Source organism: Pseudomonas sp. Root71 (genome assembly GCF_001429045.1).
Lineage (GTDB): Bacteria > Pseudomonadota > Gammaproteobacteria > Pseudomonadales > Pseudomonadaceae > Aquipseudomonas > Aquipseudomonas monachiensis.
This window is the reverse complement of the sequence record NZ_LMHY01000027.1, coordinates 288358-346028: the sequence shown is the minus strand read 5'-3', so window position 1 is coordinate 346028 and position 57671 is coordinate 288358. Positions and strand designations below refer to the sequence as shown.

Sequence of the window (57671 nt, the reverse complement as noted above, 5' to 3'; positions counted from 1 at the left end):
AGCCAGTATTCTTCGGGTGCCAGTTCGGCATCGGCCGGTGGATCGAGCAAGGGCGTCAGTTCTCCCTGGAAGCGCTCGAACAGCCCGAGAATCAGCGGTTCCTTACCGTGGAAGTGGTAGTAGAGGTTGCCCGGGCTGATGCCCATTTCATTGGCAACTTCCATGGTGGAGACATTCGGTTCGCCCTTTTGATTGAACAACTGCAGGGCACATTCGAGGATCCGGTCGCGGGTTTTCATCCAGTCTTCTTAATGATCGGGTCTTGCCACGGCCGACAGCGGCCGTGGCTCGTTGAACGTCAGCGCACGCGCACGTAAGTACCGGGTGCCGCCTCCATCGGTGGATAGTTCTGGTTGCCGAGGGCCATGTGGGTTTCCTTCTGCGCGCCGGAGCGTTCCTGAATCCAGCTCAGCCACAGGGTCCACCAACTGCCGTCGACACGCTTGGCGTCGTAGTACCAGGCACGGGGGTCGCTGCTCAGTTTGCCGTTCTCGACGTAGTTGGCTTTGGGGTTGCTCGGCGGGTTGAGGATGCTCTGCACATGACCACTGTTGGACAGCACGAAGCGGCGCTCGCCACCGAGCAACAGCGTCGAGCGATACACCGCGTCCCACGGCGTGATGTGATCGTTGATGCCGGCGACGCTGAAGCTGTCGACGGTGACCTTCTGCAAGTCGATCGGTGTGCCACACACTTCCAGGCCACCCGGGTGAGTCAGCGGGTTGTGTTTGAAGAAGTCCAGCAGGTCGCCATGCAGGGCGGCCGGTAGACGCGTGTTGTCGTTGTTCCAGTAGAGGATGTCGAACGCCGGTGGCTCCTTGCCCAACAGGTAGTTGTTGACGAAGTAGCTCCAGATCAAATCGTTGGGGCGCATCCAGGCGAAGACCTTGGCCATGTCGCGGCCGTCCAGCACACCTTTCTGATAGGAACGGCGCTTGGCCGCTTCCAGGGTCTGTTCGTCGGCGAACAGCGTCGCGGGGCTATCCATCTGACTGTCGAGCAGGCTCACCAGGTAAGTCGCGCTGGACACCCTGCGCAGTTGCCGTTTGGCCTGCAAGTGACCCTGCAATGCGGCAATGGTCAGCCCGCCGGCGCAGGCGCCCATCAGGTTGACCTCCCGTGCTCCGGTGATCGCCCGGCAGACGTTCATGGCTTCTTCCACGGCTTCCACGTAGGTCGAGAGCCCCCATTCGCGATGGCGCACATCCGGGTTGCGCCAGCTGATCATGAAGGTTTGCAGGCCGTTTTTCAGGGCGAACTGGACGAAGCTGTTGTGAGGGCTCAGGTCGAAAATGTAGTACTTGTTGATTTGCGGCGGCACCACCAGCAGGGGCTTGGAGTACTGCTTTTCGCTCATCGGCTTGTACTGGATCAACTCCAGCAGCTCGTTGCGAAACACCACGGCACCGCTGGTGGTGGCGACCGTCTTGCCAACCTCGAACGCTTGCTTGGTGACTTGCCGGGGCAGGCCATCGTTGTGCAGCAGATCGTCCACCAAATGGCTGACGCCGCGCACCAGGCTGTTGCCGCCGGAATTGAACAGCTCCTTGACCGCCAGTGGATTGAGCAGAGTGTTGGAGGGCGATACGGCGTCGTTGAGCAAGGCGAAAGCGAAGTGGGCGCGGGCACGGTCGTCCGGGCTCATGTCGCTCTCGTCGATCCAGCTCTTGACCTGTTTCTGCCAGCTCAGATAGGCCTGCAGGCTACGCCGATAAAACGGGTTGAGGCTCCACGCCGGATCAGTGAAGCGGGCGTCCTGCGGATTGGTCGGATGCAGGGTTTCGCCCAGCAGCACACGGCCAAGCTGACCGCCGAGTTTGAGGGCATGTCGGGCGCTGTGCACCGGATTGCGCAAGCCATGGGCGGCCACACTGCGCAGGGTCGACAGCAGATCCCGACCGCGCAGACCGGTAATCGCACTCTGTGCATTGATGAACGCGGCGGGAGTCGGTAAAGAATCCCTCGCTGGTTTCTCGCGCATGAGTCAACACTCCTTCGTCTTCAGGCCAAAAACAAACACACCGAACCAGAACACCATAGACGCTGTAACGGGTTGTTGCGCGGCGTGGCGTCCTGCCGACCGCTGATGCAGCGGTTTTAGCCGCCTAATGGCGCCGGACGCGGATGCATCACCGCGCGCTGGCGCTCCTCTTCCAGGAATTTCATGATGATCGGGGCCACCGCTTCAGCCCGGGTAATCAGGAACAGATGCCCGTCATCGATGATGTGCAACTGGGCGTTGGGAATCCGCCAGGCCAGCACGCGCATGTTGATCAACGGGATCAGAGGGTCATCGTCGCCGGCCAGTACCAGGGTCGGCTGGCGGATCTTGTGCAGCCAGTGGATGCTGGTCCAGCCGAGGCCGGCAAACAGCTGCCAGTAGTAACCGAGCTTGCCCGCCGAACGCACCTTGGCCGCATGGCTCGCGGCCAGCGTCGGGTCGCGACGGAACGCACCACCGTAGATCATCGGTGCAATGCGGATCACGTGGGACGGCTGGATGTAGCGTCGCGGGCTGGCCATCATCCACAGCACTTTCGGTTTGCCCGGCACCATCACCGCACCCGCCGCCGTCGCGGCCAGCACGAGTTTCTTGCAGCGTTCCGGATAGTCGAAGGCGAACTGCTGGGCCAGTGCGCCCCCCCAGGACACGCCGATGACGTTGACTTGCCCATAGTCGAGATAGTCGAGCATGCGCGCCGTGAGTTTCGCCAGGCTCGGAAAACGATAAGGCCGGTTCGGTGTTGACGAACCGCCAACGCCGGGTACGTCGAAGGCGATGACTTCCAGGTCCGGGTCCAGTGCCGCGATGAACGGGAACACCAGCTCCAGGTTGGCGCCGATGCCGTTGAAAATCAGCAGGGGCGTCAAGTGAGGCTTGCCGGGGCGTACCGCCGTGCGGAGCGTCTGGCCATCCAGATCGACGGTACGGAATATGAAGGGTTGCGGCATGCTTCTGGCCCTGTGGGTCGCTTTTTCCAATTCATCCTCGCCCCCTGTGGGAGCGAGCTTGCTCGCGATAGCGGAGTGTCAGTCAGCGCATATGCCAAACCTGCCACCGTCATCGCGAGCAAGCTCGCTCCCACAGGGAAGTTGAGGTGTGTCAGTTACCGCTCGTGTACATAGGTGCCCGGTGCGGCTTCACCCGCTGGATAGGCCTTGTTGCCCAGTTTCAGCGGAGCTTTTTTCAGATTGCCCGAACGCTGTGCTTGCCACGCCTGCCAGTGCAGCCACCAGGAGTCGGCGTGCTTGGTCGACTCTTCCTGCCAGTCATCAGCATTGGCGGGCATTTCGGTGCTGGTCATGTAGCGCGATTTCGGATTGCCCGGCGGGTTCAGAATGCTCTGGATGTGCCCGCTGCTGGACAGCACGAATTCAACGTTGCCGCCGAACAGTTGCGCCGACTTGTAGCAGGAACGCCACGGGGTAATGTGGTCGCTGGTGCCGGCCAGGGAGAAGATGTCGGCGGTGACCTTCTTCAGATCGATCGGCGTTCCGCACACTTCCAGTGCATCGGCACGGGTCAACGGGTTACTTTTGAACATCTCGATCAGGTCGCCATGGAACGCGGCGGGCAACCGGGTGGTGTCGTTGTTCCAGAACAGGATGTCGAATACCGGCGGCTCGTTGCCCAGCAGGTAGTTGTTGACCCAGTAGTTCCAGATCAGGTCGTTGGGGCGCATCCAGGCGAAGACTTTCGCCATGTCGCGGCCTTCCAGCACACCGGCCTGGTACGACTGGCGCTTGGCGGCCTCGAGGGTTTGCTCGTCGACGAACAGGGCCACGTCGCTGTCCAGGGTGGTGTCGAGCACACTGACCAGCAGGGTCAGGGCGTTGACCTTGTTCTCGCCGATTGCCGCATAGTGGCCCAGTAGCGCGGTGCAGGTGATGCCACCGGAGCAGGCACCGAGCATGTTCACGTCTTTGCTGCCGGTGATGGCGGTGACCACATCAACCGCTTCCTTGAGCGCTTCGATGTAGGTCGACAGGCCCCACTCGCGCTGCTCCTTGGTCGGGTTGCGCCAGCTGACGATGAAGGTCTGCATGTTGTTGCGCAGGCAGAATCGCGCCAGGCTCTTTTCCGGGCTCAGGTCGAAAACGTAGAACTTGTTGATCTGCGGCGGTACCACCAGCAGTGGGCGTTCATGCACCTGCTCGGTGATCGGCTTGTACTGGATCAGCTCCAGCACGTCGTTGCGAAAGACCACCGCACCCTCGGTCACGCCAAGGGTCTTGCCGACCTCGAATGCGCCCATGTTGACCTGGCTCGGCATGCCGCCGTTATGCACCAGGTCCTTGGCCAGGTGCGAGAGGCCATCGAGCAGGCTCTTGCCACCGGTTTCGAAGAAGCGCTTGACCGCCGCCGGGTTGGCCGCCGTGTTGGTCGGGGCGAAGGCCTCGGTCATGAGGTTGATCACGAAGTGCCCGCGGCTGACGTCCTTGGCCGGCAGGTTACTGTCGTCGATCCAGTCGTGGAGTTCCTTGCGCCACGCCAGGTAGGTTTGCAGATAGCGTTTGTAGAGCGGGTTCTGGCTCCAGGCCGGATCCGCGAAACGACGGTCATCGCTGGTCGGTAGCAGCTCGGATTTACCGAGCAGCACGTTCTTGAGTTCAAGGCCGAAATGAGCGACATGCTTGGCGCTGTGAATCGGTTGCTTGATGGCCTGCCTGAGCACCATTCGAGCAGAAGCCAGTAGATCCTTTCCACGCAGTCCAACGACAGGATTCAGCCCCAAGGTGTTTTCCGAGGCTTGACTCTTCAAGTCATCGTTATTCTTGTTACTCATCTACGACGCTCCATTGTCCTGAGACGAGTACCGGGTCCTGCTGTGTAGTCACACAGCCAATGCCAGGTACTACTGCTCGGGGTGACCGTTAATACTGCATCGCTGCTTTTTAATGCAGAGAGCACTGCAGGGAACTTGCCAGTTCCATTGGTTACCCGAGTTTAATTTTTTTCGCAAGCAGGCCAATCGGCGGCCCTGGAGCGGAGCATTCAAACAGATGAAATTAGAAAATGCCCTCTAAAGAGCAAGAGGCTCGGATTAGAGCATCAGCCTGACGACGGATTCGTTCGGATCGCGGGTTTTTCCGGCGGCTTTGAGCTCGGCCAGATAATCTTCCCAGAGTGCGTCATAACGTCGCCCCAACTCGTACAGATATTCCCAGGTGAACAAGCCGCTGTCGTGGCCGTCGTCGAAGGTCAGTTTCAGTGCGTACTGACCGGCCGGTTCCAGCTTGGTCAGTCCTACGTTGATCTTGCCAAATTGCAGGATGGGTTTGCCATGGCCCTGGACCTCGGCGGAAGGAGAGTGCACGCGCAGGAACTCGGCGGGCAGGGTGTATTCCTCGCCGGACGCGTATTTGAGCGTCAGGGTTTTCGAGGCTTTGTGCAGCTTGATGTCGGTGGGGATCATGGCCGGATGTCCGCTTTGTGGAGATCCTTGTGGGAGCGAGCTTGCTCGCGATTGCGGTATCACATTCAACATGAATATCGAATGAGATGGCCTCATCGCGAGCAAGCTCGCTCCCACAGGTTCTCTATCGCTGTAAGAGTTGCTTACAGGATATAACGGGACAGGTCTTCGTTCTGCGCCAATTCGCCCAAGTGGCTGTTGACGTAGTCGGCGTCGATCTGGATCACCTTGCCGTCATGGACGCTGGCCAGGTCACCGGCGCTGAACGACACCTCTTCGAGCAGGCGCTCGAGCAGGGTGTGCAGGCGACGGGCACCGATGTTTTCGGTTTTCTCGTTGACCTGCCAGGCGATTTCCGCGATGCGCTTGATACCGCTGGGCTGGAACTCGATGCCCAGGCCTTCGGTTTTCAGCAGTGCGCAGTATTGCTCGGTGAGCGAGGCGTGAGGCTCGCTGAGGATGCGTTCGAAGTCCTCGGGGCTCAGGGCCTTGAGTTCGACACGGATCGGCAGGCGGCCTTGCAACTCGGGCACCAGGTCGCTCGGCTTGCTCAGGTGGAACGCACCGGAAGCAATGAACAGGATGTGGTCGGTCTTGACCATCCCCAGCTTGGTGTTGACGGTGCAGCCTTCGATCAGCGGCAGCAGGTCGCGCTGCACGCCTTCGCGGGATACATCGACGCCACCGGAATTGCCACGCTTGGCCACTTTGTCGATTTCGTCGATGAACACGATGCCGTGCTGTTCGACCGCTTCCAGGGCCTTGGCCTTCAATTCTTCATCGTTGACCAGGCGGCTGGCTTCTTCGTCGCGCACCAGCTTCAGCGCCTCCTTGACCTTGAGTTTGCGGGCTTTCTTCTTGCCCTTGCCCATGTTGGCAAACAGGCTTTGCAACTGGTTGGTCATTTCTTCCATGCCCGGTGGCGCGGAGATATCGACGCCGGCCATTTCGGCGACCTCGATTTCGATCTCCTTGTCATCCAGCTGACCTTCGCGCAGGCGTTTGCGGAACAGCTGGCGGGTATTGGAGTCGGCCGTCGGGGCGTCGTCGCTGCTGAAGCCCATGCGTGCCGGTGGCAGCAGGGCGTCGAGGATGCGCTCTTCGGCGGCGTCTTCGGCGCGGTGGCGAACCTTGACGATTTCCTGTTCGCGCAGCAGCTTGATCGCGGCATCGGCCAGGTCACGGATGATCGATTCGACGTCGCGGCCGACATAGCCGACTTCGGTGAACTTGGTTGCTTCGACCTTGATGAACGGCGCGTTGGCCAGTTTTGCCAGGCGACGGGCGATCTCGGTTTTACCGACACCGGTCGGGCCGATCATCAGGATGTTCTTTGGCGTTACTTCAACACGCAGCTCTTCAGGCAGCTGCATGCGGCGCCAGCGGTTGCGCAGGGCAATGGCGACGGCGCGCTTGGCATCGTCCTGGCCGATGATGTGGCGGTTGAGTTCGTGGACGATTTCACGGGGAGTCATGGACATAGTATTTAAAGGACCTCAAGCAAGAATGAGCCGTGGCGCGGGGCCGAAACAGGCTTACTCGGCGCAGTCCTGCTCCTCAATGGTCTGGGTGTGGTTGGTGAATACACAGATGTCGCCGGCGATACCGAGGGCGGTTTCGACGATCTCACGGGCCGACAGATCAGTCTTTTTCAGCAGCGCGCTGGCCGCGGCCTGGGCGTAGGCGCCACCGGAACCCATGGCAATCAGGCCGTCTTCGGGTTCAACCACATCGCCGTTGCCGGTAATGATCAGGGAGGCGTCCTTGTTGGCGACCGCGAGCATGGCTTCAAGGCGGCTCAGGGAGCGGTCGGTGCGCCATTCTTTGGCGAGTTCGACGGCGGCGCGCACCAGGTGGCCCTGGTGTTTTTCAAGCTGGCCTTCGAAACGTTCGAAGAGGGTAAAGGCGTCGGCGGTGGCACCGGCAAAACCGGCAATGACCTGACCGTGGTACAGGCGGCGAACTTTTTTCGCGTTGCCTTTCATCACGGTATTACCAAGGGAAACCTGGCCGTCGCCGCCCATGACGACTTTGCCGTGGCGGCGAACTGAAACGATGGTGGTCAAGGGAAGAGTCTCCACGCAGCGGGGCGAAAATGCCTTATGCCCATTCATATGGGGGTGGTGGAGAGGATTTCAACCGCGTAGCGGAAGAGGGGACGGGCGGCGTGTTACAAATGGAGATATGTGGTGTTGGAAATGACGCCATCGCGAGCAAGCTCGCTCCCACAGGGTTAGCGTAAAACCCTGTGGGAGCGAGCTTGCTCGCGATGAACGATGACGCGGTGGTTCTGAAGGGATCAGCGGCTCTGGCGTTGTTGTAACAACAAATTGCTGAAACCTGCACCGGCCAATTGTTTCTGCGCGGTGGTCAGTTGTTCGCGGTTGCTGAACGGACCGACCAGCACCCGATACCAGGTTTCGTCCTTCACCGTGCCGGACTCAACCGCCACGGCCTGGCCCAGCAGGATGATCTGTGCCCGAACCTTGTCCGCATCGGTCTCTTTGCGGAACGAGCCAGCCTGCAGGAAGAACTTGGTCACCGGCGCAGCCTTCACCGGCGGCGCAGGAGGCGGCGTAATCCCGGCCAAGGCAGCCTGGGCGCGAGCCGTGTCGATCTTCGCCGCTTCGGCCGGGGTGACCGGCGTGGTCGGGATAGCCGGCACTTGCGGTGTCGGCAGGGTTTTCTCCGGCACGGCATCCGGCGGCACGATGACTTCCGATTCCGGCAGCAAGGTGTAGAAGTCGTACTTCGGCTTCACCGGTTGCGTCGGGCTCGGCGGGGTCTTGTTGGCCTCGGCGATCTTGCTGGCTTTCTGCTGTTGCTGTTGCTCGACTTTCTCACGCTTGACCGTGTCGCTGCCCTTGCCCGGTTCCAGCTTCATCAGGAATACGATGAAGGCGCCGACCGTCAGGCCGATCGCCATCCACAACCAACCCGGGATCGGTTGCTTTGCAGGAGCTTGGTAACGGCTGGCGCCACGCTTGGGTGCAGGTTTTTTCTTGGCAGCCAACTTACATGCGCTCCAGAGTTTCCAGGCCCAAGAGTTCCAGGCCTTGCTTGAGGGTGCGTCCGGTCAGCGCGGCGAGGCGCAAGCGGCTCTGCATTTGTGCCGGGGTATCGGCGGCGAGGATCGGGCAGTTCTCGTAGAAGCTGGAGAACAGGCCGGCGACGTCGTACAGGTAGGTGCAGAGGATGTGCGGGGTGCCTTTTTCGGACACGTTGTTCAGGATCTCGCCGAACTGCGCGAGCTTCGCCGCCAGTTCGTGTTCGTGGGCCGCTTCGAGGACGATCTGGCCGTCGACTTCGCTGAAGTCCTTGCCGAGTTTGCGGAACACACCGGCCACGCGGGTGTAGGCGTACAGCAGGTACGGTGCGGTGTTGCCTTCGAAGTTGAGCATCAGGTCGAAGTTGAAGCTGTAGTCGCTGGTGCGGTGCTTGGACAGGTCGGCGTATTTCACTGCGCCGATGCCCACCACCTTGGCGATGTTGCGCAACTCGGCTTCGGCAAGTTCCGGGTTCTTGTCCTTGACCAGGGTGTAGGCGCGCTCCTGGGCTTCGGTCAGCAGGTCGATCAGCTTCACGGTGCCGCCATCACGGGTCTTGAACGGACGACCGTCCGCGCCGTTCATGGTGCCGAAGCCCATGTGTTCCATTTCCATTGGATGGGTCACGAAACCGGCCTTGCGCGCCACGGCGAACACTTGCTGGAAGTGCAGGGCCTGACGCTGGTCGACGAAGTACAGCGCGCGATCGGCCTTGAGCTTGCCGCTGCGGTAGCGCACGGCTGCCAGGTCGGTGGTGGCGTAGAGATAGCCGCCGTCAGCCTTGACGATGATCACCGGCAGCGGGTCGCCGTCGGCATTCTTGAACTCGTCGAGGAACACGCACTGGGCGCCGTTGCTCTCGACCAGCATGCCTGCGGCCTTCAAGTCGTTGACCACGTTGATCAGGTCATCGTTGTAGGCGCTTTCGCCCATCACGTCAGCCATGGTCAGTTTGACGTTGAGCAGTTCGTAGATCTTCTGGCAGTGGGACAGCGAGATGTCCTTGAACTTGGTCCAAAGTGCCAGGCAGTCGGCGTCGCCGGCCTGCAACTTGACCACCAGGCCACGGGCGCGGTCGGCGAACTCTGCGGATTCGTCGAAGCGTTGCTTGGCGGCGCGGTAGAAGTTCTCCAGGTCCGACAGCTCGTCGCTGGTGATCGGGTTTTCCTGCAGGTAAGCCATCAGCATGCCGAACTGGGTGCCCCAGTCGCCGACGTGGTTTTGACGGATCACGGTGTCGCCGAGGAATTCCAGCACACGGGCCACGCCGTCGCCGATGATGGTCGAGCGCAAGTGGCCGACGTGCATCTCTTTGGCCAGGTTCGGCGCCGACAGGTCGACCACGGTGCGCTGCACCGGGCCAGCCTTGCGCACGCCGATGTGGGCGTCGGCCAGGGCAGCGTCCAGGCGCGAGGCCAGGGCGTCGGTGTTCTGGAAGAAATTCAGGAAGCCGGGGCCGGCGATTTCGGTCTTGGCGACATTTTCGTCAGTCGGCAGCGCGGCGATGATTTTTTCCGCCAGGTCGCGGGGCTTCATGCCGGCCGGCTTGGCCAGCATCATGGCGATGTTGCTGGCGAAATCGCCGTTCTTCTTGTCGCGGGAGTTTTCCACCTGGATCGCCGGCGACAGGCCTTCAGGCAACACACCTTCGTTGACGAGTTGGGTGATGGCTTGTTGGATCAGCTGGCGGATGGTGTCTTTCATGGTCTTCTCTTTCGACCGCAGGCGCGGCGGCGCATCATGCGCTGGTGGAAAAACTGGGCATTATCCGTTGCGAAGACGGGCTTGCCAACCATAGCAGGCAGGATATGGATGTGTGGTGACAAAAGAGGCAAAGATCGCAGCCTTCGGCAGCTCCTACACGGATTGCGCGTTTCTGTAGGAGCTGCCGAAGGCTGCGATCTTTTGACCTTTCAATACAAATCGACCGGATCAACATCCAAAGACCAGCGCACCGCCCGTCCACTCGGCATCTGCTCCAGCAGCAGCAACCAACTGGCCAGCAATCGATGCAAGGGTGCCCGCGCCGTAGCCTGTACCAACAGCTGCGCACGATAACGCCCGGCCCGGCGCTCCATCGGTGCCGGGACCGGTCCCAGTAGCTCGATTCCCGTCAGATTCTGCTCGGCCAGCAAACGCTCCGCCTCGCTGCAAGCCTCATCGAGGAAGCCTTCGGCCTGGCCCGGTTTATGCGCCTCGGCCCGCAGTAGCGCCAAGTGCGCAAATGGCGGCAGGCCGGCAGCGCGTCGCTCGCTCAAGGCTTGCTCGGCAAAGGCGAAGTAGCCCTGCTCGGTCAGCTGGATCAGCAGCGGATGGTCGGCCAGGTGTGTCTGGATAATCACCTTGCCCGGCTCTTCGGCGCGACCGGCACGGCCGGCGACCTGGACGATCAGTTGAGCCATGCGCTCGCTGGCGCGGAAGTCACCGGAGAACAGGCCGCCGTCAGCGTCAAGGATCGACACCAGCGTCACCCGTGGGAAGTGGTGACCCTTGGCAAGCATCTGCGTGCCGATCAGGATGCACGGCTGGCCTTTTTGAATGGTCGCGAACAACTGGTTCATCGCATCCTTGCGCGATGTGCTATCGCGGTCGACCCGCAGCACCGGATAGTCCGGGAACAGAATCGCCAGGCGCTCCTCGGCCCGCTCGGTGCCGGCGCCAACGGGGCGCAGATCGACCTTGCTGCACTTCGGGCACTGGCGCGGCACGCGTTCGACGTAGCCGCAATGGTGGCAGCGCAGCTCGCCGTAACGCTGATGCACGGTCATCCGCGCATCACAGCGCTGGCACTCGGACATCCAGCCGCAGTCATGGCACAGCAGGGTCGGGGCGAAGCCGCGGCGGTTGAGGAACACCAGGACCTGCTGCCCGGCGGCCAGGGTCTGGCCGATGGCTTGTTGCATCGGCCCGGAAATGCCGCTGTCCAGCGGGCGGCTTTTGACATCCAGACGCAGGAAGCGCGGCTGTTTGGCGCCGCCGGCACGCTCGTTCAAGCGCAGCAACCCATAGCGACCGGTGTAGGCGTTGTGCAGGCTTTCCAGCGAAGGGGTGGCGGAGCCGAGGACAATCGGGATGTTTTCCTGTCGCGCCCGCACCAATGCCAGATCACGGGCGTGATAGCGCAAACCTTCCTGCTGTTTATAGGAGCCGTCGTGCTCTTCGTCGATGATGATCAGGCCTGGGTTCTTCATCGGTGTGAACAGGGCCGAGCGGGTGCCTATGATGATGTCGGCCTCACCGTCCCGGGCGGCCAGCCAGGCCTCGAGGCGTTCGCGGTCATTGACCGCCGAATGGATCAGCGCGATCCGGGCATTGAAACGCTGTTCGAAGCGCGCCAGGGTCTGCGGGCCGAGGTTGATTTCCGGGATCAGCACCAGCGCCTGCTTGCCGGCCTCAAGGGTTTCGCGGATCAATTGCAGATAAACTTCGGTCTTGCCGCTGCCGGTGACGCCGGCCAGCAGGAACGCGTGATAACTGTCGAAGCCGGCGCGAATCGCCTCATAGGCAGCGCGCTGCTCCGGGTTCAGCGGGAGTTCCGGTTGCGCCAGCCAGTGTTCGTGGCGTGCACCCGGGGCGTGCCGGCGGATCTCGACCTGCACCAGGTCCTTGGCCAGCAGCAAATCCAGGCTGTCCTTGCTCAGCATCAGTTTGCTCAGCAATTGATGGGCGACGCCGTGGGGGTGCTGGGCCAGCGTGGCCAGGGCTTCACGCTGGCGCGGGGCGCGGGCGATGCGCGGATCATCGAGGCTTGCCCCTGGCACGGCAGACCAGAAACGCTCCTGGCGCGCTTCAGCCAGCTCACCCTGGCGCAGCAAAACCGGCAGCGCCCAGCTCAAGGTGTCGCCAAGGCTGTGCTGGTAATACTGGGACGTCCACAGACACAACTTGAACAGCGCGGGTGGCAGCGGTGGCGTAGCGTCAAGCAGGGCCAGGGCCGGCTTGAGCTTCTCGACTGGCACTTCGCTGGTGTCGGTGACTTCCACCAGAATGCCGATCATCTCGCGCCGGCCAAACGGTACCCGCAGGCGCATGCCGGGGTGCAACTGGGCGCGCAGTACGCCAGCCGGAGCGCGGTAGTCGAACAGGCGGCGCAGCGGCGAAGGCAGGGCGAGGCGCAAAATGGCGTCGGGCACGCGGGGGGATCTCGGTTAGCAGGCAACATAAAGAAGGGGTGGACGCAGATCAATTGTGGGAGCGGGCTTGCTCGCGAAGAAGGAGTGTCAGTCAACGCATTTATCGCCTGACACACCGCTTTCGCGAGCAAGCCCGCTCCCACATGGGAATGCGCTTGAGGCCGGGAGCCTAGCAGACGGTCGGTCTCAGGGACAGCTTGCGTGATCAGGATTGTCTGGTAGAATCCGCGGCCTAATTACGTGCGGTATTCAACAATAGTGTTGGGTGGCGGCACGCTAGCCTGAGGAAGACACCATGAAAGCTGATATCCATCCAGAATACCCGGCAGTTGCTGTTACCTGCAGCTGCGGCAACAAGTTCGAAACCCGTTCGACCTTCGGCAAAGCCCTGGCGATCGACGTTTGCAACGAATGCCACCCGTTCTACACCGGTAAGCAGAAGACTCTGGACACTGGCGGCCGCGTACAGCGCTTCGCCGACCGTTTCGGTGCTTTCGGCGCGAAAAAGGCCTAAGGCCAATCAACTTGGGAAGCCGTTCCGGTTTTTCCATGCTGATGAAAAAGGCGTCCCTCGCGGGCGCCTTTTTTATGTCCGCGATTTGGCTATCCGGCGCCCAGGCGTTTTGCCCGGCACCCGGCGGCCTGACGCCCGTCGCGGTGCAGCGGGTGGTGGACGGCGACACCCTGCGCCTGAGCGATGGCCGCAGCGTGCGCATGATCGGCTTGAACACGCCGGAGCTGGGCAAGAATGGCCGTTCCGACGAACCGTTCGCCGTGGTCGCGCGCAAGCGACTTGAAGCCCTGGTGGCGGCGAGTGACGGGCAGGTTGGTTTGCTGCCCGGCAAAGAAAGCAAAGACCATTACGGTCGCACCCTGGCTCATGTCTACGGTGCCGATGGCGCCAGCCTCGAAGCGCAAATGCTCGCCGAAGGCCTGGGGTTTCAGGTGGCGGTGGCACCGAATGTCGATCTGGTCGCCTGTCAGCAAGCCGCAGAAAACAGCGCTCGGCAGGCCGGGCTCGGTGTGTGGCGCCAGTCGCCTGTACTGAAGGCGGAGCAGATCAGCACTTCCGGCTTTGCCGTGCTCAGCGGTCGTGTGAGCAAGGTTCAACGCAATCGCGGCGGGGTTTGGATCGAATTGCAGGATTCGGTTGTATTGAAGGTTGCGCCCAATCTGCTGGGACGGTTCGATGCAGCCTCGCTGGAACGGCTCGAAGGCAAGCAGATCGAGGCGCGCGGTTGGGTGCTGGATCGTTCGCGACGTGGCGGACTGAAAGAAGGTCAGGCGCGCTGGATGTTGCCCTTGACCGACCCGGCGATGTTTCAAGTGATGCAGTGATAAAAAATTGTAGACATTTTTTCTGTCGATTGTGAACAGTCTAGCCCTTGTGTGCTGTGGCTCTTGGCCCAAAGTCGTAGGGCCGGGCGCTTGACAGGGGTGACCGGTCAGTCTTGTGGGGATTTTGCGAGGCGCGTATCCTCGCTGACCAGTCTGTCCAACAGTAAAAGCGGAATGCCAAAATGTCTGATCTGAAAACTGCCGCTCTCGAATATCACGCCAATCCTCGTCCAGGGAAGCTGAGTGTCGAGCTCACCAAGGCCACCGCTACCGCCCGCGACCTGTCGCTGGCCTACAGCCCGGGCGTAGCCGAACCAGTACGCGAGATCGCCCGCGATCCTGAACTGGCCTACAAGTACACCGGCAAAGGCAACCTGGTTGCAGTCATTTCCGATGGCACCGCGATTCTCGGCCTGGGTAACCTCGGCCCATTGGCTTCCAAGCCAGTGATGGAAGGTAAAGGCGTGCTGTTCAAGCGCTTCGCCGGCATCGACGTTTTCGACATCGAAGTCGACTCCGAAAGCCCGCAAGCCTTCATCGACACCGTCAAGCGCATCTCCATCACCTTCGGTGGCATCAACCTGGAAGACATCAAGGCACCGGAGTGCTTTGAAATCGAACGCGCTCTGATCGAGCAGTGCGATATTCCGGTATTCCACGATGACCAGCACGGCACCGCTATCGTGACCGCCGCCGGCATGATCAACGCGCTGGAAATCGCTGGCAAAACCCTGCCGGAAGCCAAGATCGTCTGCCTGGGTGCCGGCGCTGCCGCTATCTCCTGCATGAAGTTGCTGGTGAGCATGGGCGCCAACATCGAAAACATCTACATGGTCGACCGTACCGGCGTGATCCACTCCGGCCGTGACGACCTGAACCAGTACAAGGCTGTGTTCGCTCACGCGACCGACAAGCGCACCCTGGCTGACGCCCTGCAAGGCGCTGACGTGTTCGTTGGCCTGTCCGGCCCGAACCTGCTGAGCGCTGAAGGCCTGCTGTCGATGGCGCCGAACCCGATCGTGTTCGCGTGCTCGAACCCTGATCCGGAAATCTCCCCGGAGCTGGCGCACGCGACCCGTAACGACGTGATCATGGCCACCGGTCGTTCCGACTACCCGAACCAGGTCAACAACGTACTGGGCTTCCCTTTCATCTTCCGTGGTGCCCTGGACGTTCGCGCCAAGCGCATCAACGAAGAAATGAAAGTGGCTGCGGCCAACGCCCTGCGTGAACTGGCCAAGCTGCCAGTACCTCAGGAAGTGTGCGACGCCTACGGCGGCATCAAGCTGGAATTCGGTCGTGAGTACATCATTCCGAAGCCAATGGATGCCCGTCTGATCACCCTGATCTCCGATGCCGTGGCCAAAGCTGCGATCGAGACCGGCGTGGCGACCCTGCCGTATCCGAAGAACTACCCGCTCAAGAGCGTGGATGACGTGTTCAACGGCTAAGCCGTTGTAGCGATTCAATGAAAGCCCCGGCTTGTGAGAGTCGGGGCTTTTTTGTGCCTGACAGTTTTGCGCCGCCTATGAGGGCCTCTTCGCGAGCAAGCTCGCCCACAGTGGGCGATGGTGTTCATCGAATTTATATACGCCGCTGATTCCTGTGGGCTTGCCCGCGAAGAGGCCGGATCAGTCAATATCAAAACAGGCAGGCAAAAAAAGCCCCGCACTTCTTTCGAAGGCGGGGCTTTTCAACTTGCAGCTATCAGAACAAATCGATCGGCGCCGCTTCATCCGCTGGCAGCGGGCTGCCAGGTGCCAGGCCGTTGCCCAGTTCGTTCCCCGACGGTGGCGTATCTTCGACCTTGAACAGCTCGAAGTAGGCCCCTGGCGTGCCCGGGCTGGCCGCGCGGCCGCTGATCGGATCGACTCGCAGGCTGAGGATGCCTTCTGGCTCCGGTTGCGTATGCGGCGGTTTGCCTTTGAGCGCGGCGCCCATGTAGTTCATCCAGATCGGCAGCGCGACGGTGCCGCCGAATTCCTTGCGACCCAGGCTTTCCGGTTGATCGAAACCGGTCCACACGGTCGTCACGTAATCGGCGTTGTAACCGGAGAACCAGGCGTCCTTGGATTCGTTGGTCGTACCGGTCTTGCCGGCAATGTCAGGGCGGCCCAGGGCTAGCGCGCGACGACCGGTGCCGAGCTTGATCACGTCCTCAAGCATGCTGTTGAGGATGTATGTGGTGCGCCCGTCAACGATGCGTTCGGCCACGGCGGGTGCTTGTGGCATCGGCGTAGTGCCCGGGGCTTCGCCTGGCGTCGCGTTGACGGTGAAGGCTTGAGGGACGGCTGGCGCGGCAATGCCATCGCTGGCGGCGCCGCCCTGAGGCACGCTCGGCGGGTTGGCGACGAACAGCGTGTCGCCGTTGCGGCTTTCGATCCTGTCGATGATGAACGGGGTGATCTTGTAGCCGCCGTTGGCGAAGGTGCTCCAGCCGGTGGCGATTTCCATTGGCGTCAGGGTCGCGGTGCCCAGCGCCAGGGACAGGTTGGGTGGCAGGTCCTGTTTGTTGAAGCCGAAGCGCGTGATGTAGTCGATGGTCTTGCCCACGCCCATCGCTTGCAGCAAGCGGATCGACACCAGGTTGCGCGACTTGTACAGCGCCTCACGCAGGCGAATCGGGCCGAGGAAGGTGTTGGTGTCGTTCTTCGGACGCCAGACCTTGTCCAGGTACTCGTCGACGAACACGATCGGTGCGTCGTTCACCAGACTGGAGGCGGTGTAGCCGCTATCCAGTGCGGCGGCGTAGACGAATGGCTTGAAGCTCGAGCCTGGCTGGCGCTTGGCCTGCAGTGCGCGGTTGTAGTTGCTCTGCTCGAAGGCGAAACCGCCGACCAGCGAGCGAATGGCACCGTTCTGTGGGTCCAGGGATACCAGTGCGCCCTGGGCCTGCGGGATCTGGCTGAACTTCAGCGAATTGTCAGGCTGACGCTGCACGCGAATCAGATCGCCGACCTGGGCCACGTCCGAAGGTTGTTTCGGGTTGGCCCCCATGCTGTTGGTGTTCAGGAACGGTCGGGCCCACTTCATGGTGTCCCAGTTCACGTGTTCCTGGCCGGTGCGGGTCAGCACTTGCAGGCCGCTCTTGTCGACCAGGGTCACGATGGCCGGTTCCAGGCCGCTGATGGTGCGTTGTTTGGTCAGCTCGGTTGCCCAGGCTTCGCGAGTCTTGCCCGGCAGCCGCGACTCGGGCCCGCGATAGCCGTGGCGCTGATCGTAGGTCATCAGGCCTTCGTGGACCGCGGTGTTGGCCAGTTCCTGGAGATCGCTCGGCACCGTGGTGGTGACGCGGAAGCCTTCGGTATACGCGTCGCTGCCATAACGCCCGACCATTTCGGCACGGGCCATTTCGGCGATGTACGGGGCGTTCACTTCCGGAGTCGGCACGTGATAGCTGGCGTTCAGCGGCTCGTTGACCGCAGCGGTGTAGTCGGCCTCGCTGATTTTCCCGAGCTTGTACATGCGCCCCAGGATCCAGTCGCGACGCTCCTTGCTGCGCGCCGGGTTGGCCAATGGGTTGAAGCGCGACGGCGCCTTGGGCAGGCCGGCAATCATCGCCATCTGCGCCAGGCTGACATCGCGGATCGATTTGCCGTAATAGACCTGCGCCGCCGCCTCGATGCCGTAGGCGCGGTTACCCAGATAGATCTTGTTGACGTACAGCTCGAGGATCTCGTCCTTGGTCAGCTGGCGTTCGATCTGCAGGGCCAGGAGGATCTCGGTGGTCTTGCGTGAAAAGCTGCGTTCGCTGGTCAGGAAGAAGTTCTTCGCCACCTGCATGGTGATCGTGCTGCCGCCGGACTGAATGTGTCCGCTTTTGACCAGCTGGGTCGCGGCACGCATCAGGCTGCTCGGATCGACGCCGTAGTGGTTGGCGAAATTGTCGTCTTCAGCACTTAGTAACGCATTGATGAAGTTGGGGGGAATGTCGGCGAAACGGATCGGTGTACGGCGCATTTCGCCAAATTCTGCGATCAACTTGTTATCGCTGCTGTAGACCCGCAAAGGGATCTGCAACTGGATGCTTCTCAGCGCCTCCACGGACGGAAGTCCGGGACTAAGGTAGAGGTACGCCCCGCTCAGACCCAGAAGGAGTCCGCAGAAAACCGCGACGATGGACCAACCGAAAAACTTCAGCAGACGAATCAAGGCTTTTGGATATCCAGGGTAAAAATGAATTGGGCAACAGGGTTCAGGCTAAATCAGAACGACCCGCGCTTGAGCAAATGCGGAAAAAAACGCTGGGCATTATAAGCATTTTTCTGATCGGGAGCGCGGCTGGCGCTGCTGTCAAGACGGGCGGATTGAACGCAATGGACATTGCAGAGTCCGTAACTCACGGAAAGTCATAGGGAATTGGTAGTGCCAGGACTCTTCAACAAAAAATCCAATACGCTCTTGGGAATCGATATCAGCTCCACCTCGGTGAAACTTCTTGAGTTGAGCCGTCAGGGCGAGCGCTACCGGGTCGAGGCGTATGCGGTCGAGCCGTTGCCGGTCGGCGCGGTGATCGAAAAGAATATCGCCGAACTCGAAGGCGTGGGGCAGGCCCTTGCGCGCGCGCTGGCCAAGGCCAGAACCGGCCAGAAGAACGTGGCCGTGGCCGTGGCGGGCTCGGCGGTGATCACCAAGACCATCGAGATGGAGGCCGGACTTTCCGAGGACGAGATGGAAAGCCAGCTGAAGATCGAGGCCGATCAGTACATTCCTTATCCCCTGGACGAAGTCGCGATCGACTTTGAAGTACAGGGCACCTCCGGGCGCAATCCCGAGCGCGTCAACGTGCTGCTCGCCGCTTGTCGCAAGGAAAACGTCGAGGTCCGCGAGGCCGCCCTGGCCCTGGCGGGGCTGACCGCTCGTGTGGTCGATGTCGAGGCCTACGCGCTGGAGCGCTCATTCGAATTGCTGGCCAGTCGGCTCACGGTTTCCGGGGGACCTTCGACGGTCGCCGTGATCGACATCGGCGCCACCATGACCACCCTGAGCGTGCTGCACAACGGGCGGATCATCTACACCCGCGAACAACTGTTTGGCGGTCGGCAACTGACCGAGGAAATCCAGCGTCGCTACGGCCTGACGCTGGAGCAGGCGGGGCTGGCGCAAAAGAAGGGCGGTTTGCCGGATGACTATGCAGGTGAGGTCTTGCAGCCATTTCGAGAGGCGCTGGTGCAGCAGGTGTCGCGCTCGTTGCATTTCTTCTTTGCCTCCGGCCAGTACAGCACCGTCGACCATGTCCTGCTGGCTGGCGGTACCGCATCGATCCCGGGGCTGGACCGTTTGATCGAGCAGCAATTGGGCACGCCGACCCAGGTCGCAAACCCTTTTTGCGATATGACTCTGGGCAGCAAGGTCAATGGTGCTGCCCTGGCGAGTGATGCCCCGGCGTTGATGATCGCCTGCGGTCTGGCCCTCAGGAGCTTCGACTGATGGCGCGGATCAACCTTTTACCCTGGCGCGAGGAGCGGCGTGAAGTTCGCCGCAAGCGCTTCCTGCTGGTCCAGGTGGCGGTGATGGTGGGCACGATGGGTGCGGTGCTGGTCGCGAACCAGGTCATCAGCGGTGCCATCGACCGGCAAGTCGCCCGTAACGATTACATCGGCAAGCAAGTCGCCGAGATCGATGAGCGGATCACCCGGATCAATGATCTCAAGGCGCGCCGCCAGCAACTGGTCGAGCGCATGGGCGTCATCCAGGACCTGCAAGGTAATCGCCAGATCAGCGGGCGAATATTTGACCAATTGGCGCGAGCCCTGCCCGACGGCGTGTATTTCACCGAGGTGAAAATGACCGCAAAGACCCTGTCCATCACCGGCGCCGCGCAATCCAACAACAGTGTTTCGGATTTGATGCGCAACCTGGAGGCATCAGACTGGTTCGATGCGCCGAGCCTGACCGAAGTCAAGGCCACGGCTGCCGGTCAGGTGGGGCAGGCCAACGTCTTCCAGCTGACCGTTCGCCAGACTCAGCCCGCAAAACCGGAGGAAGGCAAATGAGTCTGTCTGAATGGTTTGAAGGGCTGCGCAAGATCGACATCAATGATCTGGATACCAGCAACATGGGTTCCTGGCCGCCGGCGATCAAGTGTCTGGTGGCTGGTTTGCTCGTGCTTCTGGTGCTGGCCTTTGGCTATAGCTTTTCCACCCGCGACCTTGTGAGCCAGCTCGATCTCAAGCGCGAAGAGGAGTCGGCACTCAAGGAACAGTTCGCCGACAAGGCCCGCATGGCGGCGAATCTGGATCTCTACACCCGGCAGTTGAAGGAGATAGAGAGCGCCTTCGTCGTGCTGTTGCGTCAACTGCCCAGCGACACCGAAGTGCCCGGCTTGCTGGAAGACATCACGCGTACGGGCCTGGGCAGCGGCCTGGAGTTCGAAGAGATCAAGTTGCTGCCTGAAGTCGCCCAGCCGTTCTACATCGAACTGCCGATCCAGATCACGGTCACCGGGGACTACCACGACCTGGCCACTTTCGTCAGTGGTGTGGCCGGGTTGCCGCGAATCGTCACCTTGCACGATTTCGACCTTGCCCCCGTCAGCCCCGAGGGTGGTCCGAAGCTGCGCTTGACCATCCTCGCCAAGACCTACCGCTACAACGACAAGGGACAGCATCAATGATCCCGGGGCGTTGTTTTGTGGTGGTGTTGCTGTCTGCCCTGTCCGGTTGTGGCGCAGGCGATGACTACACCGATCTGGACGCGTACATGAACGAAACGCGCCTGCATGGGCCGGGGAAGATTGAACCAACGCCGGTATTCCGGTCTTACCCGGCATTCACTTACAACGCGGCGAATCTGCGCAGCCCGTTTTCGCCGCAGATCAGCACTGATCTGGCGGCCCGGCGCAGGGGCTCGCACAACGTCAAACCCGACCCGGGTCGGGTCAAGCAATACCTCGAAGGCTTCAACATCGAGCAGTTTCAAATGGTCGGCACCCTTTCCAATGCGACGGGCTCCTATGCCCTGCTGCGTGGGGCGGGTGGGGTGCACCGGCTGAAAGTCGGCGATTACCTGGGGCGCAACGACGGACGGATCGTTGCGATCAGCGGCTCTCAAGTCGATGTGGTTGAAATTGTCCCGGATGGTCAGGGTGCTTGGCTGGAGCGTCCCCGGACCATTTCCTTGAAAGAGCACTCATAGTGGAACTCCAATAATGAACAGGATTCTTTCCACCGTCGGCCTTTCGCTATGGATAGCGTTGTTGTCGCCGATGGTACAAGCAGCCAATCTCAAGGCGCTGGATGTCGCTGCGCTGCCCGGTGACCGTGTCGAGTTGAAGTTGTCGTTCGATGCACCACCCCCGGTGCCCCACGGCTACACGACGGATTCGCCGGCCCGGATTGCCCTGGACTTGCCGGGTGTCGCCAGTCAGTTGGCCAGCAAGACTCGCGATCTCGGCAGTGGAAATGCCCGCAGTGCAACGGTGGTGGAAGCCCGGGACCGTACGCGATTGATCATCAACCTGGCCCAGTCGGCCCCGTACGACTCGCGAATTGAAGGCAACAATCTGCTGGTCGTCGTCGGGCAGGGAGTCAAACCGTCGACATCCAGGCCGGCGGCCACAGCAATGCCGGTTCCGGCTCGGGCCGCCGCGACGGCGGGCAAGGTCATTCGGGGTGTGGATTTCCAGCGGGGAACCCAGGGCGAAGGCAACGTGGTGATCGACTTGTCGGATCCATCGATTGCACCCGACATACAAGAGCGCGAAGGCAGGATCATCGTCGGATTTGCCAAAACCTTATTGCCCGAGCGATTGCGCGTGCGACTGGACGTGAAGGATTTCGCCACGCCCGTGCAGTTCGTCAATGCCAGCGCGAGCGGCGATCGAGCCACCATCAGTATTGAACCCGGCGGCACGTTCGATTACTCGACCTATCAGACTGACAACAAGCTCACTATCAGCGTTCGCCCGGCGACGGTCGACGAACTGCAAAAGCGCAATGCCGGGCAACAGGCCTATAGCGGCGAGAAGCTATCGCTGAATTTCCAGGACATCGATGTGCGCTCGGTGCTGCAACTGATCGCCGATTTCACCAACCTCAATCTGGTGGCCAGCGATACGGTCCAGGGGGGAATTACTCTGCGTCTGCAGAACGTGCCGTGGGATCAGGCGCTGGATCTGGTGCTGAAAACCAAGGGGCTGGACAAGCGCAAGGTCGGCAATGTCCTGCTTGTTGCGCCGGCCGATGAAATTGCTGCCCGTGAGCGTCAGGAGCTCGAATCGCAGAAGCAGATTGCCGATCTGGCGCCGTTGCGTCGGGAGTTGTTGCAGGTCAATTACGCCAAGGCGGCGGACATCGCCAAGCTCTTCCAGTCAGTGACCAGTGCTGAAGCGAAGCCCGACGAACGGGGGTCGATCACTGTCGATGAGCGCACCAACAACATCATTGCCTACCAGACCCAGGACCGGCTGGATGAGTTGCGCAGGATCGTTACGCAGCTGGATATCCCCGTGCGTCAGGTGATGATCGAGGCGCGCATAGTCGAAGCCAACGTCGACTATGACAAAAGCCTCGGGGTGCGCTGGGGCGGTTCGATACAGAACAAGGGCAACTGGAACACCTCCGGCGTCAGCAATGGGCTCAATGGGTCATCGACCATCGGCACGCCCGGCAGTACCAGCACCAACTCACCGTTCGTCGACATGGGTGTAGCCAACAACACCTCGGGAATCGGCATCGCGTTCATCACCGATAACGTCTTGCTGGACCTGGAACTTACGGCCATGGAGAAAACCGGCAACGGGGAAATCGTCTCACAGCCCAAAGTGGTCACGTCCGACAAGGAAACCGCGAAAATTCTCAAGGGCACCGAGATTCCCTATCAGGAAGCCAGCTCCAGCGGCGCGACTTCGGTCTCGTTCAAGGAGGCTTCGCTGTCGCTGGAGGTGACGCCGCAGATCACGCCCGACAACCGGATCATCATGGAGGTCAAGGTCACCAAGGACGAACCGGACTTCCTGAACAAGGTTCAGGATGTACCGCCCATCAAGAAAAACGAAGTCAACGCCAAGGTCCTGGTCAACGATGGCGAGACCATCGTCATTGGCGGTGTTTTCTCAAATACTCAGAGCAAGGTTGTAGATAAGGTGCCATTTCTTGGCGATGTGCCGTATCTTGGCCGCCTTTTCCGGCGTGACGTGGTTTCGGAGAAAAAATCCGAGCTGTTGGTATTCCTCACTCCGCGTATCATGAATAATCGGGCGATTGCTGTGAGTCATTGATTCTGTGCGAAATTTGATTCTTGTTGGACCGATGGGTGCTGGAAAAAGCACCATCGGCCGGTTGCTGGCCAAAGAGCTGCGCCTGCCATTCAAAGATTCCGATAAGGAAATTGAATTGCGCACGGGCGCCAATATCCCTTGGATCTTCGATAAGGAAGGCGAACCGGGCTTTCGTGATCGCGAGCAGGCAATGATTGCCGAGCTGTGCGATTACGACGGTGTGGTGCTGGCGACAGGCGGGGGCGCGGTCATGCGCGAAGCCAATCGTCGGGCACTGCATGCCGGTGGGCGTGTGGTTTATCTGCATGCGTCGGTCGAGCAACAGGTCGGCCGTACGTCTCGCGACCGCAATCGGCCATTGTTGCGTACCGCTGATCCGGCCAAGACCCTTCGGGATCTGTTGGCGATCCGCGATCCGCTTTATCGGGAAATTGCCGACCTGGTGGTCGAAACCGATGAGCGGCCGCCACGAATGGTCGTACTCGACATTCTGGAGCGCCTGCAGCAGTTGCCACCCCGTTAAAGCGCCGCGGGAAATGCGCTATCCTCGGCGTCCGCCAGGACCACTCCAGGTTGTGGCGGATGGCTACCGGACGGCGTCACACCAGATGAGGCCGTGGATATTCGTTAACTCAGGGCAGAACGCCTGATTCCATCTTCACTGTGGGGACACATGCAGACACTCAAGGTCGATCTGGGCGAGCGCAGCTACCCGATTCATATTGGCGAAGGTTTGTTGGATCAGCCTGAGCTGCTGGCCCCGCACATTCGCGGACGGCAAGTAGCAATCATCTCCAACGAGACGGTTGCGCCGCTCTATCTCGAGCGTCTGACCCGCAGCCTGGCGCAGTTCTCGGTGATTTCCGTGGTGCTGCCCGACGGCGAAGCCTTCAAGACCTGGGAAACCCTGCAACTGATTTTCGACGGCCTGCTGACCGCCCGGCATGATCGGCGCACCACGGTGATCGCCCTCGGTGGCGGTGTGATCGGTGATATGGCCGGCTTTGCCGCCGCCTGCTACCAGCGCGGCGTCGATTTCATCCAGGTTCCGACCACGCTGCTGTCGCAGGTCGACTCCTCGGTGGGCGGCAAGACCGGGATCAACCATCCGCTGGGCAAGAACATGGTCGGCGCCTTTTATCAGCCGAACGTGGTGCTGATCGATACCGCCAGCCTCAACACCTTGCCGGCGCGCGAGCTGTCCGCCGGGCTGGCCGAAGTCATCAAGTACGGGCTGATCTGTGATGAGCCGTTCCTGACCTGGCTCGAAGACAACGTCGACCGCCTGCGCAGTCTGGACCAGCAAGCCCTGACCTATGCCATCGAGCGCTCCTGCGCGGCCAAGGCGGCGGTGGTCGGTGCCGATGAGAAAGAGACGGGCGTTCGTGCCACTTTGAACCTGGGCCATACGTTTGGCCACGCCATCGAAACCCACATGGGCTATGGTGTATGGCTTCATGGTGAGGCAGTGGCTGCTGGCACCGTAATGGCGCTGGAAATGTCCGCGCGACTCGGCTGGATCAGCGAGCAGGAGCGTGATCGCGGTATTCGTCTGTTCCAGCGTGCGGGGCTGCCGGTCATTCCGCCGCAAGAGATGACAGAAGCCGATTTCCTCGAACACATGTCCATTGATAAAAAAGTGATCGACGGTCGTTTGCGCCTGGTGCTGCTGCGCCACATGGGCGAAGCGGTGGTGACCGACGATTATCCGAAAGAGGTTCTACAGGCCACGCTGGGGGCAGACTACCGCGCCCTGGCTCAGCTTAAAGGTTAATAAGAACACGATGACTAGTTTGCATGCCGACGAGGCTTTCCTCGGCCATTACCAGTTGAGTCATGACCCTTTTGCTCCGCGGGTACCTGGCTTCAAATTTTTCCCGGCCCAGCGCAAACCCGTGCTGGGACAACTGCATCACCTGGCTCGCTACAGCCAGTTGCTGCTGGTAGTCACTGGCCCCGAAGGCAGTGGCAAGACCCTGTTGCGTCAGGCCCTGGTCGCCAGCACCAACAAGCAATCGGTACAAAGTGTGGTGGTTTCTGCCCGCGGCGCCGGCGATGCGGCCGGTGTGCTGCGTCAGGTGGCCCAGGCGCTGAACGTCGGCCAGGCTGATGCCGACGCGATTCTGGCCCAAGTGGTGCAACTCGCACTGACCGGGCAAGAAGTCTATCTGCTGGTCGATGACGCCGAACAACTCGACGAATCCGCCCTTGAGACTCTGATGGTCCTGGCTGCCGGCGCGCCTGAGGGTCGCCCGCATGTGTTCCTGTTCGGTGAGACCTCGCTGATCGGTCAACTTGAGGCTCTGCATCTCGAGGAAGAGCGCTTCCACGTCATCGAGTTGCAGCCCTACACCGAAGAAGAAACCCGCGAATATCTGGAGCAGCGGCTCGAAGGCGCGGGTCGCGGTATCGAACTTTTCACCGCGGATCAGATCTCTGATATTCACGAAAGCTCCGAAGGCTGGCCTGGCAGCATCAATCAGGTCGCCCGCGATGCAATGATCGAAGCCATGATCGCCAGCCGCTCAGCGGTCAAGCGTCCAAAAATGGGGTTCAATATGCCGAAGAAACACGTATTGGCGATTTCCGCCGTGGTCGTGGTCGCGGTAGCTGCCGCCTGGTTGATTCCGGGTCGCAACAAGGCGCCGACCACCGGTGCACCGACCAATGAACAGGCGCAACTGCCGCTTGGCCAGGGTCAGCCAGCCGCGAATGGCGGTGCTCCGGCCGTCGAATTCGCCGGCAGCACGCAGCCGATGCCATTGCCGTTGGTCGGTAACTCGCAACCGGTCATGCGCGCCCCACTGGCTGAAGCCGCGGGCGGCATCACCGAAGGCGATGATGGCGTTCCGGTAGAAGGCTCCAGCGCTACGCCGCCGACCGTTACGACTACTGCACCACCAGCGGGTGTACCTGCCGGCCCTGCGCCGACACCAGCGGCCAAGCCTGCGCCTGCGCCGACTCAGGTCGCCACTGCCAAGCCTGCGCCTGCTCCAGTGGCCAAGCCAGCTCCAGCTCCAGCTCCAGCCAAGCCAGCCGTTGCCGCGGCGACCAAGCCTGCCGAGAAAGCCGCTCCGGCGGCCAAAGCTGCTGGCGGCACCTGGTACGCCGGTCAGGCACCGGGTAACTACGTGGTGCAAATCCTCGGCACCAGCTCCGAGACCGCCGCACAAAGCTTCGTCAAGGAGCAGGGTGGCGAGTACCGTTATTTCAAGAAAGTCCTCAATGGCAAGCCGCTCTACGTGATCACCTACGGCAGCTTCGCCAATCGTGATGCAGCCGTTTCCGCCATCAAGGCCTTGCCAGCGAAGGTTCAGGCTGGTAAACCTTGGCCTCGCACTGTCGCCAGCGTCCAACAGGAACTGGCAACAACTCGCTGAAGATTCGGCGGCCTTACCCAGGCCGCCTCTCCAAGCACCTCAAAATTTCTACAAGTGCGCGCAACCTTCCGGGCTGCGTGCCTTGTGGTGTCTGCGTCACAGTAGTCTTTGAGTCGTTGCGGTCAGAATTAAAAAAAGTTTTGACTAGCACAGCAGATCGCTTTAAACCTTTCACAAATGCGACATAGATTTGCGACATTTCGTCGTCAAATTTGTGAGCCTCCGTGTCGGTGTGTACAATGACCTCCCTTTTGCCCCCGCAAAGCTGGCGTACGTTCGGCGCGGTTGGTAAGTGGTTGAATTGAAAAGAAATTTGCTTCGCGAGAAGCAGCCTGGTGAGAAAGTGTCTATGAAAGCAGGTCTGTACCAACCAGATGAATTCAAGGATAACTGCGGTTTCGGCCTGATTGCTCATATGCAGGGCGAGCCCAGTCATACCCTTTTGCAAACGGCCATCGAGGCCCTGACCTGCATGACCCACCGCGGTGGGATTAATGCCGACGGCAAGACCGGTGACGGTTGCGGTCTGCTGATTCAAAAGCCGGACGTGTTCCTGCGAGCCATCGCCCAGGAAACCTTCGGCGTCGAAATGCCCAAGCAATACGCTGTGGGCATGGTTTTCTTCAACCAGGACCCGGTCAAGGCCGAAGCCGCTCGCGAGAACATGAACCGCGAGATCCTGGCCGCCGGTCTGCAACTGGTCGGCTGGCGCAAAGTGCCGATCGACACCAGCGTCCTCGGCCGCCTGGCCCTTGAGCGCCTGCCGCAGATCGAGCAGGTGTACATCGGCGGTGAAGGCCTGAGCGATCAGGACATGGCCGTCAAGCTGTTCACCTCCCGTCGTCGCTCGTCCGTGGCCAACGCTGCCGACACTGACCACTACGTGTGCAGCTTTTCCCACAAGACCATCATTTATAAAGGCCTGATGATGCCGGCGGACTTGACCGCCTTCTATCCGGACCTGAGCGATGAGCGCCTGCAAACCTCGATTTGCGTGTTCCACCAGCGCTTCTCCACCAACACCCTGCCGAAATGGCCGCTGGCTCAACCGTTCCGCTTCCTGGCGCACAACGGCGAGATCAACACCATCACCGGCAACCGCAACTGGGCCGTGGCCCGTCGCACCAAGTTCACCAACGACCTGATGGACCTGGAAGAACTCGGCCCGCTGGTCAACCGTGTGGGTTCCGACTCCTCGAGCATGGACAACATGCTGGAGCTGATGGTCACCGGCGGCATCGACCTGTTCCGTGGCGTGCGGATGATCATTCCGCCTGCGTGGCAGAACGTCGAAACCATGGACCCGGATCTGCGTGCGTTCTACGAATACAACTCGATGCACATGGAACCGTGGGACGGCCCGGCCGGCGTGGTAATGACCGACGGTCGTTACGCGGTGTGCCTGCTCGACCGTAACGGTCTGCGTCCGGCGCGTTGGGTCACCACCAAGAACGGCTTTATCACCCTGGCCTCGGAAATCGGTGTCTGGAACTACCAGCCTGAAGACGTGATCGCCAAAGGCCGCGTTGGCCCGGGCCAGATCTTTGCCGTGGACACCGAAACCGGCCAGATCCTCGACACCGACGCGATCGACAACCGTCTGAAGTCCCGTCATCCGTACAAGCAATGGCTGCGCAAGAATGCCCTGCGCATCCAGGCGACCATGGAAGACAACGACCACGGTTCGGCGTTCTACGATGTCGATCAGCTCAAGCAATACATGAAGATGTATCAGGTCACGTTCGAAGAGCGCGACCAGGTGCTGCGTCCGCTGGGCGAACAGGGCTACGAAGCTGTGGGCTCGATGGGCGACGATACGCCGATGGCCGTGCTGTCCCAGCGCGTGCGCACGCCGTACGACTATTTCCGCCAGCAGTTCGCGCAGGTCACCAACCCGCCGATCGATCCGCTGCGTGAAGCCATCGTCATGTCGCTGGAGATCTGCCTCGGTGCCGAGCGCAACATCTTCCAGGAGTCGCCGGAACACGCCTCGCGCGTGATCCTCAGCTCGCCGGTCATTTCCCCGGCCAAGTGGCGCTCGCTGATGAACCTCGATCGTCCGGGTTTCGAACGCGCGATCATCGATCTGAACTACGACGAAAGCGTCGGCCTCGAAGCGGCGATCCGCAACGTCGCCGATCAGGCTGAAGAAGCCGTGCGCGCCGGTCGTACCCAGGTTGTGCTGAGTGACCGTCACATTGCCCCTGGCAAGTTGCCGATCCACGCGTCCCTGGCCACAGGTGCTGTGCACCACCGCCTGACCGAAAAAGGCCTGCGTTGCGACTCCAACATCCTGGTGGAAACTGCGACTGCGCGTGACCCGCATCACTTCGCCGTGTTGATCGGTTTCGGCGCCTCTGCCGTCTATCCATTCCTGGCTTATGAAGTGCTGGGCGACCTGATCCGTACCGGTGAAGTACTGGGCGACCTCTACGAAGTATTCAAGAACTACCGTAAAGGCATTACCAAGGGCTTGCTCAAGATCCTGTCGAAGATGGGCATCTCGACCATCACCTCGTACCGTGGTGCGCAGTTGTTCGAAGCCATCGGTCTGTCCGAGGAAGTCTGCAACCTGAGCTTCCGTGGCGTGCCAAGCCGCATCAAGGGTGCGCGTTTCGTCGACATCGAAGCCGAGCAGAAAGCCCTGGCCACCGAAGCCTGGAGCCCGCGCAAGCCGATCCAGCAAGGTGGCCTGCTGAAGTTCGTCCACGGTGGCGAGTACCACGCCTACAACCCGGACGTGGTCAGCACCCTGCAAGCCGCTGTGCAGCAGGGCGACTACAGCAAGTTCAAGGAATACACGTCGCTGGTGGACAACCGCCCGGTGTCGATGATCCGCGATCTGCTGAAAGTCAAAACCCTGGACACGCCGCTGGACATCAGCGAGATCGAACCACTGGAATCGGTGCTCAAGCGCTTCGACTCCGCCGGTATCTCCCTGGGAGCCCTGTCGCCGGAAGCTCACGAAGCCCTGGCCGAAGCCATGAACCGCCTCGGTGCGCGCTCCAACTCCGGTGAAGGCGGCGAAGACCCGGCGCGCTACGGCACCATCAAGAGCTCGAAAATCAAGCAGGTTGCCACCGGCCGTTTCGGTGTGACCCCGGAATACCTGGTCAATGCTGAAGTGCTGCAGATCAAGGTCGCCCAGGGCGCCAAGCCCGGCGAGGGTGGTCAACTGCCAGGCGGCAAGGTCAACGGTCTGATCGCCAAGCTGCGTTACGCAGTGCCGGGCGTGACCCTGATTTCGCCACCGCCGCACCACGACATCTATTCGATCGAAGACTTGTCGCAGCTGATTTTCGACCTGAAACAAGTCAACCCGAAGGCGCTGGTCTCGGTGAAGCTGGTAGCAGAAGCGGGCGTCGGTACCATCGCCGCCGGTGTGGCCAAGGCCTATGCGGACCTGATCACTATCTCCGGCTACGACGGCGGCACCGGCGCATCGCCGCTGACCTCGATCAAATACGCGGGCGCTCCGTGGGAACTCGGCCTGGCCGAAACCCACCAGACCCTGCGCGGCAATGACCTGCGCGGCAAAGTCCGGGTACAGACCGACGGCGGCCTGAAAACCGGCCTCGACGTGATCAAGGCTGCGATCCTCGGCGCTGAAAGCTTCGGCTTCGGTACCGCGCCAATGATCGCCCTGGGCTGCAAATACCTGCGTATCTGCCACCTGAACAACTGCGCCACCGGCGTCGCGACCCAGAACGAGAAGCTGCGCAAGGATCACTACATCGGTACCGTCGACATGGTGGTGAATTTCTTCACCTACGTCGCCGAAGAAACCCGTGAGTGGCTGGCCAAGCTGGGCGTGCGCTCCCTCGAAGAACTGATCGGCCGTACCGATCTGCTGGAAGTCCTCGAAGGCCAGACCGCCAAGCAGCATCACCTGGACCTCACTCCGTTGCTGGGCAGCGACCACGTACCGGCGGACAAGCCGCAGTTCTGTGGCGTTGAACGCAACCCGCCGTTCGACAAGGGCCTGCTGGCCGAGAAAATGGTCGACATGGCCTCCTCGGCAATCAACGACTTGAGCGGCGCCGAGTTCGACCTGGATATCTGCAACTGCGACCGTTCCATCGGCGCACGGATCTCCGGCGAAATCGCGCGTAAACACGGTAACCAGGGCATGGCCAACGCGCCGGTCACGTTCCGCTTCAAGGGCACGGCAGGGCAGAGCTTCGGCGTATGGAACGCCGGTGGCCTGCACATGTACCTGGAAGGCGACGCCAACGACTACGTCGGCAAGGGCATGACCGGCGGCAAGCTGGTCATCGTTCCGCCGAAGGGCAGCGTCTACCGCACCCAGGACAGTGCCATCATCGGCAACACCTGCCTGTACGGCGCCACTGGCGGCAAGCTGTTCGCCGCCGGCACCGCGGGCGAGCGTTTCGCCGTGCGTAACTCCGGTGCCCACACCGTTGTGGAAGGCACTGGCGATCACTGCTGCGAGTACATGACCGGTGGTTTCGTCTGCGTATTGGGCAAGACCGGGTACAACTTCGGCTCTGGCATGACCGGCGGTTTCGCCTACGTGCTCGACCAGGACAACAGCTTCGTTGACCGGGTCAACCACGAACTGGTGGAAATCCAGCGGATCAGCGGCGAGGCGATGGAAGCCTATCGCAGCCACCTGCAACGCGTGCTGAACGAGTACGTCGAGGAGACCGACAGCGAGTGGGGTCGTGAACTCGCCGAGAACCTCGATGATTACGTGCGTCGTTTCTGGCTGGTCAAGCCCAAGGCTGCCAACCTGAAATCGTTGCTTTCCAGCACCCGTGCCAACCCGCAGTGATATGCGCCTGAAGAGTTTGATGAGGTTTTAAAATGGCTGAACGTCTGAATAATGACTTCCAGTTCATCGAGGTCGGGCGCAAGGATCCGAAGAAGAAACTGTTGCGTCAACGCAAGAAAGAGTTCGTGGAAATCTACGAACCCTTCAAACCCCAGCAGTCGGCCGACCAGGCCCACCGCTGCCTGGGTTGCGGTAACCCGTATTGCGAATGGAAGTGCCCGGTGCACAACTTCATTCCCAACTGGCTGAAGCTGGTGGCCGAGGGCAACATCCTCCAGGCCGCCGAACTGTCGCACCAGACCAACACCCTGCCGGAAGTCTGCGGCCGGGTGTGCCCGCAGGATCGTCTGTGCGAGGGTGCCTGCACCCTCAACGACGGCTTCGGCGCGGTGACCATCGGTTCGGTGGAGAAGTACATCACCGACACCGCGTTCGCCATGGGCTGGCGCCCGGACATGTCCAAGGTCAAGCCGACCGGCAAGCGTGTCGCGATCATCGGTGCCGGGCCTGCGGGCCTGGGCTGTGCCGACGTGCTGGTGCGCGGCGGCGTGACCCCGGTGGTGTTCGACAAGAACCCGGAAATCGGCGGTCTGCTGACCTTCGGCATCCCCGAGTTCAAGCTGGAAAAGACCGTGCTGAGCAATCGTCGCGAAGTCTTCACTGGCATGGGCATCGAGTTCCGCCTCAACACCGAGGTGGGCAAGGACGTGACCATGGAGCAACTGCTCGAAGAATACGATGCGGTATTCATGGGCATGGGCACCTACACCTACATGAAGGGCGGCTTTGCCGGGGAAGACCTGCCGGGCGTGTACGACGCGCTGGATTTCCTGATCGCCAACGTCAACCGCAACCTGGGCTTTGAAAAGTCGCCGGAAGATTTCGTCGACATGAAAGGCAAGAAGGTCGTGGTACTCGGCGGCGGCGACACGGCGATGGACTGCAACCGTACGTCGATCCGCCAGGGCGCCAAGTCGGTGACCTGCGCCTATCGTCGTGACGAAGCGAACATGCCGGGCTCGCGCAAAGAGGTGAAGAACGCCAAGGAAGAAGGCGTGAAATTCCTCTACAACCGCCAGCCGATCGCCATTGTCGGTGAAGACAAGGTCGAAGGCGTGAAGGTGGTCGAGACCCGTCTCGGCGAGCCGGACGCCCGTGGCCGCCGTAGCCCCGAGCCGATCCCGGGCTCCGAAGAGATCATCCCGGCCGACGCCGTGGTCATCGCTTTCGGTTTCCGTCCAAGCCCGGCGCCGTGGTTCGAGCAGTTCGAAATCCAGACCGACAGCCAGGGCCGCGTGGTGGCGCCGGAACAAGGTCAGTACAAGCACCAGACCAGCAACCCGAAGATCTTCGCCGGTGGCGACATGGTGCGCGGTTCCGACCTGGTGGTGACGGCGATCTTCGAAGGCCGTAATGCCGCCGAAGGGATCCTGGATTACCTGGGCGTGTAACCCCGCCCCGGAACTAAATGTAATACCCCCTGTGGGAGCGAGCTTGCTCGCGATAGCGGTGGATCAGTCAGCAGAGATGTTGAATGTGAAGCCCTCATCGCGAGCAAGCTCGCTCCCACAGTCGTTTTGTGGTGAGTCAAATACTGCATTCCACCGCGACAAATTGACCCGATAGACAAAAGGCTGACCTGCAACCGTGCCTTTTGCTCCCGGCTCTGAGAAAATGCCCTCACTTTTTTTCCGGATGCCGACATGACTGCCCTGAAGAACGACCGTTTCCTGCGCGCCCTGCTCAAGCAACCCGTAGACGTCACCCCCGTGTGGATGATGCGTCAGGCCGGTCGCTACCTGCCTGAATACCGCGCCAGCCGTGCCAAGGCCGGCGATTTCATGAGCCTGTGCATGAACCCGGCGTTCGCTTGCGAAGTCACGATGCAGCCGCTCGACCGCTATCCACAACTGGATGCTGCGATCCTCTTCTCCGACATCCTGACCATCCCCGATGCCATGGGTCAGGGCCTGTATTTCGAAACCGGTGAAGGTCCGCGCTTCAAGAAAGTCGTCAGCACCCTGGCCGACATCGAAGCCCTGCCGATTCCTGATCCGCACAAAGACCTGGGTTACGTGATGGACGCGGTCAGCACCATCCGCCGCGAACTGAACGGCCGCGTACCGCTGATCGGTTTCTCCGGCAGCCCGTGGACCCTGGCGACCTACATGGTCGAAGGCGGCTCGTCGAAAGACTACCGCAAGACCAAAACCATGCTCTACGACAACCCGCAAGCCTTGCACCTGCTGCTGGACAAGCTCGCGCAGACAGTCACCAGCTACCTTAACGGCCAGATCATGGCCGGTGCGCAAGCGGTACAGATCTTCGACAGCTGGGGCGGCAGCCTGTCGGCGGCGGCTTACCAGGAATTCTCCCTGGCCTACATGAAGAAAATTGTCAGCGGCCTGATTCGCGAACACGAAGGTCGCAAGGTGCCGGTCATCCTGTTCACCAAGAACGGTGGCCTGTGGCTGGAAAGCATCGCTGATGCCGGCGCCGACGCACTGGGCCTGGACTGGACCTGCGACATCGGCAGCGCCCGTGCCCGTGTTGGCGACAAGGTCGCGCTGCAAGGCAACATGGACCCGACCGTGCTCTACGCGAAACCCGAAGCCATCCGTACCGAAGTCGGGCGCATCCTGGCCAGCTACGGCAAAGGCAGCGGCCACGTATTCAACCTCGGCCATGGCATCACGCCGGAAGTCGATCCGGAACATGCTGGTGCATTCCTGCGCGCGGTACATGAGCTGTCGGCGCAGTATCACGAGTAGCGATTGCCCGTTTTCACAAAGCCTGTCCCGCCTCGCGCCGGACAGGTTTTTTTGTGCCGTTTAAAAGCTCAAAAAATAAAGCATCACCAACTGTAAGAATGTTTTCTTTCTTTGTCGGATTGAGACATGGAGAGACTGTTCCTGCCTCGCGTGGTGATTACTCCTACATAGAATTTTCCTCCATCCCCGTAAGGTTCCAGGCCCTTGTCCGGCGTATTGCCGAACAATCACGAAGCGAACAGGGGCGCCCACTAGGCGCCCTGTTTTCGATAAGCAGTCTGGAATACATCATGAAAATTACATTTGATAAAAGAAGTGCTTTAACGGCCTGCACTTCATCGATGATCCTGTTATCGGCAATGCTGGCCTCTCAAACCGTTTCCGCCCATGGCTATCTGGAAGTGCCGCCGTCGCGCGCGCTGGCTTGCCAGAAAGGCTTGAACACCAACTGCGGTGGCGCCCAGTACGAACCGCAGAGTGTCGGTGAAACCTTCAAAGGCTTTCCGGCGGGCGTCGGCGGTGCTCCCTTGCAGGGGCCGGTCGATGGCAAGATCGCCAGCGGTGGTCACTCGCTGTTTTCTGCCATGGATGCACAGTCCGCCACCCGTTGGCACCTGACTGAAATCAAGGACCGCAACATCGATTTCAAGTGGCATTACACAGCGGTTCACCCGGCTACCAAACACGAGTATTTCATCACCCGCAACGGCTGGAATCCGAACGAATCGCTCAAACGCGCCACTTTCGAAAGCACGCCGTTCTGCACCATCGACGGCGGTAACAAGCGTCCGGAGTCCAGCGACAAGCACAACTGCAACATTCCGGCAGACAAGTCTGGTCATCACGTCGTCCTGGCCATCTGGACCGTGGGCGATACCGATGCCGCGTTCTACAACGCTACGGATCTGAACATCCTGGCGGAGCCTGAACTGCCTGGCGGCTGGTCCTCCGTAGGCAGCATTGCGCCTTCGACGGCGCTGTTGGTGGGCGACAAGGTCAAGGCCCGCGCATTCACCGGCAATGGCGAGAGCCCGGACTACAGTGTCGAAATCAGCATCGATAACGCTGTAGAAGGCACGCCGCAAAACTGGTCGTTCAAGCTGGCAGAGAAAATCAACCAGACCCACACCCTTGTTCGCGCCGGTATCCGCGACGAGAGCGGCAATGTCGAGCCGGTCAAAGGCACCAACAGCCTCTACGCACAAAAAGAAAGCGGGGTAGTGCGCTACGAAGTGCAACTGGACATGAAGGAGGACACCGCTGCGCGCATGTCGGTGGCCTCGCAGCAAGCCGAATACGTTCTGGATAAGGGCCGGGCGAAGGTCGAGTTCAGCATGATCGCGAACCGTGCGATGAACGTCGAAGCCACTTTGCTCGACCAGAACAACAAACCGGTAGGCACCACCTCGGCACAAGTGGCCAGTGGCTCCACCTCGCTGTCCATGGATGTGCGCAGCAACCCGGGCGCGCACACCTTGACCCTGGTCGGCACCACCCTGGATGGCCGCACGACCCGTCAGGACACCCAGACCACCCAACTGACCGGTGAGGGCGCCGGCATCGAATACGATTTCGTGTTCCCTGAAGGCCTCAGCGACTACACCGCCGGTACCAAGGTGCTGCATCCGAAGACCAACGAAGTCTTTGAGTGCAAACCGTTCCCCGAGTCGGGTTACTGCAAGCAGTACAGCCCCTCCGCCAACGGCTTCGAACCGAGTGTCGGTGCTCACTGGCACATGGCGTGGAACAAGTTGTAAGTCCCCCTCGTAGCACTTCAGGCGATCGGTAGCCGATCGCCTGAAGCTTTATTCCCTTGATGTTGATCGAGTTGAAAATGACGGTTTCGGGTTATTCCAGACTGCGCGTGCTGCTGCATTGGTTGTCTGCGGCGGTGATCCTGTGGACCTTGCTGTCTGGTTTTCTTGTGGCCGGTTTCGAGGTGTCTGCGCACATCAAGGAATCGGTTGCGTTCTTCAATGTTTCACTGACAACAGTGTTCATACCGTTTTACCTGTGGCGCCTGTTTCTGTTTTTCACTCATACCCGTTTTTCGGGCCTGAGGTCGTTGTCGCTTGTCGAAGTGCTCGCACTGTTCGTGCACTCATCGATTTACCTCATCGTCGGGGCCGTCCTGGTGACCGGCGTGTTGATGATGGATCGCCCGATCAATGTATTCGGGGTTATCGGGATCGCTCAACCGTTAAGCGATCCATGCCTGATCGCCCTGTTTGTTACGGTCCACACGTGGGCGTGTGTGGTGTTGTCGCTGCTGCTGGCCGTCCACATCGGTGCCGTCATCGTGCATGAGGCCTGCAACCGCCGGGTGCTGCAACGGATGTCTTTGCGTCTGTGTGGCAAGCCTGGGGCCGGGCGACTTGAGTGAGGCCATGGTGATGCTTTCGCGCGAACGCTTGGCCGGACTGGTCTTGCTCCTGGGCAAGGCGAGCCTGCTGGTCGTGCCGCTGGCCTATGGGGCGTTCCTGGGCTGGCAGGAGTGGCGCTATCGCGAACAGTTGATGCTGCCAGCGCCGGTCGAAACCTCGCGAACCGCACCCGCACCCCGGCAAACGCTCGACGCAACGGCGGTTGCAACGGTGCTCGGTCTGACGACGGGCGCCGAGTTGCTGCCGAGCGCGGAACCGCTGACCTTGAAGGCAAGCTTCGTCGTCACTCATGGCTTGTCCCGGGTGTTGCTGGCGGACTCACAAGGCGCGCGCATCTACCAGGTCGGCGAGCGCTTGCCCGGTGGCAGCGTCTTGCGTCGCGTCGAGCCCGACCACGCGGTGTTGTGGAGCAAGGGCCGAGAGGAACTATTGGCGCTCCAGCCTCCCGCAGCGGGTTTTCTGCAACGGCTCGACCCCCACGGCAAGCCCCAAGTGCCCAGCGTTTCTCCGCGTTTTTTTAGCCCGCTTGCCGGGTCGACAGAGTGATCAAGTTCATGAATAGCTTTCTCGGTGTGCAAGTACTGCGACCGGTGATTTTTTTCGTCGCCATGGTGGTAACGCTTTCCCACGGCGCGCTTCTGGCCGAGGAAGAAAAATGGCAGCTGGCGATGAACAACGCAGAGCTGCGCGACATCGTCGAAGAGATCTCCAACATTCTGGGGACCACCGTGGTGCTGGACCCCAAAGTCTCCGGTCGCGTCACGGTCATGTCCCGACAGGCCCTCGATCGTGAAGGCGTGCGTCGGTTGTTCTATTCGGTGCTCGACGCCCACCACTTCACGGTGATCGATGAGGGCGACCGGATCCTCATCACCCCGGTTGCCGAGGCCAAGACCCGGGCCGGCCAGGGCACGGTGAAAACCACTACGGCGTCGCAGTTCGTGACCGAAGTCATCGGCTTGAACACCAGCAGTGCCTCCGATATCGCCGGGCTGGTGCGACCGTTGGTGTCTGCCAATGGTTATGTCGGCCCTTCGGTGTCGGCCAATGCGTTGGTGCTGACCGACACGGCTGCCAATGTGAAGCGCATCGCGCGGGAGATCCGCGAACTGGACTCCGGTCAGAACAACCTGCACGCGGTGGTCCCGCTCAAGCATGCCCTGGCGGGCGATGTCGCGCCGGTTATCGAGGCCTCCATGGGCAAGCGCAATGCCGATTCAGCGATACAGGTACTGGCGGACACCAGGACCAATCGCCTGGTTTTCATTGGCCCGCCGGTCGTTCGCCAGCGCTTGATCGAACTGGCCCGAGGTCTCGATACGCCGGCTACCACGACCCTCGACAATGCCCGGGTGATTCGCCTGCGTCACAGCGATGCCAAGCAGTTGGCCGAGATTCTGGAGTCGATGGGGCAGGGCAGAAAGCAGACATCCGCCATCGGCAATGCCAAGGACACGTCTGGCGGTGCAAGCTTCATGATCAAGGCCGACGAAAGCCAGAACGCGCTGGTGCTGATCGCCGAGCCGGCGCAGGTGCGGACCATCGAAAACATCGTGCGCCAGCTGGACCAGCCACGGGCCCAGGTGTTGATCCATGCCGCCATCGTCGAAATCTCCGGCGACATCGCTGAGGCCGTCGGTGTGCAGTGGAACCTCAGCACAGGTGACGCCAAGGGCTTCATCAACTTTCCCGGCACCGACATTCCGATCGTCGGCGGGTTGAAGTTCGACGAGAAAAGATCGGCGCCGGAGGGGGCGATCCTGCAACTGGGCGGCGACCGCTTCGGTGCGCTGATTTCGGCCCTGGCCAGCAACACCCACAGCAACCTGCTGTCCACGCCGAGCCTGTTGACCCTGGACAATCAGGAAGCCGAAATCATCGTCGGCCAGAACGTGCCGTTCAAGACCGGCTCCTACGCCACCAACAGCAACGGCGCGGAGAATCCGTTCACCACCGTCGAGCGCAAGGACGTCGGCATCAGCCTGAAGATCAAGCCTTACATCAACGAAGGCTCGACGCTGCGCCTGGAGGTCGAGCAGGAAGTGTCGGACATCGCGCCGTCGGTGTCGGGCATCGATTCCTCGGACCTGATCACCAACAAGCGAGCACTCAAGAGCACCATTCTCGCCGACGATGGCGAAATCATCGTGATCGGCGGCCTGATCAGGGACAGCGTGCGCACCCAGAAAAGCGGCGTGCCGCTGCTGCGAGACATTCCCTACCTCGGCGCGTTGTTCCGCTGGAGCCGCGACACCCAGACCAAAAGCAACCTGATGGTGTTCTTACGCCCGACCATCGTGCGCAGCAAGGAAGACCTGTCTCAGGTCAGCCAGCAGCGTTACAACGCGCTGCGTGACTTGAGCAAATCAGGGGCGGGGGAAAACAACTCGCTGTTGCTGCCTTCCGAGGCGCGCGGGTTGTTCGAACCGGCCAGCGACGCGCCAGTGTTCGATTTGCGCGGCAAGGCGCAGTGAATCCATGAGCGAACTCTGCGAGCAATTGCCCTTCGGCTTCGCCCGGCGTTTTGGTGTGTTGCTGGAGCATGACGGCGACGACCTGCGCCTTGCCCTGCGCAGTGATGCGCCGCTCACCGCATTGGCGGAAGCGCGCCGGGTGTGCGGACGGACGTTGCCGTTTCAAATCGTCGGGGCCGATGAGTACGCCTCGCGCCTGGCGGCGGCCTATCGCGAGGGGCACAGTGCGGTGGAGCAGGTTGCCCAAGGGCTGGACGAAGAACTGGACTTGCTCAGCCTGGTCGATCAGGTCCCGCAAACCGCCGACCTGCTGGAGCAACAGGGCGACGCACCGATCATTCGCCTGATCAACGCGCTACTCGGTGAAGCAGTGCGTGAGCATGCCTCGGATGTGCACCTGGAAACCTTCGAGCAGTACCTGTCGGTGCGCATGCGGGTGGATGGCCAACTGCGTGAAATGCTCAGGCCCAAGCGCGAACTGGCGACGCTGTTGGTGTCGCGGATCAAGGTCATGGCGCGCCTGGACATCGCGGAAAAACGCGTGCCCCAGGATGGGCGAATGGCCTTGCGCCTGGCCGGGCATGAAGTCGATGTACGGGTCTCGACGCTGCCTTCGGCCCACGGCGAACGGGTGGTGCTGCGTTTGCTCGACAAGCAGGCCGGGCGCCTGGACCTGCATCGGCTGGGCATGCCGGACGATACCCTCGCGGCCCTGCGCCAGTTGTTGGGCAAGCCCCACGGCATTTTGTTGGTGACCGGGCCGACCGGTTCCGGCAAGACCACCAGCCTGTACGCCGCCCTGAGCAGCCTGAATGACCAGACCCGCAATATTCTCACGGTCGAAGACCCGATCGAATATCACCTGCCGGGTGTCGGCCAGATGCCGGTCAACCCAAAGGTCGACATGACCTTCGCCCGGGGCCTGCGGGCGATTTTGCGCCAGGATCCGGACGTGGTGATGGTTGGCGAAATCCGTGACCGCGAAACTGCCGAGATCGCTGTCCAGGCGTCCTTGACCGGACATCTGGTGCTCTCGACCCTGCACACCAACAGCGCGGCCGGCGCGGTCACGCGGCTGGTAGACATGGGTGTCGATGCCTATCTGTTGGCGTCCTCGCTGGTGGGCATTCTGGCCCAGCGCCTGCTGCGCACCTTGTGCCCCCATTGCAAGGTTTCGTACCTCGCCGACGCGGCAGCCTGCCAGCGCCTGGGGCTCGACACCAGCACGTCGCACACCCTGTTCAAGGCTTCGGGCTGTGAACAGTGCCAGCACGGCTATCGCGGCCGCATCGGCATTTACGAGCTGATCAGCGTGACGCCCGCCGTCTCGGCGCTGATCCATCAGGGCGCCAGTGAGCAATTGCTCGTCGACGAAACACGCAAGGTCTCGCGCAGCCTGTTCCAGGACGGGCGCCAGCGGGTGCTTGAAGGGTTGACCAGCATCGATGAATTGCTGCGTGTGACCCAGGAGAACTGATCGATGCCGACCTTCGACTACCGCGCCCACGATGCCCAGGGACGATCCTGCAAGGGACGGCTGGAGGCCGATGGACCCCGCCATGGGCGACAGTTGTTGCGTGAGCGTGGTTTGTGGCCGCGTGTCTTGATCGAGGTCAGGGTTGGCGGCGGTGCGGGCCAGCGGTCGCGAGGTGGACGCCTGAGTGCCGCTGATCTGGCGCTGTTGACGTTGCAACTGTCAACGCTGGTTCAGGCCGGACTGCCCCTTGAGGAAGCGCTCGATGCGGTGGCGAAGCAGAGCTCAAAGCGCAAGGTTGCAAGCTTGCTCTCGGCGGTCAGGAGCCGGGTAATGGAAGGTCACGCCCTGGCCTCGGCACTGGGGCAATTTCCCCGGGCCTTTCCCGAGTTGTTCCGCGCCACCGTGGCCGCTGGAGAACGCTCGGGGCATCTGGGCCATGTGCTGGAGCAACTGGCGGCCTACACCCAGGCCCGCCAGGCCTCACGGCAAAAGATTCAGATGGCCCTGGTGTACCCGTTGATCCTGATGTTGGCCAGCGTGGCAATCGTCGGTTTTCTGCTCGGTTACGTGGTGCCGGATGTGGTGAAGATCTTCGTCGACAGCGGCCAGCCGTTGCCCTGGCTGACCCGGGCGCTGATCGGCGTGAGCAACGGCCTGCGCGACCATTTCCTGTTGTTGATGGGCGTGCTGGCGGTGCTGCTCGGCCTGTGGCGCTGGAGCTGGCAGCAGCCGCAGTGGCGTCTGCGCTGGCATCGTTGGGTGCTCAATGCCCCCGTCATCGGTGAAGTGCTGCGCGCCATGGAAGCCGCGCGGTTTGCCAGCACCCTGGCAATCCTCGGCAAAAGTGCCGTGCCCTTGGTGGACGCCCTGGAAATTGCTGCCGCAGTCATCGGCAACCTGACCATCCGCGCGCGGATGGTCGATGTCGCCCGCTCGGTCCGCGAAGGCGCAACGCTGACCCGTGGCCTGGAGATGAGCGGCGATATCCCGCCGATGATGCTGCACATGATCGCCAGCGGCGAACGTGCCGGCGAACTCGACCGCATGCTGGCCCGGGCCGCCGAACAACAGGAAAACAGCCTCGCCGCGCGCATCGCGCTGGTGGTGGGCCTCTTCGAGCCGGCCATGCTGGTGCTGATGGGCGGCGTCGTGCTGCTGATCGTCATGGCCATCCTGCTCCCGATTCTCAGCCTCAACCAATTGGTGAATTGATCCATGCAACCTGTCCGCAAAAACCTTTCCCGCGCGCAACGCGGTTTTACCCTGATCGAAATCATGGTGGTGGTGGTCATCATCGGCGTGCTGGGGGCCATTGTGGTGCCGCAGTTCATGAGTCGCCCCGATCAAGCCAAGGTCACTGCCGCCAGAATCGATATCCAGGCCATCGCCACCGCCCTGGAAATGTACCGCCTCGACAACGCCCATTACCCCTCGACCCAGCAAGGCCTGGAAGCGTTGGTCAAGCGTCCTTCCGGACTGCCCGTGGCGCGGGGCTGGAACCCCCAGGGTTACCTCAAGAGCATGCCGGTCGACCCGTGGAACACGCCTTATCAGTACCTCAATCCGGGTATGCGATCGGTAGACGGCACTTACGACCTGTATTCCCTGGGCGCCGATGGCGCAGCGGGCGGCGAAGGGTTTGCAGCCGAAATCGGCAATTGGGGCCATTGATCCGTGGGCTACCGCTGCCGGGGGTTTACGTTATTGGAGCTGATGATCGTGATTGTCGTGGTTGGCGTCTTGCTGGGCATGGTGAGCTTTGTCGGTGGGGGCAGTCCCGCGCGCGAGGTCAGGCAGGTAGCCGAGGCGATGGTGCAGGTGATTCATCAATTGCGTGAGCGTGCGGTGTTAGAGGGGCAGGAATATGGCTTGCGGCTGGGTACCGATGGCCACCGGGTGATGCGCCGGGGTGATGGCGGGTGGGAGCCGGTGGAGGGGCTGACTACCTGGCCTTTGAGCATACGAGTACGTTTGCAGCAGGATGGCTATGGGGTAGGGCTGGACGCTGACGAAGGACCGCCGCAGTTGCTCTTGCTCAGCAACGATGAAACCAGTGCCTTCACGCTGACATTCGAGTCCGGCGACAGGACCTGGCTGAGCCTGTCCGGCGATGGTATCGGCGAGGTGGTGATCGATGACTAGTCGGCCACCCTTGTCGTCCATGGGCGGCTTCACGCTGCTGGAAATCATGGTGGCCCTGGCGGTCTTCGCGACACTGGCGGCAGCCGTGCTGTCGGCCAGTCAATACGCGGTGAAGCAGCGCGGCGCCGTCGAGACTCGGCTGTTCGCAGCGTGGCTGGCGGACAACCGCTTGAACGAATTGCGCCTGCAATCGGGCTTGGCGGCCGGTCAGCAACAACAGATCGTGTCCATGGATCAACGCGACTGGGTGCTGCAACAGCACATCAGCGCCACCGGCGATCCGCGTTTGCTCCAGGTCGACATCCAGGTCAGCCCGGCGAACAGTGCGCACGCCTTGCATCGTGCCAGCGGCTGGATACTTGCGGTTCATGACTAGGCAGCGTGGGTTCACCTTGCTGGAGCTGGTTATCGCCCTGGCCATCTTCGCCGTGCTGGGGCTGGCCAGTTGGGGTTTGTTCGATAGCGTGCTGCGAGTGCAACAGGGCACGGCGGCCCACGAGCGAGCACTCAGGAGCCTGCAACGAGCGATGGCGGTGATCGAGCGGGATCTGCTGCACGTCACCGCACAGCCGGTGGTGCTCGCCGGGCCGCTTTTGCAGTTCCAGCGCAGTCACTGGCGCAACCCCCTGGACCAACCCCGCAGTGAGCGCCAGATGCTGAGCTATCGGCTCGACGGCGGCGTGCTGTGGCGCGAAAGCCAGGGCGAAGGTACGGAGTTCGTGCAGCGGCAAAAGTTGCTCGAAGACGTTCGCGAATTGGGCTGGCGTCTGTTCGACAGCCAGTCCGGCTGGGTTGCTCATTGGCCGGCCGGGCAGGACGCGAAGGCGCCCATGGCGCTGGAGGTGCAAGTCTCTGTCGGGCGCTTCGAATCGATTCGTCGGGTGTTGCCGATGCCGGGTGCATTGCCATGAACGGGCGCCAACGCGGCATTGCCTTGATCAGTGTATTGCTGGTCATGAGCCTGGCACTGCTGATCATCGGCGGCGTGTTGCGCAGTCATCACCTTGCGTTGCAAAGCAGCGGGCAACAATTGCAGCAGATACAGCTGCGGCAGCTCGCATCGGGCGGGGAAACCTGGGCGTTGTTGCTGTTGCGCGACGCGTTGCAGGACGCGAAAAAACCCGTCGAGCGGATTCAAGGCTGGACGGCCATGACGCCGGGTTTCGACGTTGAAGATGCGCAGATACGAGTCGATATCGAGGACCTCGCCGGACGCTTCAACCTCAATGCGTTGTTACGCCAGGGTCAGGTGGATCAAGTCACCCTCAACCGTTGGGCGCGCCTGCTTGAATTGCTCGATCTTCCTCCTGTGCAACTGAGCCAGGTCGGGCCGCTGCGGGAACTCAGCCAGCTGCGCTTGCTGCCCGGCATTGACGCTCGCTTGCTGCAGCGGCTGGAGCCTTGGGTGGCGCTGCTGCCCACCGAAGCCGCCTTGAACATCAACACCGCGCCGGCACTGCTGTTGAGAGCACTCGGCGAGGTGGACGCCGCGACCGCCGATGCGCTGGCGCGTCAGGCGGCAACAACGCCTTGGGCGAGCGTCCAGGCGTTTACCCAGGACCCCTTGCTCTCCGGGCAGGGCCTGAGCAGTCACGGACTTGGCACCCAAAGCCGCTGGTATCGGATAAGGGTGCGGGTGACCCGGGACGGGCGCGAACTGCACCTGGCCACGGATGTCGGGCACGACCCCAAGACTCGACAGCTGACGGTGCTGCAACGACGTTTTCTTCCCATGAACAGCCACGAGAGACCGCGATGAACACTTGGCTTTACCTGACCGCCGAAGGGCAGGACGCGCCATCAGGCCTCTGGCCCTGCGTCCTGTGGTCAAAAACCGGTCAACGCCAGCCGATGCCACTGAATCAGGCGGCCTCGGCATTGCAAGGCCAGGTAGTCGATGTGCTAATGCCCATGGAAATGTGCAGTTGGGTTCGCAGCGAGCCATGGCCGTCGCGACGCAGGCCCGAAGCCCAGGCCATGGCCTACGCCGTGGAAGATCAACTGAGTGAAGCGCTGGAAGGCGTGCATCTGAGCGTTGGCGCTCGTGATCGTGACGGCTGCTTCCCGGTCATGGTCATTGGCCGTGAACGGTTGGCCGCCGTGCTCGACTTGCTGCGAGAGGCGGGCATTGAGGTGCGCGGGGTGTTCGTCGATGCCGATCTGTTGTCCGGCGATCAGCCGTGCGGAGCATGGTGGTTCGGTCGCTGGTTGTTGGGTGCAGGCCTGTCGGCGCGCCTCGCGATATCGCAAGACGACCTGGCTCTGCTCACTCCGTTATTGCCCAAGGACATGCAATGGCTGGATGCCCGTGAGGCCCCCGCCGTCATCGACCAATGCCTGACCCAGCGCCCGACACGGGCCATCAATCTGCTGCAAGGCGCATTTGCCCCACGGGGCAAGCGTCTGCCCTGGCGCGCCGGCGGGTGGGCGTTGTTGATGCTGGCGCTGTTGACCTGGGGTGCCAGCGAAACGCGCATCCGCTTCCTCGACAGCGAAGCCCGCCGCCTGGCCACCCAGAATGAACAGCGATTCAAGGCGCTTTACCCGGAGCAAAGCCGCATCGTCGATATGGCCGCGCAACTCAAGGCCCTGCAAAGCCAGCCTGTGGATTCGCAAAACAGCCGCATTGCCGGGCTGATCCGGTTGATCGAACAGGTGATTGGCGCCAGCCCGGTCGAGGTCCAGCGCATCGAGTTTCGAGCAGGCGAAGGCTGGAAAATCCAGCTGACCGCCAGCGGCTTTACCGAGCTGGAGCAGTTGCGCGAACGCGGGCGACAACAAGGCATGCCCGTGCGGCTCGACAGCGCGAACAAAACGGCTGGCCGGGTACACGCCACCCTCACCGTGGAGGACGGGGCATGAAGCAGGCATGGCGGCGCATTTCCGTGCGCGAACAACGGCTGTTGCAAGTGTCGGGGACTTTTTTGTTGGCGGTCGTGGCGTTCAGCCTGATCTGGCAACCGACCCGGCAGCGACTGGAAACCGCCGAGCGACAGTATCAACAGCAGGCGGGGCTGGCCGCGCAACTGCAACGGGCGTTACCGCGCAGCGATGTCCCCGTCGACAGCGAAAAACCGCTATCGCTGCGCATCAGCGAAAGCGCCGCGGCGACGGGGCTGGAGATTCGTCAGATGGAGAGCGACACCGATCTGCTGCGCGTGACCCTCAATGGCAATGCACAACCGTTGATGCAGTGGCTCGACGGCATGGAGCGCAACGGTGTCGCGTTGCAATCGCTGACCCTGGAAAAACGCGACGATGCCCTGGAGGCACGGGTGGTGCTCAGGTAGTCGAGGTGTTCTGCGGCAACAACGGCAACTTCGCCAGCTTCAACGCGACCAGTAGCGCAATCACCAACAGCGTGCCGATGAACAACCCGATACCGTTCCAGCCGCCCAGGTGCCAGAACACGCCACCCACCGTACCGGCGATGCTCCCCCCGGCGTAGTAGCTGAACAGGTACAAGGACGATGCCTGCCCCTTGGCCCTGGTGGCGCGGCGGCCGATCCAGCTGCTGGCCACCGAGTGGGCACCAAAGAAGCCGAAGGTAAAGATCAGCATGCCGATGATCACCAGCGGCAGTGGCGTGAACATCGTCAGGGCCAGGCCAACGATCATCAGCGCGATGGTGCTCCAGAGCACTTTGCGGCGACCGAGTCTGTCGGCCAGCGAGCCGATTTTCGCTGAGCTGTAGATGCCCGACAGGTACACCACCGACAGCAACCCGACGAAGGCCTGTTCCATGTGGTACGGCGCGGCCAGCAGGCGATAGCCGATGTAGTTGAACAGCGTGACGAACGCGCCCATCAACACAAAGGCTTCAAGAAACAGCAGCGGCAACCCGGCGTCGCGAAAGTGCATGGTGAAACCGTCGAGCAGGCTGCGCGGGTGCAGCGAGCGGGCGCGGAAGTTGCGCGATTCCGGGAGGATTTTCCAGAACACCGCCGCGGCGATCAGCGCCAGGCCACCGATCACCAGCATCGCCGTGTGCCAGCTGACGAAGTCGATCAATACCCCGGTGATCAAGCGTCCGCTCATACCGCCAATCGCGTTGCCACCGATGTACAAACCCATGGCGAGGCCGATGTGCTGTGGGTGGATTTCTTCGCTCAGATAGGTCATCGCAACCGCCGCCAGACCGCTCAACGACAATCCAATCAGCGCACGCATCAGCAGCACACCGTGCCAGCTCGGCATCATCGCACTGGCCATGGTGCACAGCGCCGCGGCGAACAATGCGGCCACCATCACAGGTTTACGCCCGATACGGTCGGAAATCGGGCCGGTGATCAGCAGGCCGATGGCAAGCATGCCGGTGGCGATGGACAGGATCAGGCTGCTCTGCGCCGCGTTGATGGAATACTCGTCGGACAGCAGCGGCATCATCGGTTGCACGCAGTAGAGCAGGGCGAACGTCGCGAAGCCGCCGCAGAACAACGCCAGCACCGTGCGCATGAACGCCGGGGTGCCTTTTTCGATGTAGATCTCCGCCAGCTCAGCGGCAATAGCGTCCGGTGCTGCGGGAGGAACTTCATGGGCGAGTGGGGCGACAGCAGTTTTCACGGGGGACCTCGGAGGACGCAGCCGGTCAGGCAATGAAAAAAGCATATAGCTGGCTAATGATTCAATCCAATATATTGTTCGACCTGTTTGATAGCTTTAACGACCTAATGGGGTTTCCATGGAATTGCGTCATCTGCGCTACTTCATCGCTGTCGCCGAAGAACTGCACTTCGGCCGCGCCGCACAGGTGCTGGGCATCTCCCAGCCACCGCTGAGCCAGCAGATTCAGGCGCTGGAGCAGGAAGTCGGCGCGCGGCTTTTCGAGCGTACCAATCGTCGGGTCGAGCTGAGCGAGGCCGGTCGGCTGTTTCTGCAAGAGGCACGGCTGGTGCTGGCGCAGGTCGACAAAGCGGCGGATGTCGCGCGACGGGCGCAACTGGGCGAGTTGGGTGAACTGAAAATCGGCTTCACCTCGTCGGCACCCTTCAACTCGACCATTCCCCAGGCGATTTTCTCTTTCCGCCAGCGCTTCCCGGCGGTGCACCTGAACCTGCGGGAAATGAGCAGCACCCAGGTGGCCGATGCGCTGGTGGACGAGTCGATTGAAGTCGGCATCATGCGCCCGCTCGGGCTGCCGGACTGCCTTAGCGTGGTCGAATTGATGCGCGAGCCGCTGGTCGCGGTACTCAGCTCCAAGCACCCGTTGGTAGAGGGCAGCGAGGAGGGCTTGTTTCTGTCAGCCCTGGCGCTTGAGCCCTTTGTGTTTTTTCCGCGCAGCTACGGCAGTGGCCTGTATGCGCAGTTGCTCAGCCTGGCGCGGGACTCCGGCTTCAGCCCGCACTTCGCCCAGGAGGCCGGTGAGGCGATGACCATCATCGGGCTGGTGGCGGCGGGGCTCGGTGTGTCGGTGCTGCCGGCGTCTTATCAGCGGATGCGTATTGACGGTGTGGTCTATCGCCCGCTGCTCGATCCGGCGGCGGTGTCAGCAGTTTGGCTGGTGCAGCGCAAGGATCAGAAGTCGGCGATGGCCAAAGCGTTTGTTGAACTGCTGACAAGAAAGGTTGAGCCTTTGCAGGCGTGACTGCTGCGCAGTCAATCGCGAGCAAGCTCGCTCCCACAGTGGGTGGTATGGCGAGCATTGTGTTCACAGCGCTGGACCCTGTGGGAGCGAGCTTGCTCGCGATGGCGTCCGAGAGAACACCAAAAAGACTAGCTGTATGGAGCAAGAAGCATCAGTCCTGCCGGAAGCTTCACCACCCGCCGTGGGACATTTCCGAAATCCTTCGCAAAGGCTACAGCGCCTTGCGACGTTGCCTGCAACTACTCCAGAATCCGCCGGCTTGTGCGCTTTGAGGGCCATCGCTAACTTGATTCGTGTCACTGATGGTCAGTGATCGGGTTTAGTAGCCCGTGTTTTCGCTAAGTGCATTTGCGCTCCTGATAGGCAGGTATGTCTGTACCTGCCCTTGACGGTAGCTGTGCGCAGGGCGCCTTCGGGCGCGCCGGTTTGGCGAAGACCCGGTCTACTAACCTGCGTACAGCTGCCACCCTTTTGATTCGTAGCGACACGGTGTCGGCTCCACTTTTCTGGGCGCTGAATCATGACCAATAAAGCAAAAAAACGGTCGGATACCGAACCGGTTACCTCACGCCAACCCGGCCAAATCTTCCTCGTCGCTCCTGAAGTCGACAACCACACTCTGCTGGAGTACGCCTGTGTTTCACTGGCATCAGCCAATGCCATGGCGAGCGACTTCGCGAGGAGTCTGAACGGAGCGCAAAGCAACACCCTGCTGGGCATTCAGCAGTCGATCATGCTGGGGGAAATGGCGGTGAATCGGGTGTTGGATAATCTCGACTCGCCCTGATAGTTACATCGCACATTAACAAGATCGCAGCCTTCGGCAGCTCCTACGGGTTCCTTGTAGGAGCTGCCGAAGGCTGCGATCTTTTGACGTTGATTAAGACCAGCGCTTGAAAATCAGCGAAGTATTCACCCCGCCAAACGCAAAGTTATTGTTCATCACGTACTGGTTGCTCATCTGCCGGAACTCGCCGCGCAGGTAGTCGAGCTTGCCGCAATGCGGGTCGACTTCGTCGAGGTTGAAGGTGTGGGCGTACAGGTCGCGGTTCATCATTTCAATGCTGAACCAGGACTCCAGCGCACCGCAGGCGCCGAGGGTGTGGCCGAGGAAGCTTTTCTGCGAGCTGATCGGCATGTGTTCGCCGAACAGGCTGCTGGTGGCCAGGGTTTCGGCGATGTCGCCCTGTTCGGTGGCGGTGCCGTGGCCGTTGACGTAGCCGATGTCCGACGGTTTCAGCCCGGCGTCTTCCAGGGCCAGTTCCATGGCCCGGCGCATGGTGACTTGTTCGGGACGGGTAGTGTGCTGGCCGTCGGCGTTGCTGCCGAAACCGACGATCTCGGCATGGATGCGCGCACCACGGGCCAGGGCGTGTTCCAGTTCTTCGAGCACCAGCATGCCGCCGCCTTCGCCGATCACCAGGCCGTCGCGTGCGGTGTCGTAAGGGCGCGGGCTGCGTTGCGGGGTGTCGTTTTTCAGGCTGGTGGCGTAGAGCGCGTCGAAGACCATGGCTTCGGTCGGGCACAGTTCCTCGGCGCCCCCGGCGAGCATCAGTGGCAGGCGCCCGAACTTGATGGCCTCGTAGGCATAGCCGATGCCCTGGCTGCCGCTGGTGCAGGCGCTGGAGGTGGGAATCAGGCGACCGGTGAGGCCGAAAAAGATGCTGATATTGGCTGCCGTGGTGTGCGGCATCATGCGCACATAGGAGTTGGCGTTCAGGCCCTCGGCCACTGAGTTGAGCAGCATGTTGCCGAACGCCTTGATCTCGTCGGTGCTGCCGGTGGAGGAGCCGCAGGCGACGCCCATGCGCCCGTCCTTGATCGATTCGTCACCCAATAATCCGGCGTCGGCCAGTGCAAGTTCCGACGCGCCGACGGCCAGCCGCGAAACCCGGCCCATGCTGCGCAGTTGCTTGCGGGTCCAGTGGCTCGGCACCTTGAAGTCATCGATGGGGCCAGCCAGGCGCGTGTTGAGTTCGGTAAAACGATCCCACTCGTCCATCCGGCGGATGCCGCTGCGGTTGGCCGCGAAGTTGCCGGCGATGGTCTCCCAGTCGCTGCCCAGTGAGGTGATGCCGGCCATGCCGGTGACGACGACGCGCTTCATCAGCACAGGCCTCCGTTGACGGCCAGAACCTGCCGGGTGATGTACGAGGCTTCCGCCGACATCAGGAAATTCACCGCGCCGGCCACCTCTTCAGGGGTGCCCATGCGTTGTGCGGGGATCATTTTCATCAGTTCTTCCACCGGCACGTTCTCGTCGAGCATGGCTGTGTCGATCAGGCCGGGTGCGACACAGTTAACGGTGATTTTGCGCTTGCCCAGCTCGATCGCCAATGCCTTGGCCGCGCCGATCAACCCGGCCTTGGAGGCGCTGTAGTTGACCTGGCCACGGTTGCCGATCAGCCCCGACACCGAAGTGATGCAGACAATCCGCCCGGCGGCGCGACGACGGATCATCGGCATCATCACCGGGTGCAGCACATTGTAGAAACCGTCGAGGTTGGTGCGCATCACCACATCCCAATCCTCCTCGCTCAGGGCCGGAAAGGCACCGTCGCGGGTCAGCCCGGCATTAAGCACCACACCGTAATAGGCACCGTGGGTTTCCACGTCGGCTTCGAGAACTTCCTTGCAACGGGCGCGGTCGGACACGTCGAACTGCAGGATGCGCGCACGACGGCCCAGGGCCTCGACTTCGGCCTTGACGGCTTCGGCGTCGGCCAGGCCGCTGCGGCAATGCAACACGATGTCGTGCCCGGCCTGGGCCAGGCGCAAGGCGATGGCGCGGCCGATGCCACGGCTGGAACCGGTGACCAGTACGGATTCAGTCATCACTGGACTCCTTCGGGTTCATGGAGATATTGAGCGGCCTGGGGTGGGCGGTACACGTTCAGACGGGCGGTAACGTGAATGCCGGGGGCGTTGATGTGGCATTCGAACACGCCCATGCCGTTATCGTCTTCCAGGGAGCGAATACCGTGGATGGTCAACTCGGTACCGGCCGGAAAACTTTCGACGTTGCATTCGAATTTGCGGCTGCCGAGCAGGAAGCCCAATTCCACCTCATCACCGCGCTGGCGCGCATGGCAACCGGCGAAGGCGGCCACGCTCTGGGCCATCAGTTCGATGCCGACCCAGGCCGGCAGGCTGCCGTCGGGGAGATTGAACAGGCCATCGGGCTTGACGGTCAGGCGCGTGTGAATCTGCTCTTCATCGAACGCCAGGATCCGGTCGATCAGGATCATGTCGCCAGCGTGGGGCAGCAATTCAGCGATCGGCCAGTCAATCATGGGGCGTCTCCGATAATCAGGCTGACGTTGTTGCCACCGAAGGCAAAGGAATTGCTCATCAGGTAGCGAGGTGCAATGGACGTCAGGCGCGTGGCCGGGGTCACCCATTGCAGCGGCGGCAATTCGGGGTCGGGCTGTCCGTCCCAGACGTGTGGCGGCAGGGCATGCTCGCGATTGTCCGGGTTCAGGCTCAACCAGCAGAACGCCGCTTCCAGCGCCCCGGCGGCACCGAGGGTGTGGCCGGTCATGGGTTTGCTCGACGAACAGGGCACGCCGGCCGGGAACAGCGTCGCCACGGCCTGGCTTTCCATGGCGTCGTTGTGCTGGGTGGCGGTGCCGTGCAGGTTCAGATAAGCGATCTGCTCTGGTTGCAGGTTGGCGCGGCCCAGGGCTTTGCGCATCGCTTGCAGGGCGCCACGACCAGTCGGCTCCGGGGCGGATATGTGATGCGCATCGGAACTGGCGCCGCTGCCGAGCAAGGCAATCGGCTGGCTGTCGCCTGCACGCCTGGTCATCAGGAACAGCACCGCCGCTTCACCAATGTTGATGCCGTTGCGGTTCACCGAAAACGGATTGCAGCGTTGTTCCGAGACCGCTTCGAGCGCCGAAAAACCGTTGAGGGTCAGCTTGCACAAGGTGTCGACGCCGCCACACAGCACCGCGTCGCAAATGCCCAGGTCCAACAGGCGCTGGGCGCTCATCAAGGCCCGGGCGCTGGAGGTGCAGGCCGTGGAAATGACATAGGCCGGCCCGCTCAACTGCAGCCACTCGGCGAGGAAGTCCGCCGGTGCCCCGAGTTCCTGTTGCTGATAGTCGTACTCGGCAGGGAACTGTTTTTCGCGCAGGTAATGCGCCAGGCTCTGGCTGGCCTCGTCGATGCCCGAGGTGCTGGTGCCCAGCACTACACCGATGCGGTCGCGGCCGTAGGTCTGGATCGCGCTGTCGATGTCCGGGCGGATTTGCAGCGTGGCTTCCAGCAATAACTGATTGTTGCGACTGTGATGGCGCGACATATCGGCTGGAATGCTTGCCAGTTTGCCCTGGACCGCACCGACCGGCAGCGTGCGTTGTGGCACCCAACCGGTTTGTTCGCGCATGCCGCCGCAGTCGCCGACAAACAGGTTGCGGGCAACTTCCTGCTTGTCGCGGCCCAGCGCGCAGACCAATCCGAGGGCATTGAGGTAAGCCGTCATGGCGTTTCACCGCTCAGGGGGGTGACTTGATAGGCCGGACCACGCGGTAGCTTCAATTCAAAATTCTGCGGTTGTACGTAGTGGATGTCCCAGCGCTCGGGCAGGTACCGTTGCCTGCCGTGCTGCCAGGCGCCGGGATAGTTGGCCGCCAGTTCATCTTGCGGCGTCAGCGCAAACAGCAGCGCCGCGAACAGCTCCCGGGCTCGCGGGTTGGGCGGTAATAAACCATCGGACTCCCAGGTTTTATCGACCAATTTCTGGCGGGCCTGGGGAATGCCCAACAGGTCCATCATCGACCAGCGGATACCCGCCTCTTCACGCTGGATCACCAGCACCCAGTCCTCGCGTTCGTCGGCCTGCCCGCGCTGGATGTGCAATTGCAGTGGCAGCGGCAGATCCGGATTGTGCACGGGCAGCGGCGCCCGGCCGGCGCAGGCGCTCAAAAGCAGGGTTGCGGCGATTAACAGCAATCGCAATGCACTGGCTACCCCTGTGCAGTTCAAGCGACGGCTAATCAACATCACACAGTTCCTTCAAAAGGTTTTGCGCGCCACCACATTGACCAGAGGGTCTTCCCGTTGGCCAAAGGGGGCTGGCTTGCACACACAAGTGGTTCATGACGCATCCCTTGCACAGAATTCTGATATCACCTTCAACCGGCGCCTGGCTTCGCTGACGAACGGGTTGCTTTGATCCCAGGCATATCCGGCAAGTATGGAGCTGATCATCCTGCGGATTTCCGGCGAACTGCCCTCATGGAAGATCACATCCTGGAAGGTCCCCGCGTACCAGCCTTCGACGTAGCAGCGGAACGTGTCGACGCCGCGCTTGAGCGGTTCGGCGAACTCGGTTTGCCAGTTGACGGCTTCGCCTTGCAGCTGACGGTGCAAAACCCCGGCGGCCATGCTCGCCGAACGCATGGCGATGGTCACGCCGGAGGAAAACACCGGGTCGAGGAATTCCGCGGCATTGCCCAGCAGCGCGAAGCCCGGACCGTGCAGGGTTTTGACGTTGGCCGAGTATCCGCCGATGGTTCGCGCCTCGGTGTCCCACTGCGCATTTTGCAACACGCTGGCCAGGCTTGGCGTCTCGGCAATAAAGCTGCGCAGGCACTCGTCCAGATTATCGCTGCGGCCGGCGAAACGTTCCTCGGCGGCGACCACGCCGACCGAGCAACGCCCGTTACTGAACGGGATGGTCCAGAACCATACGTCGCGCAGGGTCGGGTGAGTGGTCACCAGGATCTTGCTGCGATCGAAGGTCGGGAGGTCGATACGGTCTTCGACGTGAGTGAACACGGCCTGACGCACCGGGAAGTTCGACGGCGCCTCGAGGTCGAGCAAGCGCGGCAGTACGCGGCCGTAGCCACTGGCATCGAGCAGGAAACCGGCCTCGACGCGGTACTCGCTACCGTCTTCGCGGCGCACGCCGAGCTGCGGTTTTCCGGGGGCAATGTCGACGTCGACGATGGTTTCGCCATAGCGGATCTCCACGCCTTGCAACGTAGCCTGATCGGCCAGCAGCTTATCGAAATCGGCACGCAGGACCTGATATGTCGTCGATTTGCCGTGGCTGAACGTCTCGCCGAAATCGAACGCGCTGTAGCGCTCGCCCCAGGCAAACGCGGCACCGGTTTTCAGCTGGAAGCCGGCGGCGTTGACGGCGTCGAGCATGCCCGCCTCTTCGACGAAATCAAGGCAATGGGCCAATAGGCTTTCACCGATGGAAAACCGTGGAAAATGCTGGCGCTCGATCACCAGCACATCGTGTCCCTTGCGCTTGAGCAACGCGGCGGCGATGGCGCCGGATGGACCGGCGCCGATGACCACGACCTGGCGACATTCCATTTCAACGGTTGGCATGGGGGCTCCTTGCGGGGACAGCGGCTTTCAGGGGAATTCGGTGCATGCCGGTCAGGGCTGGCAGCAGTGTAGCGATCAGGCCCATCAGCATCAGGGCAAAGTACAGCGGCGGGCTGATGAGTTGCTGTTGCAGCAGCAGGTTGAGAAAAACGATCTCGCTCAAGCCGCGGATGTTCAGCAGCACACTTTCCCGCCAGCGGCTGGCGCCCTGGAACGAGGCCCCGGCCCAGCCGAGGCCGAGCCAGTTGCCCAGCAGTTTGCTCAGCATCGGCAACAGCAGCAGGGCGAGCAGTTGCACCCAACCGAGGCTGTCCATCGCGCTGTGCACATTGATCTGCACAATGCCGAACGTAAGGATCAGCGGGATGGCGATGTACGTCTGCAAGCGGCCCATCCACACGGCTGGCAGTGGCAGGACCAGCGGGGCTTTCAGCGCGGCCATGATCAACACATAGCCGATGCCGAAAATCAGCGCATTGAGCTTGAAGTGTTCGGCGACGACCAGCAGGGCGAAAAAGCTCAGGCTGTAAAGCCATGTCTGGCGCAAACCGAGCAACCGCAGCAGCACCGGCAGGCACGCGCCGGCCAACGGCAGCAACAGGCTGCTCAGGTGCAGGCTGCCCTGGGCGATGCCGAACAGCGTCCAGCAGGCGAGGTCGATGAGGATCGCGGTTTGCACCAGACGTCGGGTGGCGGCGGGTGGGTAATCGATGTGCCGCAGGTACAGGTACAGCACCGGAATCGCGGTGATGGCGAACAACAGGCCGACGGCCAGCGAGCTGATCCACGGTTGTGCCGGCAACAACCAGACCGCCGTGGCCAGGCCGCAGGCAAACGGAATGCAAAAGCTGGGAAGGGCGATTTTCAGGCTTTGGCGATCCAGTTGCAGGTCGATCACATCGCTGAGGATGTAGCCCAGCAACAGGGCAAAGCTCAGGCTGTAGAGGTTCTTCAGCCAGCCCGGCGACACCAGCAGCGCACCGCTCAATTGCCATTGGGGCTCGATCCAGAAATACATCAACAGCGGCAGGCCAAGGGTCGCCAGCAGCAACTGGCTGACGATGGGAATCAAGCCGAAATGCCGGCCGACACGGGTCGCCAGGGCGAACAACACCAGCGCCATCGCCCAGAACAGAACGACCATCATATTGCCCGCTCCATGGCCGTGGGCTCATGCACCTGGCGACCGGCCCACGGCGCGAGCAGGAAGCTGAAGATCAGGCCCAGGCTCACCGACAGCCCGAAGTTGCTCACCGCCGGGGTGCTCGACACCGCCAGCAGGCCGAACGACAGCCAGGTGGTCAACGCCGCCAGCAGGGTGCCCAGCAGGCTCACGGCTGCGCCGCCGACCTGTTCGCGCATCAGGATCGCGTAATCGACGCTGATCGCCGTCACCAGCAGCAGGCCGAACAGGCTGAACAGGGTCAGCGGCTGCCCCAGCCAGCCGAGACTGGCCAGGCTGCACAACGCCGCCAGCAGGGGCAGGGACACGATTCGCAACGCGCCGCCGAGGCCGAATGGCAGGATCAGCACCAGCACGATCAGCACGCAGGAGGCGAGCTTCAGTTCAGCGGCACTGATTTGGGTGGCCGCGAAGACGTTGTTCAACTCACCCAGTCGATCCACCAGTGTCACGCCGGGCAAGTCCTCGCCCTGGAGCCGCAGCAGGGCCGGGTTGTTGATGCCTTGCAGGCTGACCATCGCCGCCACGCCGTCATCGGTCGGCCCCAGCCACAAGGGCCGGTAGGGTTCCGCCAACGGGCCGCTGAGCGCTGCGTCGATGTCCATGGTCGGCAGTGCCTGTAGCTTCGTCAGCTCGGCTTGCAGCGCCTCGGCCGGTACGCCGATGTCGAGCAAGGGTTGCCAGAAGGAAGGCAGTTTGTTCAGCGTTTCGCGCACCTGTTGCTGTTCGTTCGGCGGGCTGACCAGTTGATTGAGCGACAGATAGCCCTGGAGCTTTTCCAGGCCAATCAATTGATCCAGCCGCTCTCTCAGGGCGGTCTGGCGTTCGAGCAACTGCTGCTGATCGGCGGCGCGTATCAGGAAGAACTGGCTGGTGGGTTGATAGCCGGTGATCCGGGCAATGGCCTGGGCTTCGTCGGTCAATTGTTGCGGCGCGCTGATCCACTGACGAATGTCGTTTTTGCTGCCCAGTTGCAGCAGGCCAGCCACGCAAAAAGCGATCAGCAGTGCCAGCAAGACTGGCGTTTTCAGGTGTTTGAGCAGTGCTTCACGACAGCCCAGCAAAAACTCGCAAACGCGCAATGGCCATTGCGCCGGGCGCAGGTCTACGCCCTTGAGCAATGCCGGCAGCAGGCACACGGCGGACAGATAGGCACCGAGCAAACCGGCGGCGGAGAACACGGCAATCTGGGTCAGCGCCGGGAAGGGTGTCCAGGCCAGGGCCAGATAGCCGATGCCGCTGGTGATCAGGCTCAGGGTCAGCCCGGGCAGGGTCAGGCGCAGGGCCGGCCAGCTGTGCCAGGGTTTCAGGCTCCAGCTCTTGGACAGGTAATGCAGCGGGTAGTCGACGGCGACACCGATCAGGCTTGAGCCCAGTACCAGGGTCATCACATGCATATGGCCGAACAACGCAACGCAGGCCACCGCACCGAAGAGCATGCCCACCAGCACCGGCACGAACGCCAGCAAGACGCGCCAGCGCCGGAAGGCCAACAGCAGCAGCAACAAAATCCCCACGGTGGCACCGCCACCGACCCAGGTCATCTCCCGGGCAGCCTGTCGTTGACCGCTGGCGGCGTACAACAGGCCGCTGGCGGCGAGCAGTTGCACGTCGTGCCGGGCGGCTTCCTCGCGGCTGTGTTCAAGCAGGTCGGCCACCTGCAGCGGCAGGTTCATGTCGAAGGCGTTGCCGGTGGTGCGCGCGCGCAGCAGCACCCAGCTCTTGCCATCGGCATCGGCGACCAGGGCGCCGCTGCCGATGTCCAGTTGCACCGAACCACGTTGCGGCTGGCTGTTCTGGATGCGCCCGGTCAGGCCCAGCCAGTCGTCCTGGCTCGGCACCAGGCTGTACCCGTTGAACGGGTCGAACAACGCTTGCACCCGTTGCTGGATAAAGGTGTCGGGGTGCTCGATCAGCAGTTGCCGGTCCGCCGCCTGGAGCATCGCCAGGCGACCTTGCAGCAATTGTGTGCGCAACG

At 61.6% G+C, this 57671-nt stretch carries 49 protein-coding genes (2 of these 49 only partly in view); 29 read left to right on the top strand and 20 right to left on the bottom strand.

Annotated features, from left to right (window positions below):
* From ASD95_RS22000 to ASD95_RS21955, 10 genes are all read right to left on the bottom strand, one after another.
* Window positions 1–239, bottom strand: partial view of a TetR/AcrR family transcriptional regulator gene (locus ASD95_RS22000; protein WP_056725724.1) — the 5' end (the start) only. 379 nt of this gene lie to the left of the window's left edge; the window shows 239 of its 618 coding nt (coding positions 1–239); it begins with the start codon at window positions 237–239; its stop codon lies beyond the left edge, outside the window.
* A gap of 59 nt (window positions 240–298) precedes the next feature.
* Window positions 299–1981: a class II poly(R)-hydroxyalkanoic acid synthase gene (gene phaC, locus ASD95_RS21995; RefSeq protein WP_056725723.1), complete on the bottom strand. Its 1683-nt coding sequence runs from the start codon at window positions 1979–1981 to the stop codon at window positions 299–301.
* Between the two features lie 116 nt (window positions 1982–2097).
* Window positions 2098–2952 carry a poly(3-hydroxyalkanoate) depolymerase gene (phaZ, locus tag ASD95_RS21990; protein WP_056725721.1) on the bottom strand — a complete coding sequence of 285 codons (855 nt, stop codon included), beginning with the start codon at window positions 2950–2952 and terminating at the stop codon, window positions 2098–2100.
* A 155-nt stretch (window positions 2953–3107) separates the two neighbouring features.
* Entirely contained in the window at window positions 3108–4787 is a 1680-nt protein-coding gene (gene phaC, locus ASD95_RS21985) for a class II poly(R)-hydroxyalkanoic acid synthase (protein WP_056725720.1), read from the bottom strand.
* A gap of 258 nt (window positions 4788–5045) precedes the next feature.
* Window positions 5046–5417: a gamma-butyrobetaine hydroxylase-like domain-containing protein gene (locus tag ASD95_RS21980; protein WP_056725718.1), complete on the bottom strand. Its 372-nt coding sequence runs from the start codon at window positions 5415–5417 to the stop codon at window positions 5046–5048.
* Between the two features lie 143 nt (window positions 5418–5560).
* The gene (gene hslU, locus ASD95_RS21975; protein WP_056725716.1) at window positions 5561–6898 is read right to left on the bottom strand and encodes an HslU--HslV peptidase ATPase subunit; all 1338 of its coding nucleotides are present in this window, start codon (window positions 6896–6898) and stop codon (window positions 5561–5563) included.
* 54 nt (window positions 6899–6952) lie between these two features.
* Window positions 6953–7483: an ATP-dependent protease subunit HslV gene (gene hslV / locus ASD95_RS21970; protein ID WP_007975582.1), complete on the bottom strand. Its 531-nt coding sequence runs from the start codon at window positions 7481–7483 to the stop codon at window positions 6953–6955.
* 233 nt (window positions 7484–7716) lie between these two features.
* The gene (locus tag ASD95_RS21965; protein WP_007975583.1) at window positions 7717–8430 is read right to left on the bottom strand and encodes an SPOR domain-containing protein; all 714 of its coding nucleotides are present in this window, start codon (window positions 8428–8430) and stop codon (window positions 7717–7719) included.
* A 1-nt stretch (window position 8431) separates the two neighbouring features.
* Window positions 8432–10168 carry an arginine--tRNA ligase gene (gene argS / locus ASD95_RS21960; RefSeq protein WP_056725713.1) on the bottom strand — a complete coding sequence of 579 codons (1737 nt, stop codon included), beginning with the start codon at window positions 10166–10168 and terminating at the stop codon, window positions 8432–8434.
* Window positions 10169–10377: 209 nt separating this feature from the next.
* Entirely contained in the window at window positions 10378–12597 is a 2220-nt protein-coding gene (locus ASD95_RS21955; protein ID WP_056725711.1) for a primosomal protein N', read from the bottom strand.
* Between the two features lie 295 nt (window positions 12598–12892).
* Between ASD95_RS21955 and rpmE the strand changes: the two genes are divergently transcribed.
* The 3 genes from rpmE to ASD95_RS21940 all read left to right on the top strand — a co-directional run bounded on the left by rpmE (window position 12893) and on the right by ASD95_RS21940 (window position 15386).
* Window positions 12893–13111, top strand: coding sequence for a 50S ribosomal protein L31 (gene rpmE / locus ASD95_RS21950; RefSeq protein ID WP_008047849.1), 219 nt, complete (start codon window positions 12893–12895; stop codon window positions 13109–13111).
* 35 nt (window positions 13112–13146) lie between these two features.
* Entirely contained in the window at window positions 13147–13935 is a 789-nt protein-coding gene (locus ASD95_RS21945; RefSeq protein WP_056725710.1) for a thermonuclease family protein, read from the top strand.
* 182 nt (window positions 13936–14117) lie between these two features.
* Window positions 14118–15386: a malic enzyme-like NAD(P)-binding protein gene (locus ASD95_RS21940; RefSeq protein WP_056725708.1), complete on the top strand. Its 1269-nt coding sequence runs from the start codon at window positions 14118–14120 to the stop codon at window positions 15384–15386.
* 256 nt (window positions 15387–15642) lie between these two features.
* Here ASD95_RS21940 and ASD95_RS21935 read toward each other — a convergent pair whose 3' ends face one another.
* A complete protein-coding gene (locus ASD95_RS21935) occupies window positions 15643–18084 on the bottom strand; it encodes a penicillin-binding protein 1A (RefSeq protein ID WP_411741804.1) in 2442 nt (813 codons plus the stop codon).
* A gap of 216 nt (window positions 18085–18300) precedes the next feature.
* Between ASD95_RS21935 and ASD95_RS21930 the strand changes: the two genes are divergently transcribed.
* The 24 genes from ASD95_RS21930 (at window position 18301) to gspM (ending at window position 45868) form a co-directional block, all read left to right on the top strand.
* A complete protein-coding gene (locus ASD95_RS21930) occupies window positions 18301–19365 on the top strand; it encodes a pilus assembly protein PilM (protein ID WP_056725704.1) in 1065 nt (354 codons plus the stop codon).
* Complete coding sequence (locus tag ASD95_RS21925) at window positions 19365–19931, top strand: PilN domain-containing protein (RefSeq protein ID WP_056725702.1); 567 nt, start codon at window positions 19365–19367, stop codon at window positions 19929–19931. The genes ASD95_RS21930 and ASD95_RS21925 overlap by 1 nt, the downstream gene beginning before the upstream one ends.
* Window positions 19928–20551 carry a type 4a pilus biogenesis protein PilO gene (locus ASD95_RS21920; RefSeq protein ID WP_056725700.1) on the top strand — a complete coding sequence of 208 codons (624 nt, stop codon included), beginning with the start codon at window positions 19928–19930 and terminating at the stop codon, window positions 20549–20551. Before ASD95_RS21925 ends, ASD95_RS21920 begins: the two co-directional genes overlap by 4 nt.
* Window positions 20548–21072, top strand: coding sequence for a pilus assembly protein PilP (locus tag ASD95_RS21915; protein ID WP_056725698.1), 525 nt, complete (start codon window positions 20548–20550; stop codon window positions 21070–21072). The genes ASD95_RS21920 and ASD95_RS21915 overlap by 4 nt, the downstream gene beginning before the upstream one ends.
* 13 nt (window positions 21073–21085) lie before the next feature.
* Complete coding sequence (gene pilQ / locus ASD95_RS21910) at window positions 21086–23155, top strand: type IV pilus secretin PilQ (RefSeq protein ID WP_056725697.1); 2070 nt, start codon at window positions 21086–21088, stop codon at window positions 23153–23155.
* Between the two features lie 4 nt (window positions 23156–23159).
* Window positions 23160–23678: a shikimate kinase AroK gene (aroK, locus tag ASD95_RS21905; protein ID WP_056725695.1), complete on the top strand. Its 519-nt coding sequence runs from the start codon at window positions 23160–23162 to the stop codon at window positions 23676–23678.
* A 150-nt stretch (window positions 23679–23828) separates the two neighbouring features.
* Complete coding sequence (gene aroB, locus ASD95_RS21900; RefSeq protein ID WP_056725692.1) at window positions 23829–24929, top strand: 3-dehydroquinate synthase; 1101 nt, start codon at window positions 23829–23831, stop codon at window positions 24927–24929.
* Between the two features lie 10 nt (window positions 24930–24939).
* Window positions 24940–26535, top strand: a complete 1596-nt coding sequence (locus ASD95_RS21895) for an AAA family ATPase (protein ID WP_056725691.1) — start codon at window positions 24940–24942, stop codon at window positions 26533–26535.
* 349 nt (window positions 26536–26884) lie between these two features.
* Entirely contained in the window at window positions 26885–31330 is a 4446-nt protein-coding gene (gene gltB / locus ASD95_RS21885; RefSeq protein WP_056725690.1) for a glutamate synthase large subunit, read from the top strand.
* A gap of 32 nt (window positions 31331–31362) precedes the next feature.
* Entirely contained in the window at window positions 31363–32781 is a 1419-nt protein-coding gene (locus ASD95_RS21880) for an FAD-dependent oxidoreductase (protein WP_007975602.1), read from the top strand.
* Window positions 32782–33033: 252 nt separating this feature from the next.
* Window positions 33034–34101 carry a uroporphyrinogen decarboxylase gene (gene hemE / locus ASD95_RS21875; RefSeq protein WP_056725688.1) on the top strand — a complete coding sequence of 356 codons (1068 nt, stop codon included), beginning with the start codon at window positions 33034–33036 and terminating at the stop codon, window positions 34099–34101.
* A gap of 290 nt (window positions 34102–34391) precedes the next feature.
* On the top strand, window positions 34392–35858 hold the full coding sequence (gene gbpA, locus ASD95_RS21870; protein WP_056725686.1) for an N-acetylglucosamine-binding protein GbpA: 1467 nt from the start codon (window positions 34392–34394) through the stop codon (window positions 35856–35858).
* A gap of 59 nt (window positions 35859–35917) precedes the next feature.
* Window positions 35918–36484, top strand: coding sequence for a cytochrome b (locus ASD95_RS21865; RefSeq protein WP_236709757.1), 567 nt, complete (start codon window positions 35918–35920; stop codon window positions 36482–36484).
* 4 nt (window positions 36485–36488) lie between these two features.
* Window positions 36489–37031: a hypothetical protein gene (locus ASD95_RS21860; protein ID WP_056725683.1), complete on the top strand. Its 543-nt coding sequence runs from the start codon at window positions 36489–36491 to the stop codon at window positions 37029–37031.
* An 8-nt stretch (window positions 37032–37039) separates the two neighbouring features.
* Window positions 37040–38959 (top strand): type II secretion system secretin GspD, encoded by a 1920-nt coding sequence (gspD, locus tag ASD95_RS21855; protein ID WP_056725681.1) that lies wholly within the window; start codon window positions 37040–37042, stop codon window positions 38957–38959.
* A gap of 4 nt (window positions 38960–38963) precedes the next feature.
* Window positions 38964–40436 (top strand): type II secretion system ATPase GspE, encoded by a 1473-nt coding sequence (gene gspE / locus ASD95_RS21850; RefSeq protein WP_056725679.1) that lies wholly within the window; start codon window positions 38964–38966, stop codon window positions 40434–40436.
* Window positions 40437–40439: 3 nt separating this feature from the next.
* Window positions 40440–41648, top strand: a complete 1209-nt coding sequence (gspF, locus tag ASD95_RS21845) for a type II secretion system inner membrane protein GspF (protein WP_056725675.1) — start codon at window positions 40440–40442, stop codon at window positions 41646–41648.
* 3 nt (window positions 41649–41651) lie between these two features.
* Window positions 41652–42107 carry a type II secretion system major pseudopilin GspG gene (gspG, locus tag ASD95_RS21840; RefSeq protein WP_056725671.1) on the top strand — a complete coding sequence of 152 codons (456 nt, stop codon included), beginning with the start codon at window positions 41652–41654 and terminating at the stop codon, window positions 42105–42107.
* Window positions 42108–42110: 3 nt separating this feature from the next.
* Window positions 42111–42578: a type II secretion system minor pseudopilin GspH gene (gspH, locus tag ASD95_RS21835; RefSeq protein ID WP_082562978.1), complete on the top strand. Its 468-nt coding sequence runs from the start codon at window positions 42111–42113 to the stop codon at window positions 42576–42578.
* Complete coding sequence (gspI, locus tag ASD95_RS21830) at window positions 42571–42954, top strand: type II secretion system minor pseudopilin GspI (RefSeq protein ID WP_056725668.1); 384 nt, start codon at window positions 42571–42573, stop codon at window positions 42952–42954. The genes gspH and gspI overlap by 8 nt, the downstream gene beginning before the upstream one ends.
* The gene (locus ASD95_RS21825) at window positions 42947–43489 is read left to right on the top strand and encodes a type II secretion system protein GspJ (protein ID WP_056725666.1); all 543 of its coding nucleotides are present in this window, start codon (window positions 42947–42949) and stop codon (window positions 43487–43489) included. The genes gspI and ASD95_RS21825 overlap by 8 nt, the downstream gene beginning before the upstream one ends.
* Window positions 43486–44337, top strand: coding sequence for a general secretion pathway protein GspK (locus ASD95_RS21820; protein WP_056725663.1), 852 nt, complete (start codon window positions 43486–43488; stop codon window positions 44335–44337). Before ASD95_RS21825 ends, ASD95_RS21820 begins: the two co-directional genes overlap by 4 nt.
* Complete coding sequence (gspL, locus tag ASD95_RS21815; RefSeq protein ID WP_056725661.1) at window positions 44334–45440, top strand: type II secretion system protein GspL; 1107 nt, start codon at window positions 44334–44336, stop codon at window positions 45438–45440. The genes ASD95_RS21820 and gspL overlap by 4 nt, the downstream gene beginning before the upstream one ends.
* A complete protein-coding gene (gene gspM, locus ASD95_RS21810; RefSeq protein ID WP_056725659.1) occupies window positions 45437–45868 on the top strand; it encodes a type II secretion system protein GspM in 432 nt (143 codons plus the stop codon). The genes gspL and gspM overlap by 4 nt, the downstream gene beginning before the upstream one ends.
* Here gspM and ASD95_RS21805 read toward each other — a convergent pair.
* Window positions 45861–47186 (bottom strand): MFS transporter, encoded by a 1326-nt coding sequence (locus ASD95_RS21805; RefSeq protein ID WP_263291725.1) that lies wholly within the window; start codon window positions 47184–47186, stop codon window positions 45861–45863. The genes gspM and ASD95_RS21805 overlap by 8 nt on opposite strands.
* Window positions 47187–47259: 73 nt before the next feature.
* On the opposite strand from ASD95_RS21805, the gene ASD95_RS21800 reads away from it, so the two are divergent.
* Window positions 47260–48162, top strand: coding sequence for a LysR family transcriptional regulator (locus tag ASD95_RS21800; RefSeq protein WP_056725655.1), 903 nt, complete (start codon window positions 47260–47262; stop codon window positions 48160–48162).
* A 520-nt stretch (window positions 48163–48682) separates the two neighbouring features.
* Window positions 48683–48949, top strand: coding sequence for a DUF6124 family protein (locus ASD95_RS21795; RefSeq protein ID WP_056725653.1), 267 nt, complete (start codon window positions 48683–48685; stop codon window positions 48947–48949).
* A 93-nt stretch (window positions 48950–49042) separates the two neighbouring features.
* Here the strand turns inward: ASD95_RS21795 and ASD95_RS21790 are convergent, their stop codons facing one another.
* The 8 genes from ASD95_RS21790 to ASD95_RS21755 all read right to left on the bottom strand — a co-directional run.
* Window positions 49043–50269, bottom strand: coding sequence for a beta-ketoacyl-ACP synthase (locus ASD95_RS21790; RefSeq protein ID WP_056725652.1), 1227 nt, complete (start codon window positions 50267–50269; stop codon window positions 49043–49045).
* Window positions 50269–50997, bottom strand: a complete 729-nt coding sequence (fabG, locus tag ASD95_RS21785) for a 3-oxoacyl-ACP reductase FabG (RefSeq protein WP_056725650.1) — start codon at window positions 50995–50997, stop codon at window positions 50269–50271. Before fabG ends, ASD95_RS21790 begins: the two co-directional genes overlap by 1 nt.
* Window positions 50997–51455, bottom strand: coding sequence for a hotdog family protein (locus ASD95_RS21780; RefSeq protein WP_056725648.1), 459 nt, complete (start codon window positions 51453–51455; stop codon window positions 50997–50999). Before ASD95_RS21780 ends, fabG begins: the two co-directional genes overlap by 1 nt.
* A complete protein-coding gene (locus ASD95_RS21775; protein ID WP_056725646.1) occupies window positions 51452–52648 on the bottom strand; it encodes a beta-ketoacyl-[acyl-carrier-protein] synthase family protein in 1197 nt (398 codons plus the stop codon). Before ASD95_RS21775 ends, ASD95_RS21780 begins: the two co-directional genes overlap by 4 nt.
* The gene (locus ASD95_RS21770; RefSeq protein WP_056725644.1) at window positions 52645–53169 is read right to left on the bottom strand and encodes a hypothetical protein; all 525 of its coding nucleotides are present in this window, start codon (window positions 53167–53169) and stop codon (window positions 52645–52647) included. Before ASD95_RS21770 ends, ASD95_RS21775 begins: the two co-directional genes overlap by 4 nt.
* Window positions 53170–53262: 93 nt before the next feature.
* On the bottom strand, window positions 53263–54510 hold the full coding sequence (locus tag ASD95_RS21765) for an NAD(P)/FAD-dependent oxidoreductase (protein ID WP_056725642.1): 1248 nt from the start codon (window positions 54508–54510) through the stop codon (window positions 53263–53265).
* Window positions 54497–55657, bottom strand: a complete 1161-nt coding sequence (locus ASD95_RS21760) for a hypothetical protein (protein ID WP_056725641.1) — start codon at window positions 55655–55657, stop codon at window positions 54497–54499. Before ASD95_RS21760 ends, ASD95_RS21765 begins: the two co-directional genes overlap by 14 nt.
* Window positions 55654–57671 carry the 3' portion of an MMPL family transporter gene (locus tag ASD95_RS21755; RefSeq protein ID WP_056725638.1) on the bottom strand. It continues 322 nt past the right edge of the window, so the window shows 2018 of its 2340 coding nt (coding positions 323–2340); its start codon lies off the right edge, out of view; the stop codon is at window positions 55654–55656. Before ASD95_RS21755 ends, ASD95_RS21760 begins: the two co-directional genes overlap by 4 nt.

What these genes read in the sequence shown, in the direction of transcription:
- phaC (WP_056725723.1), bottom strand. Translation starts at nt 1,981, where the DNA reads ATGCGCGAGAAACCAGCGAGGGATTCTTTACCGACTCCCGCCGCGTTC.
- phaZ (WP_056725721.1), bottom strand. Translation starts at nt 2,952, where the DNA reads ATGCCGCAACCCTTCATATTCCGTACCGTCGATCTGGATGGCCAGACG.
- phaC (WP_056725720.1), bottom strand. Translation starts at nt 4,787, where the DNA reads ATGAGTAACAAGAATAACGATGACTTGAAGAGTCAAGCCTCGGAAAAC.
- ASD95_RS21980 (WP_056725718.1), bottom strand. Translation starts at nt 5,417, where the DNA reads ATGATCCCCACCGACATCAAGCTGCACAAAGCCTCGAAAACCCTGACG.
- hslU (WP_056725716.1), bottom strand. Translation starts at nt 6,898, where the DNA reads ATGTCCATGACTCCCCGTGAAATCGTCCACGAACTCAACCGCCACATC.
- argS (WP_056725713.1), bottom strand. Translation starts at nt 10,168, where the DNA reads ATGAAAGACACCATCCGCCAGCTGATCCAACAAGCCATCACCCAACTC.
- rpmE (WP_008047849.1), top strand. Translation starts at nt 12,893, where the DNA reads ATGAAAGCTGATATCCATCCAGAATACCCGGCAGTTGCTGTTACCTGC.
- ASD95_RS21945 (WP_056725710.1), top strand. Translation starts at nt 13,147, where the DNA reads ATGCTGATGAAAAAGGCGTCCCTCGCGGGCGCCTTTTTTATGTCCGCG.
- ASD95_RS21940 (WP_056725708.1), top strand. Translation starts at nt 14,118, where the DNA reads ATGTCTGATCTGAAAACTGCCGCTCTCGAATATCACGCCAATCCTCGT.
- ASD95_RS21925 (WP_056725702.1), top strand. Translation starts at nt 19,365, where the DNA reads ATGGCGCGGATCAACCTTTTACCCTGGCGCGAGGAGCGGCGTGAAGTT.
- ASD95_RS21920 (WP_056725700.1), top strand. Translation starts at nt 19,928, where the DNA reads ATGAGTCTGTCTGAATGGTTTGAAGGGCTGCGCAAGATCGACATCAAT.
- ASD95_RS21915 (WP_056725698.1), top strand. Translation starts at nt 20,548, where the DNA reads ATGATCCCGGGGCGTTGTTTTGTGGTGGTGTTGCTGTCTGCCCTGTCC.
- pilQ (WP_056725697.1), top strand. Translation starts at nt 21,086, where the DNA reads ATGAACAGGATTCTTTCCACCGTCGGCCTTTCGCTATGGATAGCGTTG.
- aroB (WP_056725692.1), top strand. Translation starts at nt 23,829, where the DNA reads ATGCAGACACTCAAGGTCGATCTGGGCGAGCGCAGCTACCCGATTCAT.
- ASD95_RS21895 (WP_056725691.1), top strand. Translation starts at nt 24,940, where the DNA reads ATGACTAGTTTGCATGCCGACGAGGCTTTCCTCGGCCATTACCAGTTG.
- gltB (WP_056725690.1), top strand. Translation starts at nt 26,885, where the DNA reads ATGAAAGCAGGTCTGTACCAACCAGATGAATTCAAGGATAACTGCGGT.
- ASD95_RS21880 (WP_007975602.1), top strand. Translation starts at nt 31,363, where the DNA reads ATGGCTGAACGTCTGAATAATGACTTCCAGTTCATCGAGGTCGGGCGC.
- hemE (WP_056725688.1), top strand. Translation starts at nt 33,034, where the DNA reads ATGACTGCCCTGAAGAACGACCGTTTCCTGCGCGCCCTGCTCAAGCAA.
- gbpA (WP_056725686.1), top strand. Translation starts at nt 34,392, where the DNA reads ATGAAAATTACATTTGATAAAAGAAGTGCTTTAACGGCCTGCACTTCA.
- ASD95_RS21865 (WP_236709757.1), top strand. Translation starts at nt 35,918, where the DNA reads ATGTTGATCGAGTTGAAAATGACGGTTTCGGGTTATTCCAGACTGCGC.
- ASD95_RS21860 (WP_056725683.1), top strand. Translation starts at nt 36,489, where the DNA reads ATGGTGATGCTTTCGCGCGAACGCTTGGCCGGACTGGTCTTGCTCCTG.
- gspD (WP_056725681.1), top strand. Translation starts at nt 37,040, where the DNA reads ATGAATAGCTTTCTCGGTGTGCAAGTACTGCGACCGGTGATTTTTTTC.
- gspE (WP_056725679.1), top strand. Translation starts at nt 38,964, where the DNA reads ATGAGCGAACTCTGCGAGCAATTGCCCTTCGGCTTCGCCCGGCGTTTT.
- gspF (WP_056725675.1), top strand. Translation starts at nt 40,440, where the DNA reads ATGCCGACCTTCGACTACCGCGCCCACGATGCCCAGGGACGATCCTGC.
- gspG (WP_056725671.1), top strand. Translation starts at nt 41,652, where the DNA reads ATGCAACCTGTCCGCAAAAACCTTTCCCGCGCGCAACGCGGTTTTACC.
- gspI (WP_056725668.1), top strand. Translation starts at nt 42,571, where the DNA reads ATGACTAGTCGGCCACCCTTGTCGTCCATGGGCGGCTTCACGCTGCTG.
- ASD95_RS21825 (WP_056725666.1), top strand. Translation starts at nt 42,947, where the DNA reads ATGACTAGGCAGCGTGGGTTCACCTTGCTGGAGCTGGTTATCGCCCTG.
- ASD95_RS21820 (WP_056725663.1), top strand. Translation starts at nt 43,486, where the DNA reads ATGAACGGGCGCCAACGCGGCATTGCCTTGATCAGTGTATTGCTGGTC.
- gspL (WP_056725661.1), top strand. Translation starts at nt 44,334, where the DNA reads ATGAACACTTGGCTTTACCTGACCGCCGAAGGGCAGGACGCGCCATCA.
- gspM (WP_056725659.1), top strand. Translation starts at nt 45,437, where the DNA reads ATGAAGCAGGCATGGCGGCGCATTTCCGTGCGCGAACAACGGCTGTTG.
- ASD95_RS21805 (WP_263291725.1), bottom strand. Translation starts at nt 47,186, where the DNA reads ATGCTTTTTTCATTGCCTGACCGGCTGCGTCCTCCGAGGTCCCCCGTG.
- ASD95_RS21800 (WP_056725655.1), top strand. Translation starts at nt 47,260, where the DNA reads ATGGAATTGCGTCATCTGCGCTACTTCATCGCTGTCGCCGAAGAACTG.
- ASD95_RS21795 (WP_056725653.1), top strand. Translation starts at nt 48,683, where the DNA reads ATGACCAATAAAGCAAAAAAACGGTCGGATACCGAACCGGTTACCTCA.
- ASD95_RS21790 (WP_056725652.1), bottom strand. Translation starts at nt 50,269, where the DNA reads ATGAAGCGCGTCGTCGTCACCGGCATGGCCGGCATCACCTCACTGGGC.
- fabG (WP_056725650.1), bottom strand. Translation starts at nt 50,997, where the DNA reads ATGACTGAATCCGTACTGGTCACCGGTTCCAGCCGTGGCATCGGCCGC.
- ASD95_RS21780 (WP_056725648.1), bottom strand. Translation starts at nt 51,455, where the DNA reads ATGATTGACTGGCCGATCGCTGAATTGCTGCCCCACGCTGGCGACATG.
- ASD95_RS21775 (WP_056725646.1), bottom strand. Translation starts at nt 52,648, where the DNA reads ATGACGGCTTACCTCAATGCCCTCGGATTGGTCTGCGCGCTGGGCCGC.
- ASD95_RS21770 (WP_056725644.1), bottom strand. Translation starts at nt 53,169, where the DNA reads ATGTTGATTAGCCGTCGCTTGAACTGCACAGGGGTAGCCAGTGCATTG.
- ASD95_RS21765 (WP_056725642.1), bottom strand. Translation starts at nt 54,510, where the DNA reads ATGCCAACCGTTGAAATGGAATGTCGCCAGGTCGTGGTCATCGGCGCC.
- ASD95_RS21760 (WP_056725641.1), bottom strand. Translation starts at nt 55,657, where the DNA reads ATGATGGTCGTTCTGTTCTGGGCGATGGCGCTGGTGTTGTTCGCCCTG.